Raw genomic sequence first — 57,671 nt, 5'->3', positions numbered from 1 at the left:
ATTTGCTATAAAGTAGCAAGAAACTGTTATATCATCTGAAAACGTTTTCGGTTTATGTTTGGCTCAATGAATAAAAAACACAGCATTATCCTTTTTATAAGTATGCTAGCCATTGGCTTTGTTGTATACGGTGGATTTATGCACAATACAGCCCGCTTTAAAGCTCAAGAGTCAGCCACCGATTTTTTAAGCTCTGTGGAGAGCCTACTCTCAGATATTGAGCGAAAATTGGTACAGGTAAACCAAAACCACCAAATATGTAGCCCCGAAGGGCGACGGGAGTTGGAAGCCATCATATTCCAACACAGCCCACTTCAAGAAATCACCTATATTGAAAATGGCCAAATAGTTTGTAGTGATCGGGAATTAGCCTCGTCGCGGCCTAAAATGTCCGATGTACATATTGCCCAAATTGGAATGGAAAAAGATTACGCGATTTATCGCTCCACCAGCCAACGAAGGGGCATTGATGGTATCTTTTTTATGGTGCCAGCAGGTCATGGATGGTACCGCGCACTTATCGACTCCAACTATCTGGACTTTTGGTTAAATGAGTTAACCAAGGAAAGAAAGCTTTTCGCCTGTGTCCGTAACAACTTAAACGCCACCCTATGCCAAACAAGCAATAGTACCGCCGGACACAAACTATTTTCGGTAACCCAGCAATCGAAAATTTACCCAATTAGCGTCACAACAGGGTTTACCCACACCTTGCTGATAGAGACCATGCTAACAAAGCTACCCTATGCCATCTTTCTCATTATTAGCTTCGCCATACTGACCGTCACAGGACTACACAACTTTTTACACTGGCGGCGTTCACAGTTGTCAGAGATACAGCGTGGTATCGAAAAGAAAGAATTTTATGCCTACTACCAGCCCATCGTTGATTCAGCAACAGGGCAATGGAAGGGGGCTGAACTGTTAGTTCGCTGGTATCACCCGAAAAGCCAAGTTATCGCCCCTGATCAGTTTCTCCCAACGGCTGAGCGCTCTGGGCTTATCAACGAAATTACACTTCAGCTTATTGAGCGTGCAGCGCTTGAGAAAGAAGAGTTGAGCAAATACTGTGGCCATAATTTTTATATCTCAATCAATGTCACCGCATCGATGATTGCCAACCCTGCTTTTGTTGGAGCAATTGCCAACCTGATCCAACGCTACCCGGTATTGAAACAAGGTGTGGTGATGGAGTTTACCGAACGCGAAAATTTCTCTAATACCGATATAGACTTGCTACAAAGTGGTATGCGTACATTACGTGGGTTAGGTATTCGCTGGGCACTGGACGACTTTGGTACCGGCTATGCAGGACTATCGACCTTACGAGCACTTAGCTTTGATATTTTAAAAATTGACCGCACTTTTGTCGCATCATCACTAACCGACTCCGTTACCCAATCCATTCTGGGTAATATTGCCGAGATGGGCCACAAGCTCCGCTGTAACCTGGTTGCCGAAGGAGTCGAAACCCAAGAGCAAGCGGAACAAGTACGCTCTTTAGGCATCCAATCCTGCCAAGGTTACTACTTTGCAAAACCAATGCCTTTTGAGACTTTCAAGGCCGGATGGGAAGATAGCGCTTGCAAAATCAAGGATTCGGCTAAGGGCCAAGAGGAAACTATTGGCGTTCTATAACAACCGTGATAACTTCCGGTTTTTACCTAACGATAAGATCTTAAATTATGCCAAAAGCTAGTGAAATTAAAAAAGGCGCCGCTGTGGAGCACAACGGTAAACTGTTACTGGTAAAAGATATTGATGTTCAGAGCCCAAGTGCTCGTGGTGCATCAACGCTTTACAAAATGCGCTTTCGTGACGTAGCAACCGGCCTTAAAGTTGAAGAGCGATTCAAGGGCGACGACATGCTAGACTCAGTCGACCTGTCACGCCGCGTTGCAACTTTTTCATACATTGACGGTGACGAGTACATCTTCATGGATGTAGAAGACTATACCCAATACACCTTCAATAAGGCAGATATCGAAGAAGAACTACTCTTCATCAATGAAGACATCCAAGGTTTGGTCGTCCTTGCTGTCGATGAGAAAGGTATCGGCCTTGAGCTACCAGCGTCAGTTGAAATGGTAATCGAAGAAACCGATCCGTCCATCAAAGGCGCGTCTGCTTCTGCGCGTACTAAGCCAGCTCGCTTTGCAACCGGCCTGACTGTTCAGGTTCCGGAGTACATTTCTACTGGCGAAAAAGTAAAAATCAACGTTCAAGAACGCCGCTTCATGAGCCGCGCTGATTAATTAGCTGTCGGCATCAAACCATACTGAGGGCAAGGCAACTTGCCCTTTTTTGTACCCCTTTCAATCCCCAATCGTTATACTGTCTCTTCACTCAATCAGAGACAGATGTAATTCATGGAAACACCAAACCTAATTTCTTACGACGACGCAATTGATGCAGCATACGATATCTTCCTTGAGATGGCTGCTGACAACCTTGAGCCTGCTGATGTCCTACTGTTCACGATGCAGTTTGACGAGCGTGGTGCTGCTGAGTTAGTTGAAACCAAAGACGACTGGGCAGGTCATGTTGGCTTTGATGTAGACAAAGAAGTGTACGCGGAAATTCGTGTTGGTCTAGTTAACGAGGAAAACGACGAGCTTGATGACGTTTTTGCTCGCCTGCTGGTTAGCCGTGACCCTGACAACAAGTTTTGTCACATCCTCTGGAAACGCGACTAATTCAATTAACAAGGAGGTGATATCGTCACCTCCTTTGTTCATGCGCCAAGGTTTAACGCCAAGGCCGAGCAATGCCGTATAAGCGCTCAAGCCTTTTGTCCGGTTATCTTACTGGCAAGCTTGCTCAATGAGCTCATCCACTAGCGCAACAACCTCTGTACTGACCTTTTCCATCGCCTCAGTAGCAGCGAGCAAGGCATGGCTGTCACCATGGCTTTTGGCATCCAGTGCCATCTGCCCCATCTCATGCACCAATCGGTGTGGCTCATCAATTTTGGCAAATGCCGGGTATTGACGATAATACTCGTAGCCTGCCCCTTCAAAATACCACTTGCCCAATCGGCATTCCTTGTGTGTATTTACCGAACCGACATCATTGTTTGCGATCCGAATATAAACGTTATTTTTCCATACAGCATGATCGAGTTTCACTGTTTCCAGAAAAGCCCTAACCGCAGACTGCTCAATCACCTTCTGCATTTTGTTACTCGATTCAAGCACTTCTTCTATAACGGCACGAATTTGAGTATTGCTAGCTGAAACATCTTCCACGCTGACTATGTTCTCACTGTTCGCTGTCTTGATTCCCGACGTCATGCCAATAACATCGGTAACCAGCGTATCAATGTTCGTGCTCGCTTCTGCACTGGTGGCAGCAAGGCTGCGAACTTCATCGGCCACCACAGCAAAGCCACGGCCACTCTCACCGGCTCGTGCTGCCTCGATTGCTGCATTCAACGCCAATAAGTTTGTTTGATCCGAGATATTCCTGATCACTTCAAGAAACTTGTGAATACCTGTTGCTGATTGATCCAATGTACCAATCAACTCCCTGCTTCTTTCAGCTTGTTCAACAATCATATGACTGCATTCATCAAGTTTAGAAATAGCATTTCGGGTTTGGGCAAAAATATTAGTCAGCTCTGAGAGTTGTTTATCTTCTTCATGAAGGTTCTCTGCACTATTAATTAAACTGGCACGAATATCATCAAGCAATCGAAAGCCTTGTAGTTGATGGTGCGATAATGCAGAAAAGATCATAAGATCGCCATTAATGCGCTCATTTTCCTTTTTGGAATGCGCTAATTCCTCTTTCAATGCATCAATTTGTAACTGTAGACGATGTGAATCCTGTTTGTGTTCGGTATCAAGTTGATTGATTATTTTATTATGATGTGTTTTTAAAATTAACATCGGTTATCTATATCCTTGATTTACTTTGTAGGGCAAAGCGGTGTTTCACTGCTAATTTAAAATAGTTTCCTAATAATCAAAATGATATAGAGCAGAAATAACAATTATTAATTCACGCTAACAGCAACAAAGTGTTTCTATGACACTTATTCAGCAAAATAAAATATATACCCAAGCGACTTAAAGGTACGGGTTCCACAAGAATTAAAACTAAAAAAGCGAAGCAGTGTATCCTGCTTCGCCTTTTTCCTACTTGGCCGGCAATTACTGAGCTAAAACTGGCGTGTCATGCTGATTGCTGCGGTAAACCAAGAATAAGCTAAATAACACCAATATAGCCATAACACTCATGACCGCTCCCAGACTATATTGATCTTCCGCTCGCATAAATGATGCCGCTAATGTCGCTATACCGGCGCCAAGGTTTTGCAACCCGCCAAGTACTGCACCGGCTGTTCCAGCGTGTTGCGGAAACGGCTGTATTGCTGCGGTTGTGGCAGCCGGAAAGAGTACACCTGCACCGATGAAGTATACAAAAGCCCCGCCTATCAGTGAATTCACTGTCACTAAGCCAGCCATGCCAGGGATAAGAATAGCAATCGCACCTGCAGCAATTGCCATCATTCCAAGGTACATCACACGTGTGTTGCCAAGCTGCTTTGCCAGTGCCGCCGACAACCATGCGCCCGCAAGGTAACCAGGCAAAGGAAGCACAAACAACCAACTCACTGTTTTAGGATCAAGCTTTAGCACACTACCCAGTAATACCCCAGCAGCTGCTTCAAACACGGCAATACCTGCAAACGTGGCGATCAAGCACAATACATAAGCCTGGAAACGGCGGTTGCCTAATACATACCGATAGCTCACCCAAACTCGCTCATGTCGACGGTGCTCTACGGGTAATGTTTCACTGAACATAAACAGCATTGCGACCGTTACAATTGCACCGAATACCAGCAAAAATACATAACTTGCCTGCCAATTAAATTCTGCCGATAAAAACCCGCCAAGCACTGGCGCAAGTAGCGGAGAAAATATCACCCCCATGCTCACTAGGCTGTTCGCACGATGAAGTTCTGCCCCTTCATAGCAGTCTCGGGTAACTGTACGGCACATTGCACCGCTGCAACCCGTACCGGTTCCCTGAACAAAACTGGCAACCAAAAACCATTCAAAGCTCGGTGCGAGTAGCGCACCAACCGCCCCGACAAGAAATATCGCCATACCGATTAAAATCACCGGGCGACGACCAATGCGATCTGACATCGGGCCATAAATAAACTGCGACAGTCCATATGGGATCAAGTAAGCAGCCATAACCGCCTGCAAGTAAGCAGACTCTACTGAAAAATATGCCGACATTGCCGGAATAGCAGGCACATACATGGTTTGTGTCATTTGACCGACAGCAGCCAAAATGATTACTAAAAATAACAATTTTGCCAAGCGAGCAGAAGACGATTTCTGTTCCACAGCGAAATCCTCAACACAGAATAATATAAAGTTAAAGGTGGTTATTTAGCAGAAAAGCCACCGCCACAAAGAATAAAAAACCAAACAATCATAACATATTGACATTAAACCCCGAAAAATAGAGAGCAAGCAACAATAACAACCATTTGGGGCGAAAGGATAGTAAAGCGCATCAGCATTTCAGGCAAGCAAATATCATACAAACAAGCACGATACTTAATTATGAAAAGCATTAGATTATCTAATGCAAAATAGATAAAGGGAAATTGAATATAACCAGCTAATGTATTGATGGCTTTGCACAGAGAGCGCGTGAGCAATGAACCGTACTTTATGCAAAGCCGAATTGAGCATAATTTATGCTTTTGTTGCCAACCTTGCTTCTATAGCATCAATACACAAACGAACCAACAATGGTAGCGAGGATTGAAAAGCGTGAATCGCGTATACGTTGGTTGGCATTAAGTAAACGCCGTCAACAACTGGCTTTAACCTACCTTCAAGCGCCAATGGCTCATAAACGAATTCAGGTACAATCCCTATCCCTGCCCCTGCTTCAATTAATGACAGGGTCGTAGGGAGCGAATCAGCAAATCGGGTGGGATGCAAAACAGCCGTCACTGCATCAGTTCGGGCCGGGTGAAACAACTGGTGCACGACGTATTTGCCTTGCCAAACATTCGCCACGTAATCACACTTTGGTAGCTCATCTGCCAAGCCATCTCCAAAGCTGAAAGGCTTCTTTAAACGGGTCAAGTAAGCAGGTGAGGCGCATAATACATCACGAAACTGCCCTAACCGGCGTTGTTTGTAACTGCTTGACGGGGAATCCCCCACCCTGATCGCAAAATCAATGCTGTGCTCAATAAGATCCAACCGGCCATCGTCAGCAATAAGGTGCGGAACAATCGCTGGATAAACCGACACTAACTCCCCTATCGCGGGGGCAACAATATTGCTCATTAACGCATGAGGTGCGGTGATGGTGACTGTGCCAGTTGGCGTTAACTGGCTTTCTTTGGCTTCTTCCCAAGCTTCATGGGCAAGTTGATTCATCTGCTGGCACTTTTCATAAAAGGCAGTACCCGCCGGTGTTAATGTCTGGCGGCGGGTTGTACGAACCAGCAACGTTATCCCAAGCTCACTTTCAAGCGATTTTAAATGTTGGCTGATCACCGACTTCGACAAACTCAAATCTTCTGCCGCTGCACTGATCGACCCTTTTTCGACCACTTTGGTAAACACCGCCATGTGCCTTAAGTAATTCATATCGATTGTTTGATTTAACTAAACAGTATTTACATATTACTTTATTTTTCTTCTCTAATTTGTCTTTTATGCTTATATCAACAAAAACACATTGACGAACGGTGAGATAAGCAAATGGAAACCATCCCAACAGCACAAGTACCAGAAGCATTTTTAACCGGTATCAAAAACTGGCAGCAGGCGTTCAACAAGCAAGATGCCAAGGGGTGTGCTGAGCAATACCAATCAGACACCACAATGCATGCCCGCCCTTTCGGTACGTTTAACGGCACAGAAGAGATTCAGGCTTTTTGGCAAAACATCATTGATTCTGGATATAAGGATGTCGATTACCAAGAAACGACATGGGAAAAGAAGAGTGATACCTGCTATATCCTTCGCTCAAAGTGGACAATGAACAAAGCATTCGGCGTGGTTCATGAAGAGCATTGGGAATTGCAAGACGATGGTACTGCCAAGTTGGCCTACGATGACTTTGAAGTTCAAGGCGAGCGCTAACAAAGTAACAGTAGACACTTGTAATAAAAACAATCAGATATAAAAACGCCCTGACTATGATCAGGGCGTTTTTATTAGATTGCGACTGTTATTCTTACTCAGCCTGGCTAAGCACGATTAATCAAAATGGAAACGGTGTTTACCGTGACTCGCTTTCGTTTTCAGGTAATTTTCATTACCGTCTTTAACGTGCGCCTTAGTACCAACCACTTCAGTAATGCTAATGCCTAGCTCTTCCAACTCTCGGATTTTTTTCGGGTTGTTCGTGATAAGGCGGATCTGAGTCATCCCCAACGCCTTTAGCATCTGAGCTGCTTCGGTGAAATCGCGAAGATCATCACCAAAGCCAAGGTGATTATTCGCTTCATAGGTGTTCATGCCTTGGCTCTGTAGCTCATAAGCATCGATTTTGTTGTACAAGCCAATACCACGCCCTTCTTGACGCAAGTATAACAAGATACCGCCTTCTTCACCCATCTTCTCGATAGTTTCGTCTAGCTGCTCGCCGCAGTCACAACGTGATGAGTGGAAAACATCACCGGTCAAGCACTCTGAGTGCATGCGTACCAATGGCGCCTCATTACGCTTATCCGCGTCTCGGAAAACCAAGGCGACGTGCTCTTTGCCCGACTCAAGCTCATTGAATGATAGAAGATCTGCTGAAATATTACTTTTCAAGCCAACTTTAAAAGGCACTCGCGCCCTTACATTTACCATGTTGTTCCTAAGTACTTCTGCTGCCGTGCAAGCGCAACCTTTGATTATTCACTCAATACTCTATAAATAACAAAGAATGCGCTTAACTGTGGCGAATATTCTTTAATCTAAACCTAATCAGCAATGCTGCTAAGCACCTTGTTGCCAATAGATATGACACTTTTGCTAGATGATATCTAAAATTATTACACTAAAACAGCGTCTAAGCACCTCGATAGGATATTTAGGAAAAATAATCTGTTAAGCTGCACCATGAAACGTTATAACATAACAAAAATACAACTGCTAGATTAATGCTGTTTTGGCGAACTGTAGTAAGCACTTACCCTTTCGTTTTGGAAACAACATACAGATACCAAAGTAAAAATGACCACAGCGCCCATGATGCATAACATTCTTATCCAATCATCACCCATCATCAAGCGAACAGTGATCATCTCATAGGTCACCACCAGCCATTTCCCTGCCATCAATATCAACAATGCAGACATCAATTTAGGTATCGCTTTCCGGCGAACAAAAAGTGCTAAGGGCAAGAGCACCAAAACAATGAATGGAATCATGCCACCAAAACGTAAAAAATGCGCTGCCAATAACCAACAACTCAATATAACCGGCGTTAGCCTAACCAAAAACATACCTTCACGACTTCCAAACTTAATGATGTATATTTTATACATCTTATAGATCCAAATAGCTATTTTTCTCTACTTACTTATAGGACAGGCACTTAGCTACACGGCGGATTTTTCGCCATGAGCAATTATGCTTTTAAACTATAATATTCACACAACTTATGTTTCAATATGCCTTTGGCCGTTCATAATACATACAAAGTAAAAGCTTCATGCAGCTCACATTTTGGCTCCGCTGGCGTTTTCCTTCATTCGTCTTTCTTTTTGGTCTCATTATTCTGGCACTTAGCTCAAATTGGCTGAGTGAGCGCCTGTTTGAACGAGATGTCACAAAACGCTTGGATAACCTACACAGCTTTTACCAAGGCCGATACCTTGCGATTGCTGATGAACTCGACACGCTTGCCTCACAATTGAATTTCAACTGCAAGCAAGCCGATCTCAACGCTCTGCGCAGCACCATTGAAGAATCTGTTGTCATCCAGCTCATCGAAATACAAACCAACAACATTAGCTGCTCTATCTACGGTAAAGAAATAAGCTCGGTTAAAGAGTTTACCAAGTCTGACGCAAAACTAATTAACAAGGGCAACTACCGCTATACAGTTGAGCCCTATTTCAACCACAGAATCAAAATCACCTTTCGCCACCCAGAAGCGCAGCTAATTACGATCACCGAACCATTCCAGAATATCTTTACTGATAGCGAGACCTGCCCAGGCTGTGTTGCTATGGTGCTGGAATACAATGGTGAGAACATTCCTATTTATTCACAAGCAAGCGGCGAGCAATACCAGTTTATTGCCAGCAAGCACTTTAGCCAGCATTACCTGATCAGCATTTTGGCTACCTCTGAGGGTATCAAGCACATAGTCCGCGAAGATCTCATCGAGGCCCAACTCCTGATCGCTTCCATCTTGCTCTCACTATGCCTATTGCTTGGCGTAAGAAATAACCCAGAGCGTTCCCTACAAGATCAAATCGCATTAGGTTTAAAGAGCAAAGAGTTTCTCCCCTACTTCCAGCCGATTATCAACACCAAGACCAACAACCTGGTAGGCAGTGAGGTGCTGCTGCGCTGGAAAAAGCCCAATGGTGATCAGATCTCACCGCAGCAGTTTATTCCTATTGCAGAGTACAACGGCCAAATCAATGACTTAACCCAGTACTTGATCAGTGATGTTACCGCCAAAGGCAAAGAGCTGCTGCAACAGCTGCCTGGCACCTACCTAAGCTTAAACGTCACACCCGCCATGCTTGAAAGCCACAGCTTTGCAGAGGGTGTTTTAACAATCATTAAACGCAATAAACTACCGGCCACCTTCATTTCATTTGAAGTAACGGAACGTACTCCGTTCTCCGACCTTAAGAAAGCGGAAGCTGTAATTAGCCGGCTACGACAACAAGGTGTGATGGTTAAGCTCGATGATGCTGGCACTGGCTACGGGGGCTTTAGTTATTTACAAGAGCTTCCTATAGAAACATTGAAAATCGATAAGATGTTCATTGATACCATCGGCACCAATGACATGAAATCAAAAATCCTTGATGCCATCATTCTGTTTGGCAAGCATGCAGGGCTCAAACTCATTGCGGAAGGGGTTGAGACCCAAGAGCAAGTTAGCTATTTGCAGGCAAAAGGGGTGTGGCTGATGCAAGGCTACTTCTTTAGTAAGCCTATTTCATACGCAGAATACTTGAAGTACAAACCGCCTTTTCTGGAGCAGCCAATCACGCTCGCCGTTGAGCAAGAGACAAATTGACCAGTGAAATCGTTACCAATAGCTGTTGAATTAAACAACTGCGTCTTTTTTATGCCTCGGCAATTGTTATTTTTTACAAAAACTCTAAAATTGCGCGGTTAGAATTCCAGAGCCGTGCCGATCATGGCTGGATTGATTTAATAGTCTGACAGCGAGAAGCTGTTATTGACGCAGTAAAGGAAACGACATGATTCAAGTAGTTGGTCACAAAAACCCTGATAGCGATAGCATCTGTTCGGCACTCGTTGGTGCTGCTCTTCTTAAAGCTCGTGGCGTTGAAGCTAAAGCTGTTCGTCAAGGTGAAATTAACCGCGAAACGCAACACATTCTACAAACTGCTGGTGTTGATCAGCCAGAAATGTGCACCGGCGTTGCTGGCGAGAAAGTTTGGCTTGTTGACTACACTGACTTGGCTCAAGCACCAGATGACATCGCTGAAGCTGAAATCGTAGGTATCGTTGATCACCACCGCCTAGGTGACGTGATGACTGTGAACCCGCTTGAAGCATGGATCTGGCCTGTTGGTTGTACTTGTACCATCATGTTCAACCTATTCAAGATGGAAAACACCGAAATCACTCGTGAGCTTGCAACACTTATGTTGTCTGCAATTCTAAGTGACACTGTTGGCTTTGCTTCTCCAACTTGTACTCAAAAAGACAAAGACGCCGTTGCTGAACTAGCACCGCTAGCTGGCGTTGAAGATCTAGACCAGTTCATCAAAGATCTACTTATCGCAAAAACTGACATTCAGGGCCTAACTGCTGCTGAACTAGTAGAAAAAGACCTTAAAGCGTACCCATTCAAGGAGCGCAATGTTGTTGTCGGTCAAATCGAGCTTGCAACACTTGAGCAAGTTGAAGACATGATCGCTGATCTAGAAGCTGATCTTCAGCGTCGTTGTGACGAAGAAGGTCTAGCAATGGCAGCGCTAATGCTAACTGACATCACAACAAGCACAACTCGCCTACTTTACAAAGGTGAGTGGAATGCAGTGCTGGATGCTCACGCTAAAGACGGCATGCTAATGATGGAAAACACGCTAAGCCGTAAGAAACAAGGCTGGCCTTGGCTACAGCAAGTGCTTGCTTAATCGGCAACACTGCTTAGTAAAACAAAAAGGAACGCTGCGGCGTTCCTTTTTTTGTTTTGTCTGCACGACTTTTTCAGAATGAGAAAGACAAGCGCGATTATTTGGCGATGACACTCGATGTTTCATTTAAAATATCAGCAAAGTGGCTCACAAACTCACGGCCAACAATCTTCCCTTCGCGGTAATCGACTTCCAAGTCATCTTTATCACTGAGCAATGCTCGACTACGCAGGGTTTTCTCTGGAGCAATTTGGATCACTTTCAGCCCATCCGGCGGCGATAGCATAAATTCATGGGCATCGTTATACGTGGTGTAATAACGATTGAGCATCTCGAGGATCTCACTGCTTTTCCCATTACCAGTAATAGCAATCATTCTCTCGATGTTTTCAGGCGACAATAAGCGCCAGCCTTTCTCTTTACCACCTGCCTTGTATAAATTGGCCTTCTCTTCTAGCTCGGCTTTCTCACGCCAGTTCAACCGCCACTGCTCGAATTTAGTAGAAAACTCACTATGGAGGGTTTTAACCTTATCAAACGAGGTATTCTGGCCCAGGCGGTCCAGGTACTCAGGTACGACCGATTCAATTTTCGCCCGCCAATCGACCACTTGTTTGGCCTCTTCTTTCTTTAATGCTATTGGCTCGGTACGCACCACAATAACCAAATCGGCACCGCGTAACCATGCCTCCTTGACAGGCACCGCAGCACTGACACCACCATCAACCCACTCCAAATCATCCATGTTTACCGGCTCGTTATAAATCACAGGAATGGCGCAGGTCGCCTTTAGCACGTCACACCAATGGGCGCCATAAAGCGGCATATACATATCTTGCAAAGTGTCTTTGCGGGTAGCACAGGCAAGCGCGGTGCGGTTTACCAACACTTGGCGTGCTTTCACCACATCTAATGGCATAGCACCTTTGGGTGCTACGGCATCCAGCGCCCAATCAAGGTTCATCGGTTTTTGCTGGCTGAGGTACTTATAGAGACTGAAGAACTCTTCGTCTGTGGTGTAGTTAACAATGAAGTCATAGCCGAACTGATACTGCCGGCTAATGAAGGAAGAAAGATTCAGCGCACCAGCTGATGTGCCGATATAGAGCTCAAACGGGTCAAACTCAGCATCAAGAAAAGCATCGAACACACCTGCTGTGAAAATCCCACGTTGTCCACCGCCCTGGACCACCAGCGCTATTTTTTTTCTTTTCGGTTGAAGCAACTGTCGAGAAAAGTTGTTAACCAAAGGTAAATCAAAATCTTTTAAGCTAAACGGTAAATGATTCGTCATATACATTCTCACTTAAAGCCGAGAACACTATTGACACAGTATACCTCATATTGCTTAACCGAACCGGAACAATGTTAGGATTGTCACTATTTATTAATAGGTTACACAGTAATTGCGATTATCCCAAAAGTCATTAGAACAACCATAGTAATCAGCACAACGCCGATAGCATGTTTTAGATCAATATCCATTTTCGACTCCCTTACGACATGGCATTAACAAAGTTTTAACCTTATTCTAGGGTGACTTCAAGGTTATGACCATTGAAAAAGTATGAATATAAGAAAGCTGTCACACTACAATTACACTTATAAATCGCATCCAGCATTCTGTTATGTAACAGCAGGAAAGAAAAATGAAAAAAAATAAAATACTGGCTTTCATTTTAGGGATAACGGCAACTGGCGCAGTTTGGGCTAACAATAACGTCTATATCACCCCATACATTGGATATAGCTTCTCAAACAGCTTCAGTGACGAAAATGGTATTGATATCGACATTGACAACGATATCCACTACGCACTGGGGCTAGAAACCGATCTGGGAGAGGGGCGAGTTGGCTTGTACTTAAGCCACCAGCCGACCAAAACCGCTAACTTTTCAAACGACGGCTCCCTGTCTTATGTTCACTTTCAAAGTGCGCTTCGCTTTGACACGTTCACCCATCTCGACACCTTTCTAGGCGCAAGTCTCGGTACAACAATTGTTGATGCCGACTGGACAGATAAAGACCTGCTGTTATCCGGTGGGCTACATGGTGGATTAGATTACAAGCTAACCAGTCAATTGCGACTGGTTGCCGAACTTCGCTGGCTAGTCAGCTTAATCGACAGTGACACCACCACAATATGTACCCTACCAACAGGTAACGAAACCTGTAATGTAAGAATCGACTCAGATTGGATGCAGCAGTTTCAAACCAACGTCGGGGTTAGTTATTCGTTCTAATAGGTTGAAGACTGGGAGGAAATGGCCATTTTATGGTCATTTTTCCTCCCAGGTACTTAACCTATTGAGTTAATCTGTATTTAGACTGTTTCGCAGACAATTTAGTCTAAGATGTAAAATAATATTTCAAACCACTAATTTACCAGCCACCCAGTGATTTACACTGCACATCCAAATCTGTGATCCATATTTATTTCAGCATTTAAAAACAAACCAAAAATTAACACCTACCACCAGCCATCGTAACAACACCACACTCTATTGCTTTACAACTTCTGTCTGGTTAATCTCGTCCCATTAGCGTGGTCTAACCATTTGATTCTCACGCTTTTCATGATGAAAAAACAGAATTTTTAACTTTCCAATCTTTGTTTCATAGAGATTTGCAGTACATAAGGAGATGTATATGAAACGCGAACAATGGGGCTCCCGAGCAGGATTTATCCTTGCCGCAGTGGGCTCTGCAATTGGTCTAGGGAACATTTGGCGTTTCCCGTATATGGCTTACGAAAACGGTGGCGGCGCATTTTTTATCCCATACCTTTTTGCCATGCTCACCGCAGGTATCCCATTCATGATCATGGAGTTCAGCCTTGGGCACAAGTTACGTGGCGCCGCGCCGCGTGCCTTCTCAAAGCTAGGACTTAAATTTGAATGGCTTGGTTGGTTCCAGGTTTTCATTGCCGCAATTATCGCGGTTTACTATGTCGCAATTATTGGCTGGGCCATCTCGTACCTTACCTACTCGTTTGGTCAGAGCTGGGGCACAGATACTAACGCCTTCTTCTTTAGTGAATACCTAAAGCTTGGCGACAATACCCCGAGCCAGCTTGGTAGCCTACAGACTCACATTGCTATCCCGATGGCAATTGCATGGGCGATTACCTTTGCAGCCGTGTTCACCGGTGTTAAGGGCGGCATTGAGCGCGCAAGTAAAATCATGATGCCGCTACTGTTCATCATGGTGATCGGCCTGATTGCCCGCGTGGTATTCCTACCTGGTGCACTGGATGGACTCAATTACTTGTTCCAACCTGATTTCAGCAAGATCCTTGATGCCAAGGTATGGTCAGCGGCTTATGGTCAAATCTTCTTTACCCTAAGTGTCGGCTTCGCCATCATGATCGCCTACTCTAGCTACCTGCCAGAGAAATCGGACATCAATAACAATGCCTTTATGACAGTACTGATCAACTGTGGTTTCTCAATCACTGCTGGTGTATTGATCTTCGGTGTACTTGGCTACATGGCACAAGAGCAAGCGAAACCAATTACTGAAGTGGTTTCTGCGGGTGTCGGTTTGGCATTTGTAACCATTCCAGCGGCAATCAACCTATTGCCAGCGCCGTTTATCCTTGGCCCACTATTCTTCTTGGCTTTAGTTGTCGCCGGCTTGAGCTCGCATATTTCTATTATTGAAGCGGTCACATCAGCCATCATCGATAAGCTAAAAGTTAGCCGTAAGGTAGCAGCAAGTTGGGTTTGTGGTATTGGCTTTGTGGTTTCAATGGCGTTCGCAACCAACGGTGGCCTATTACTGCTGGATCTTGTCGATTACTTCATTAACAACGTCGCGCTACTAGCAAGCTGTCTCATCGAACTTGTGATCATTGCTTGGCTATTGAAAGTGTCTGATATTCGCACCTACGTGAACAATATCTCTGAATTTAGCATCGGCAAGTGGTTCGAAATCTGTATTCGCTTCCTAAGTCCTGCGATGCTGGCAGTGATCCTTGGCACAAACCTCGTTAACACGTTCAACGAAGGCTACGGTGGTTATGCAATGTCTGACCTACTAATGCTTGGCTGGGGGCTTGTTGCCGCAATGTTTATTGTGGCCGTGCTTATCAACCTTTCATCTAAGCCACAACCACAGCAGGAGGCAAAACTATGACAGCCAGTGCCATTATCATGATGCTTATCGGCCTTGGGATAACATGGGGCGGTGCCGCCTACTGCATCTCAGTCGCGATGAACAAACAGCAGAAATAACGTTTCTCGCTAACATAAAAAGGGCTCTTTCGAGCCCTTTTTTGATCGCCGAAATCCATCTTCTTGCTAAAAAATAATGTTAAGAATGTTTTAGTCTGGTAAAGAACCCTTTTCCTTACACCTTATGGGCAGTTACAATCGATTAAAAACCAATACCATAATCCAAGGAAAGGCAATGAAGTTAGCTGCTATTTTACTTACCACCGCAATGTTACCGACGACGGTACTTGCTTCTTCCACCAGTTGCCAGAGCGACAAATACCACCAATACATCGATGCGTCATTATCTTGGTACCAAAGCCTTGTTGAACTCACCGTAGCTAAAGACGAAAAGTTGAAAGAAGTGGGAGATTGGTTCCTAGAAGGCCGTAAGCACCACTTTGAGCTCAATCGTGAAGCTGTTGATTGGTACTTGGAGAACGATAAGGAAAAACTAGACCTGAACCAACCTATCGAATCTTGGCTGCAGCTAAGCCAACAAGATGTCAAAGCACTATCAGAGCAAGATACTGAATTAGGGCGAATTGCCAAGCTTTCTTTCGATGATCGCCAGAGCAAGCCGCACCCGAAAAACTATGAGTTGCGCAGTGCCTTTGCTGAGCTACTTACCCACCCGGTAGAAATTGAAAAGCCGCTAACCGAATACAACGATAAAATGAACAAAATTGCAGAAATTAGCTGCAAATAGTTCATAAAAGTAACGTGAAAGGCATGTAATATACGGGGCGATAATGGAAATCGCCTCTTATCTATATTAATCTTTTGCTAACAAGCATTTATTTTACATTAGATTGACAATTGCTTGGTCGGACGCACGTATAAAAACGCTTTTACATATTTCGCAAGGAGCGCAGGATGATCCCGCAGCGTTATGCCGTTATAGCCGGCATTGTTTCTTTAGCTCTCTACTCCATGGGAGCACAAGCGAATGGTCCAAAGCCTTGGACCCCTGGCTTTGGTGCTGATATTTCCATCCTCGCTGGTTATACAGACTCCACTTCGCAATTCAATACTGATAACCATACGATTTCAACGCTAGACGATGAAGCGCCATCGCAAAGCAATGCTTTCTTCGCCCCCCTTGGTACCGTGAGCTATACCAACCAAGACCTCAACCAGCAGATCTATTTCGGTACCAGCCGTTCAGATCTTGCGTTGGGACGTTTTCATGTCGAATTAGGCTACCGTTATCGTATCGAAGATAACGGCATGATCACCCTTAGCTATGTACCGGGTATATTGAAAACCGATACATGGAAAGACCCCTTCGTAATCAACGAAAAGCGAGAGGAAACGGAAAGTAAGATTCGCGGACTTCGCTTCCAGTACGATAGGATCCTTGGCTCGAACTTCTCATTCGAAATTTCTGGTGGTGAGCAGGTCGTTGATGACGAGCAAAGTGGTGCCAACTCTTTCCCTGAGTTTGAAGACCAGCTTCAGCGTGAAGGCGACATCATTTTCACCGAACTAAGCTATGTGCAACCAATCAGCCGTAGCCAGCTGCTTCGCGGCGGTATCAACTACACCCGCCTCAATGCCGATGGCGATGCCATGGCCAGTGATGCGTTTGGCGCAGAGCTTGGTTTAATCCAAATGATGCGCAGCTCCAGCTTAGCATTAACCCTTAGCTACACACGTACTGACTTCGATGCAGTTAACCCTGTTTTTGGCACCAAGCAACAAGACGATAAGTGGGGGGTATTCCTTGCTTACGAATACAAAGAACCATTTGATTGGGAGAACTGGGGCATAGTGTCGCTAGCAGGCTATAGCCAAAGCGAATCAAATATCAGCTTCTATGATGAAGATTCCCTACTAGTGAGCCTGGGTATCAACTACCGCTTCTAGTGGATTTTCGAATTATCACTGATAAATTAATGGGATAAGCAGCATGCAGCTTGTCCCATTTTTGTTTGAAACATTAGCAAATCGGCAATACCAGCTTCACCCTAATGCTAATTTTTACGGGACATAGACGATAATTTGCATTAAATTAACATCAATTTGCCGAATCAAACTATAAGTATTAGCTATATATGGCAGTGGATCACAAGAAAGCCGATGCTACCGAAGAGTCGCTGCATCGCATTTTTACGGTGCCGGAAGCACCAGATTCAACCCTGGGTCGAATCGAAAAAGAAATCTCGGAAAACCTGAATGCGTTTCTTCAAACACACATTGCAGCCCGAGAAAAACCGCTAGCAGAAATTGAAAAGGACTTTTCATCGGCTGCCCTGCCTGAAGCCCCTAGTTTCGTTTCTGATCATACCCATTTTCTGCTCGATAAACTGGTGGCGCAATCAGTGCATACCTCTGCGCCCTCGTTTATTGGCCATATGACATCGGCACTGCCCTACTTCTTGATGCCGTTGTCGAAAATCATGATTGGCCTGAACCAAAACCTGGTTAAGATCGAGACCTCGAAAGCCTTTACCCCGCTTGAGCGCCAAGTGCTGGGTATGCTACACAACCTTATTTACCGTGAGGAAGATAGCTTCTACCAGCAGTGGATGCACAGTGCCAACCACTCCTTGGGGGCATTCTGTTCAGGTGGCACCATTGCCAACATCACTGCGCTTTGGGTTGCGCGCAACAATGCACTAAAACCCGACGGTGAGTTTCGTGGCGTTGCCCAAGAGGGCCTGTTCCGCGCAATGAAGCATTACGGTTATGAAGATTTGGCGGTGTTAGTCTCTGAGCGCGGCCACTATTCTTTGAAAAAAGCGGCGGATGTATTGGGCATCGGGCGCGACTGTGTCATCCCAGTTAAAACCGATAGCAATAACCGCGTTCGCGTCGATGATCTCAAGCAAAAGCTTGCCGAGCTCAAGCACAAAAACATCAAACCGTTCGCCATTATTGGTGTCGCTGGTACGACGGAAACCGGTAATATCGACCCGCTCGATGAATTAGCAGATATCGCAGAACAGCATGATTGCCACTTCCATGTCGATGCGGCTTGGGGTGGCGCGACTTTAATGTCAAACGCCCATCGCCCGAAGCTGAAAGGCGTAGAGCGGGCAGACTCTGTCACTATTGATGCGCATAAGCAGCTGTATGTGCCAATGGGTGCTGGCATGGTGATTTTCAAAAACCCGGCCCACATGACAGCTATCGAGCACCATGCTGAGTATATTTTGCGTAAAGGGTCAAAAGACCTTGGTAGCCATACGCTAGAAGGTTCGCGTAGCGGGATGGCAATGCTGCTATATGCCAGCCTGAATATTATTAGTCGTCCAGGCTATGAAATGCTGATCAACAACAGTATCGATAAGGCCAAGTACTTTGCTGATCTGATCGAGCAACACCAAGACTTTGAGCTTATCTCTGAACCTGAGTTGTGCCTGCTAACCTATCGCTATGTACCAGAGCGTACCCAACGCGCTCTATCACTTGCCAACGAGCAAGATAAAGAAGCCTTGCTAGATGCCTTGGATGACATCACCAAATTCATTCAAAAGCGCCAGCGTGAATCAGGTAAGTCGTTTGTCTCTCGTACGCGCCTAACGCCTGAGAAATGGAACCGTAAAGCAACAACGGTATTTCGTGTTGTACTCGCGAACCCGTTAACCACCGAGCAAATCCTTCAAGACGTGCTTGAAGAGCAACGAATGATTGCCCAACAGAGTTTTATCAGCTTCCCTAAAATCCAGTCGCTGACCGACAAAATTCTGAATGAAAACGAAATGGCCGAATAAATACGATTGGCCGTTACTTTCGTTAAGCACAACGGTAAAGCCTGACTATTTAAGTCAGGCTTTTTATTGTCTTATCCCATTCACATCCCATTAAATACGCTTTCCAGCTTATTCCATTTACGTATTTATTTTTGTCACGCTGGTTTGAATGACGCTTTTTTAGCCAACCAACTGGCGACAAAAACAGCAACCAGGATGAATCGCTACAATGAACAATAAAAATAGATGGTTAATTTTATTTAATATTTAGCGTTCACCCATCACTTTCATGCAAAATATAGCCGTGTTTCATTCGAATTTTTGATGAAAAAGCCATTTTTTAGCGTTTTAACCTATTCATAACAATTAACATTTATTGATTGAGATCAACAAAAGTGCCGATTATCAGGTATGAAAAAGGCCGACATAGCATCTATATCGGCCTAAATATGACAACTTATGACAAATCAGCTGCAGCTGAGTGCCGCTAATTTAGTCACCAGCAAACATGTATCCTTCACCGTGAACCGTGACAAAAATCTGGGGGTTTTTCGGGTCAACTTCCATCTTTGAACGCATGCGACGGATCAAAACATCGATGGTTCTATCATTTGGCGCTTCAACCCGATGGCTTAGCATATTCAAAATACGTTCACGGCTAAGCACTACATTAGGATGGGAAGAAAAAGCCACCAGTAATTCGTACTCGGCCTTGGTCAGTTTGACTGGCACACCGCCGTGAGTCAGCGCGCGCTTGTTGATATCAAACTGCCAATCACCAAATCGAATGATGCTGTCTTCTTGTAGCTCTACCATGGTCTCGTCGCGGGCTTTTTCAACCAAGGAAATACGCCATAGCAGGTTTTTGACGCGAACTAGCAGCTCGCGCAGTTCGAACGGTTTGGTGACATAATCATCGGCGCCCATTTCCAGCCCGACAATACGGTCGATACTGTCTGTCCGGCCGGTAACCAAGATAATACCGACTTCAGAGCGGCTGCGAAGTTCACGCGTCAGCATCAGGCCATCCTCGCCAGGCAGGTTAATATCCAGCATGACCAAGTCGATTTTTTCGCTCGCCATTACCTCACGCATTTGCGCGCCACTTTCGGCTTGGCTGACCTTGTATCCCTCGTTTTCAAAGTACCCAACCAGCTTTGTGCGGGTAACAATCTCGTCCTCTACAACAAGTACATGGTGACTCATGTTTTTCTCTTTATGTCTTATTTACTGTTCTTTTAAAACTTAGCATAACGGTCAGCTGTTCACAATTTGTCATAAAAATGAAAATCCTGTTCACCGCTGCCCTTATCCTTATTCACATCGTGGAATTAAGATTAAACCATAAAAATTTATACGTCACCGTAGTTTACGGCAGACATTCATTCTTAAATGGAATCTTCCACTATGAAAAAACTTTGGCAAAAGTTAATCAAGCCAAGCAGCAAGTACCCTATTCTTGCTTTGGTTCTGGTTGGTATCGGTATTACTCTTGCAGGTACGGTTGTTGTTCATAAAGGTTTTGAACTGACTTCAACCAATGAATTCTGTACTTCATGCCATACCATGCAACAGAACTTCGAAGAATATAAAGAAACTGTTCACTTCCAAAATGCATCTGGCGTACAAGCTGGCTGTGTTGACTGCCACCAGCCAAAAGATTTTCCAGGCAAAGTTTTCCGTAAGCTGGAAGCAGCAAAAGACCTCTACCACCACTTCGTGACAGGCAAAATCGATACGCCTGAGAAATTCGAAGAGCACCGACTAGAGATGGCACAAACGGTTTGGAACCGTATGAGCGGCCAAAACTCGAAAACCTGTAAGAGCTGTCACTCTTACGACGATATGGATCACAGCAAGCAATCGGCTCAAGCCGCTTTTGAAATGAAGAAAGCAGCAGCGGAAGACATGAACTGTATCGAGTGTCACAAAGGTATTGCTCACGAGCTACCAAACATGGCTGGCGGCTTCCAGAAAGACTTCCAAGAGCTTCAAGCAACGGCGCAATCGCAAGGCGCAACAGCTGAAGTACTTTACTCGCTGGGTGAGAAAAACCTATACGCAGCAGCGGATACGTCAGGCACGGTATCGGGCAACCTACTACCTGCATCTGAAGTATCAGTACTAGAGCGTAAAGACGACATGCTGAAAGTACGCATTGACGGCTGGCTAGAAAAAGCAGGTCGTGGCCGCGTACTGACTGAATACATGGGTAAGCGCGTATTCAAAGCCACTATCCGCGGTGACGTGAAAGCAACAGAAACACTTATCGAAGAGCAAACAGACAGCACCACTGACATCGTTTGGCAGCATGTTTCTGTAGAAGCTTGGATCACGGCTGAAGACATGATCGACGACATCCAGCCAATCTGGAACTACGCGGAAGACATGTACGGCTCAACATGTACAGCATGTCACGCGGCACCGACACCTGACCATTTCGGTGCGAACGGTTGGATTGCAAGCCTAAACGCAATGAGTGCTTACTACCGCCTAAGCAAAACTGAAGAACGTACCCTACTGAAGTACCTTCAGAACCACGCTAACGATACTGGCGGCGCAGGCGCGCACTAATTCCTGACGGGTGGGACACAGGTTCCACCCTCTGCTCAAAGCATTCAAATTAAGGGTTTAATTTATGGCGACTCAAATTCTAAATAAAGGCATTTCACGCCGTCGCTTCCTATCTGGCATGGTTGCAGCAAGTGCTGCATCTGTTGTTGGTACTAGCCTGCTTGCCCCACGCAACGCAATGGCTGCAACGGAAACCAAAGCTAACTTTACCGGCGAGGTGCTATCTGGCTCTCACTGGGGTGCCTTCCGCGCTAAAGTTGAGAACGGCGTATGGGTAGATACCGTACCGTTTGAAAAAGACAAAAACCCAACGTCAATGATCAATGGCGTTCGTGAAGTTGTTTACAACCCTGCACGTGTTAAGTACCCAATGGTACGCCTAGACTGGCTAAAACACGGCTACAAGTCAGACACGACACAGCGTGGTGATAACCGTTTCGTTCGTGTGCCGTGGTCACAGGCACTGGATTTCTTCTACCATGAAATGGAACGTGTTCAGAACAACTACGGCCCAAGTGCATTGTACGCTGGCCACACCGGTTGGCAGTCAGTAGGTAAACTACACTCTGCTGGTACTATCATGATGCGTGCCATCGGCCTGCATGGTACTTACCTAAGCAAGATGGGTGACTACTCAACAGGTGCCGCTCAGGTTGTTCTCCCTTACGTTGCCGGCGCAATGGAAGTATACGAGCAGCAGACGTCTTGGCCGCTAGTACTTGAACACTCAGATACCATCGTTATCTGGGGTTCTGATCCGGTTAAAAACCTACAGGTTGGCTGGCTAGTCCCTGACCACAGCCCAATCGAGTACTACGAGCAGCTGGCTGAGAAAGTGAAGAACAACGAGATCAAGGTGATCTACGTTGACCCAGTGAAATCGACGACTCAGAAGCTTGTTGGCGGCGAACAAATCGCAGTTAACCCGCAGACTGACGTCCCGCTAATGCTGGCTATCGCTCACACGCTTTACAATGAAAATCTTTACAACAAAGAGTTCATTCGCGACTACACCACAGGCTTTGACAAGTTCATCCCTTACCTAACCGGTGAGAAAGACGGCGTTGAGAAAACACCTGAGTGGGCTGAGAAAATCTGTGGCATCGATGCTGACACTATCCGTGAACTAGCACGCCAGATGGCTTCAGGCCGTACTCAGATTATCGGTGGCTGGTGTCTACAGCGCATGCAGCACGGTGAGCAGTACGCTTGGATGCTGGTTGTAGTAGCTGCAATGCTAGGCCAAATCGGCCTACCAGGCGGTGGTTTCGGCTTCGGCTGGCACTACAATGATGCAGGCTCTATCACGTCAAACGGCCCGCTAATGTCAGGCTTCAGTGGTGTGACTGGCGTTGACCCAATCCACAACGGTTCTTACAAAGGCTACTCGACTTACATCCCGGTTGCGCGTTTCGTCGACTGTATCGAGAACCCTGGTAAGACTATCGATGCCTACGGTCACCGCATCACCTTCCCTGAGATGAAGATGGCCATCTTCTGTGGTAACAACCCGTTCCACCACCACCAAGATCGTAACAAGATGATCAAGGCGTGGCGCAAGCTAGAAACGGTTGTTTCTGTTGAAACTCAGTGGACGGCAACTTGTCGCTTTGCCGACATCGTTCTGCCAGCAACCACCACGCACGAGCGTAACGACATCGAGCAATACGGCAACCACTCAAACGCAGGTATCATCGCGCTACCTAAAGTGGTTGAGCCAATGTACGAAGCGAAAGACGACTTCGATATCTTCCGCGAGCTATGTCGCCGCTACGACCGTGAAGAAGCTTTCACGGCGGGCAAGACGCAAATGGAGTGGATTGAAGAAATCTACAACGGTGCACGCCTACAGGGCCGTGGTATCGGTGTACGTATGCCTAACTTCAAGAAGTTCTGGGAAGGTGAAGGCTTCATCGAGTTCCCTGCGGGCACTGAGTGGGTTCGTCACGAATCATTCCGTAAGGAACCTGATTTGGAGCCACTAGGTACCGCTTCGGGCCTTATCGAAATCTACTGTAAGACCATTGCAGATATGGGTTACGACGACTGTCAGGGCCACCCAATGTGGTTCGAGAAGACAGAACGCAGCCACGGCGGTCCACGTTCCGAGAAGTTCCCGCTGAACTTGCAGAGCACGCACCCGAAACACCGTCTGCACTCACAGCTATGTTCTTCAACTGAACACCGTGGTACTTACGCTGTGGCTGACCGTGAACCAATCTACCTAAGCACTGAAGACGCGAATGCTCGCGGCATCAAGTCTGGTGATATCGTTCGCGTATTCAACGACCGTGGTGAAGTACTGGCCGGTGCCGTTGTGACTGACGACTACAAGTCTGGCGTTTGTCGTATCCACGAAGGTGCATGGTACAGCCCGCTAGAAGGCGGCAAGCCTGGTACCATTTGTACTTACGGCGATCCGAACGTACTAACACAAGACATCGGTTCTTCTAAGCTTGCTCAGGCAACATCGGCTGCCTCTGCACTGGTTAACGTTGAGAAATACACAGGTCCCGTGCCAGCGGTGACTGGCTTCAACGGCCCAACGGAAGTGACTGACATTAACCCGCTATTCCCAGCAATGGACCTAGAATAAGCGCGTTAGCCAATAAGTAAGTAGTCAGGGAGAATTCCCTGACTACACTTTTTCTTCCCATTAATTATGTACCTAAAACCTATTCACATATAATTATCTGTAACTAATACAATCAATTATATTTGAATATGTTTTCCCATCACGGCAGCGACCCTAACACTATTCGCTCGTTGTCCTGATTGCCTTTACTTGGAGTGCCAATGAAAGAGTTTATTGCTTTCAACGAACAACGTGCCGAAATCTACTGGTGGATGTCTTCGCTTTTTGCTCGCGAGTTAACAGAGCAAGATATCGAGCAATATAACAGCGGTGAGGTGGTCACTTTCCTTTCCGGCCTTGCCATGACGCCAGATCTAAAGCAGCCGGTAGAGGCGTTCCGCGATGCCATCAAACGCCTTGATGAGCGCGAAGATGCCCAGCTAGAGCTCGCTGCTGACTTCTGCGGCTTATTCCTAAGCACACCAAAATCAGGAGCCCTGCCTTACGCTTCGATGTATGTGGGTGAAAGTGGCCTGATGAACGATAAGCCGGCACAGGACATGAACTCGTTGATGGAGCAATACAACATTGCCCAGCGAAAAGACTTCAACGAGCCTGCCGACCATCTTGCTGTCGAGCTGGACTTCATGGGTAACCTCATCATCATGGCAAACCAGCAAGGTTCTGAAGAAGGTGCCGAGCCCCTCATGCAAGCTCAGCTAGACTTCATCAACACAATGCTGCTGAACTGGGTACCAACTTTCGCTACCGCCGCGCAGTCACGCGATAAGTTCGGCTTCTATGCCGCCGCGGCCCAAGTGTTGGTCGCGTTCTGCCACCTAGACGCGGCATTTCTTGCTGGCGAAGAGTCACACAGTTAACTATACGACCAGCATATAGCTGGCGATTCAAAAACACTATCTCATTGTTGCCGGCATATGGATTGCCGGCTTTTTTGCAGCTAGATCCCAGATATCCGCCTCGTTCAGCAATCGTCAAGCCTTCATGACAATGCACTGACAATTGCAATACATAGCTTGTATACATTGCTTATCAACATATAACCCGTCACGATAATTCATTTTTTGTTGATGTATAAAACGGGTAAGTTCTAATTATTATAAAGGACCAGATATGCAAAACACTCAAGCACGCGTAGCCCAACCATCGAGCCTTGCTGTTAAGTTTGCCAAGTATTCATTACCACTCATGCTTGTTGCCATGTTTGCCCTTGCGCCGAAAGCCAACGCAAGTGATGCAGCAACGGAAACTGTTGCCAACCAGCAAGAAACTACCCACCGAATCAATTCAATTCAGCGCGATTTGACCAGTATTCGCCAACAGACGCTGCAATCCAACCCTGATCTGGTTGAGCAAGCCAAAGCGTTCGAAACGGCCTATCAGAAAAAAGCTGAAGAAATTGGCTATGATCCCAACGCTTTCATTACTAAAGCACAAGAAATTCAAACCAAGGTTCGCGATGAAGCCACCAGCGAAGAAGAGCGCAGTAAGTTAATCCAAGAATTTGCCGACGCCAAGAAAGCCATGGCAATGCAACGCGAGTCGATTCTTGCTGACGAAGAACTCATGGCAATGCAAGAGAAGCTACAAAAAGACACCTTTGCGGCGATGAAAGAACAAAACCCAGACACGGAAAAGCTGGTTACCGAACTGAATGAACTACTGACCAGCCTTCAGTAAGTCCGTCTTGTCGTCCCCACTCTTCCTCCGGTGGGGACGGCTATCTCAACTTCATTTATCTGCCTCTTCATAATCACTTAAGCTTATCCCCATCTCTTCAGCGACCTCAGCCCAATAAGGTTCAGCCTCGCACACACAGCAATCGCACCACGGCGCAATTCCCTCGTGCATACTCATTGGCTGCTGACGCTCGTCACGAATGGATTCTGTTGCTTTTGAGGTCTGTTTGCTCGTTGCCATCATCCCGCCTCCTAACTGTATTTCGCGGCTCAGCATGACACTAAGATGCGCGTTACGGGTTAATGAAAGTATAGTGGCTGCACTTTTGCTTCACAGTTCCCAAAAAAAAACGAAAAAGCCGAAACACGATGGCTTCGGCTTTCAATTATTCATTTTTCAATGATGTTGTCAGTTACAACTCAATCGGTTGGTTAGCTTTCAGTAGCTTCAAACCGCGAATATGTTGGATAAACCATTTCACAATTGCCAAACCAGCAATAATCAAGCCTACCACAGGAATCGCCTGCAGGACTTTGTGCAGTAGTGGGCTATAAACCCAATACTCAGCGCCTGCTAGCATGCCCGTTGTGGTTGCCGCTGTTACACCCAGCACCACGAAAAAGGTGAAGAAGTAAAAGAAGGTGCGAATGATGGTGTAATAGTGGGTATAGCTCAGCTCATCTGTGCCCTTGTTCAGCTTGTAAGCTGAATAAATCACGGCAAATATGCCTGAGATCATCAGTGTTAAGGGGGTTAGAAAGCTTGCAATATAGGCAAGGCGGACACCCTTGGTCGATTCGGTTGACATGGCTTTATCCATCTTATGGTTATAGTTAGTCTAATTATCACACGTATTTTCGTGGCTTCAAGTGATGAAAAAATAGAGGATGATCACGATCAAGACTATCCGTCAGAGTCCGTTATAATCCCCTAAAACGACAACAGCCCAGGGTGAGCATCCCTAGGCTGTTGAATTTATTCGAACACTTTTTGTGCTCTTATATAGCCGACGCTAACACGCCTGCGTTATAGCTCTTCCGATGGTTCAGTCACTTCGCTGCCATCTTTGATTCGCTTGTGACCTTCTTGTAGGTGAACGAAATCAACAAGATCATCGCCACTCACTTGGAAAGCTTGGCCAAAGCCCTTAACGAACAAACCTTGAGTTGGTTCGAAGCGGAACATCTTGAAGTCTTCCAAGCCACTTAGGCCATCAACGATATCGCCAAAACGCACTTTCAGCTTAGCAACCGCTTCAAGCCATTTTTCAGTCTCGCGCTCAACCACAACAACATTTGCCTCAAACGTTAGGCGCTTACGCGCATAAATAGTTTTCGACGTTGCTTGGTCTTCGATCATCATCAAAGAGATCTGTGGGTTCTCCAGCAGATTACGAGCATGCTTAGCAATCTGGCTGATAAGCACGTAGTAACCATCATCGAGCAATGCAAAAGGCGCATAGCTAACATTAGGTTTACCGTCAGCGTCTACGGTAGCCAGTTCGATTGTTTGACAGGCTTCACGAAACTCTTTGATCTCAGGACCTAGACGGTTTTGAAGGCGCTCTTGCTTTACTTGGTTCATTATTATTTTTCTCCGAGGAACTCTTGTTTTAGTTGGTTGAATTTCTCAATTTGCTCAGGGAAAAGTTGACGTTTCTTATCACGGCCAAGGTATACCTTGAATACACACTCACCACCTTGAGCAAAGAAGCCAATAAAGTAGCTTTCTTGGCCCATGAAAGGCTTGCTAACCAATGCAATATCAGTTACTAAGTCTAGACGTAAATGACCGTGTAGCTCGCCATCTTTACCCATTAGGTTGTAATAGCCACGCGCTTCCTTACCTTTTGGAAACGGGGCTTTTACTTCGAAAATTGACGCCATCGAGTGAACAATCGTTGTCACCGGGCCCCAACTTGGTAAATCTTCTAGAATTGCTTTTGCTTTGTCGCCAGAAGTAGCAACAACCAATTCTTCAGGGAAGGCCATAATCACCTCGCCCTCTGTCACGCCAAGCGTTGCGGCAATCGCCATAGCATGTAGCTTAGGATCAGCTTCAAGTTGCTCTGCAACTTGTGATTTCAGCGCTTCAAATGAGATTTTCTCAAACACAATGTATCTCCTAGTACTTCAATGTACATTTCTAAAAATGGGCAACCGTTAGGCTGCAATCTTGTTCATGCTATGTTGTTGTAAAACTTGAATCATCGCCTGAGCTAGTGTCACCGACCAGAAAGTACCGGCCAATGTCAATGACAGGTAGCCATCTTCGATTTCAACTAACCCATTACGCTGCCAAGCTTTGAATAAAGGCATGCACAGCTTGAAGATGTCTAGCTTAAACTTAAGCTCAAAATCGCGGGCTGACAAAAAGCCTCGGTCGAAACTGGCTTTGATTTCTGAGTGCAATGCCGCCTGTGGTGATGACTTAGTCATCATGGCTAATGGCAGTTCACCATTTTTAATTGATTCAATGTATGCATCCAGCGTGCGGTGCTGCATAAAACCATATCCACCCACGTTACCACCAGCACCAGCACCTAACGGCAGTACCTCGGCAGATGTTTTTGCCAAGCTGTTATAGATGCTGCGCTCGCGGTTATCACGCGCCCAGTGGTTACCGCTTAATCGACGTACGTGATGCTTAGCCATGAAGTTCACACCATATTCGAACATCGACGCTTTGGTTGGCGTGTCGGCTGGCTCAGGTAGCTTGCCTTTCTCAATCATTCCCTTCATCGGTGTACCACCCATTTCGATAAGTTGGTACAAGTCAACGCCATGCGCGCCGCTATCGAGGAAATCTTGCAAGTCTCGCTGCCATACATCCATATCTTGGTATGGCAGACCAAATAATAGGTCAATGACAATCGGCGCAGCATTAGCCGCACTTAGTGATTGAATGCGCTCTAACACTGGCTCACGGTCATCAAGACGCTTGGCTTTACGACGAACCGTGGTATCAAAGCTTTGTACACCAAATGAAAAGCGATTAAAGCCACCTTCCAATGCCGAATCAAACATCTCATCGCTGAAGCGGTTAATGCGGCCTTCGAGTGTGATTTCACAATCAGTAGTCAATGGGAAGTGAGAACGAAGCATCTTGCCAAGACGAACCAAGTGCTCAGGCGACAAATCTGTCGGTGTACCACCACCAACATATACAGCACGGAATGGAGCCGCTTGTGTCCAAGGCATTGCAGCCTTAACTTTAAGCTCAACCATCAGTGCTTCAAAGTATTCATCAATCAGTTTTTGGCTGGATGCATACTGGAAGAAATTGCAATAAGTACAGCGAACACGGCAGAAAGGAATATGAATATATAGGCAACGGCTGTTTGGTTCATCCGCAACATATGATAAAGCTTCTGTCGCAAGCGCTTGACGCTGATCTTCAGCGATCATCGCACTCATACCGCCGGCATGTGCAGAGCGCTTATTGGCAAAAGCATATCGAAGCGGATCCGGAGTATGCTTGCCAATCACTTCCTCTGTCAGTAATTCTTCCGACAGTACTTCTAGGTTTATTGATTGCTGTTCTTTCATCTATAACTTTCGAGCTAGCCAGGCTAGCGCCTCCTTAACAGGAACAACACCGATTATATTTATGACTAGGTATTGCTACTGTCAGTTTGTCCTCCACCAGGCTAGTTTTTCTTAAGCACACTATTAAACCTGATGCCACGTTGAGCATACGTGCAGACTGTTACTTTCTTGCGGGCTGAGCCCTTGTTGTCATGATTCTTCAAAACAACCATTCATGGGCCGTAATGAGAAGCACTATTATTTGCGCTAAATCATAATCACCCGCTAATAATATTGCAAATGATAATTGCTATTATTACGATTACATGGATAATGAGAACCATTCTTGATTATCTTCTATTGATGATAGTTATGTTAATAGAATTTAATCATTCAGTAACAACAACATACAGAGATTTAGTATGTGCAGGGGTTTATAGTGAACACGAAAAGATATGTCATCGCTGGAGCAGTTTCCATCGCTTTACACGGTGTCTTGCTTTCGGCTGTACCCAATAAAATGGTGATGGCTATGCCTGTTGGTGCAGATTCAACTAAGGTCTCATTGAACCTAGTTTCCGCGCCTGCACCTCAACCTGCCCCTGCTGCAGTTGAACCACCACCTCCGGCACCTAAACCGGAACCAAAACCGATTCAAAAAGAAACTGAAGTAAAAAAACTGGTAAAGAAAAAGCAGCCTGAACCAAAGCCTGAGCCTAAAAAGGCACCTGAGCCAGTAGTGAAGAAAACACCACCTAAGCCAGTTAAGAAAGTTGAGCCGAAAGTGGTAAAGCAACCTGTTGCCGAAAAGAAAGCACCAGTCCCAGAAAAGAAACCAGAACAAAAGCCGCCTGTTGCAAAGACAAAACCATTGCCTAAATCTGAAGCTGCTTCTGGCGTTAATAATTCACCAAAATTGGTCACCAAACCAACTTTCGCAACCCGCCCAAGCCCAGTGAAGTATCCACGTATTGCTAAACGTCGTGGCTTGGAAGGCCAAGTATTGGTTGAGGTTTGGATTGACGAAAAAGGTAAACAAGTCAAACACAACCTAGTTCAATCTTCAGGGGCTATTGTGCTAGATGAGGCGGCCCTTGATGCAATTAAACGTTGGCGTTTTTCATCACATATTGTTGATGGTCAAGCGATTGCCCATCGCGTACAAATCCCTGTTCGATTTAAGCTAGATTAAGTATTAACTGGATACACTCATGGAAATGTTTCACTCCCTACAAAACCAATTCGGCCTCATGACTGCACCTTTGCTTTTATGCTCGGCACTCACCGTCATGATTTTGATCGAACGCTGTATTCAAGTACTACTTTGTACAGGTGTTGGCCGCAGTAAAATTGATGCAATTTTAGCAACTCATAGCCGTGATGATGAATCTGGCCTCGATAAGCTTGCCGATGATCTAAAATCAAAACGTCCTTTACTATTTAAAGGCGTCTCCATGCTTATTTCACACCGTCACTTTGCCAAGCCTTTGCGTGAAGACGCGGCGGGGATCTGGCTTCAGCAAAAGCGCTCACAGTTACGCTCCGGCCTTCGCCTACTCGGTCTTATTGGTGTGATCAGCCCATTACTTGGCCTACTGGGCACTGTTCTTGGCCTAATTGAAATGTTTAAGGGCATCGCAATGAGCACGGGGGCAGTCACACCAAATGATTTGGCTGACGGGCTTGGCCTTGCGATGCGCACAACCGCTGCGGGCCTTATTATTGCCCTACCAGCAATTACAGGTGCCCAACTGCTTGGCTTGTGGGCCGATAAAGTTACTGCAAAGCTAGAGCACAGCCTAAACCACTGTAACCTATGGCTAGAAGGCCTATCCCTAGGGCCAACATGTTCTCCAAAGCAACAACAAAAGAGCGAGGAACAATCAGAGGCTAAGGCATGATCCGGACACACCAAAGCATTACTGACACAGATGAGTTAAAACCAGATTTAACCCCTCTGCTCGATATTATATTTATTGTGATGGTATTTCTGCTGTTGACCGCAAGCGTAAAGATCCAATCACTCGATGTAGAGCTGCCTCAAACCGAGACTCAAGCTCTACAAGAAACAGAATCTGATCCTATCACGGTTAATATTACCGCTGAATCACCATATTGGGCGCTTCAGGGCAATGAAATCGAAGATTGGGATGCCTTCAAAACTGAACTGCTGAAAGAAGTTAAAGCCAACCCTGACAAACCCGTTGTCATCGGGGCAGACAAAGCAGGCACAGTAGAAAACATGCTTAAATTACTCGCTTTCTTGCAACAAAACGACATCAAAGCGACACAGCTATTAATGGAAGAGGACAAATCATGAAGCGTATCACTTTGGCAACAGCATTACTTTTTGCCGCGACATCAACATTTGCAAGTGAGCGCATTATTAGTGCCGGTGCCGCAATTACAGAAATTATCAACGCAATGGATGCGCAAGAGCAGCTTGTTGCTGTCGACGTTACCAGTAAATCGATGGTCGACAAAGATATGCCAGTATTGGGCTACCACCGCCAACTATCTGCAGAAAGCTTGATTGCCCTAAACCCAACCCGCCTTCTTGGTTCAAACGAAATGGGTCCCCAAAGTACACTTGATTTGCTAAAACAAGCTGGTATTGAAGTCGATGTACTGAACTCCGGTGAAACCGTTGAAGACTTAATGGTTCGTATTGAACAAGTTGGTGAACTAACCGACACATCCGACAAAGCTGTCGAGCTCCAGAAAGACGTTGAAGCAAAGGTAGCAGCCATTAATGCCAACCTTGAAAACCAAGACCGTAAAAAGAAAGTCCTATTCTTAATGATTCACGATGGCCGCCCGGCTAACGTTGCTGGACGTAATACCACTGCTGATACTGTTATTCGCCTTGCTGGCGCAATCAACCCAGCCGCAGATGCCGTTGAGTCATACAAGCCAGTCTCACTAGAGGCAATGGTACAGATGCAACCAGATATTATTCTGCTTAGCTCGCGCACCATGAGTAAAATTGGCTCGGCTGATGAACTACTTAAACAAATGCCACTACTGGCTGCAACGCCAGCTGGTCAGAATAAAGCATTGGCAATGATTGATGGTACCGCCCTAATCGGTGGGCTTGGCCTGAAAAGCCTTAGTGAAGCAGAGCGCCTAAACTCCGTTTTCTATAAGAAATAATAATTAAGTAGTAGCGACCATGCAGTCTCACCGTATTCCAAGTCAGATTATTTTTCCTGTCGGGATCTTACTTCTGTTTTTTGCCATCACCTCATCGGTGGTGATAGGGCCGATGGCAATCAGTTTCACTGACAGCTTTAAAGCTTTGATTCCATGGCAATCGGACTTGCCTGAGCATATTCAGATTGTCATTAATCAAATCCGCCTACCGCGTACCTTGCTTGGTATGGCCATTGGCGCCATCTTAGCCCTCTGTGGTGCAGTGATGCAGGGCCTGTTCCGCAACCCGCTTGCCGATCCAGGCATCATTGGTGTTTCTGGTGGTGCAAGCCTAGGTGCTGCGCTTGCAATCGTGGTATTTGCCCCGCTTGCAGCCTCGTTCCCTTTGCTTTTGACCCTGGGTACGGTGCCTGTTTTTGCCTTTCTTGGTGGCGCAATCAGTACCTTTTTTGTCTACCAGTTGGGTACTGATAAAAATGGTACATCGGTAACAGTGATGCTCTTAGCCGGTGTGGCCATTGGCGCACTATCTGGTGCTGCACTAGGACTAATGAACTACTATGCAGATGATCAAGCACTGCGTGATCTATCTCTATGGACCATGGGGTCATTGGCAGGCGCAACCTGGCCAGGCATTGCACTCGCTTACACTACACTTGCCGTTTTAATGTTCTTGTTTGAGCGAAATGCCAATGCCCTTAATGCTTTCTTGTTGGGTGAAGCAGAAGCCAAGCACATGGGCGTCAACGTGCAGTCGCTTAAACGTATTCTGATTTTACTTTGTGCTGCAGGTGTCGGTATTGCTGTTTCACTGAGTGGGGTTATTGGTTTTGTTGGCTTAATCGTTCCTCACCTTGGACGTATGCTAACTGGTCCGAACCATAAGGTGCTGCTACCTCTGTCGGCGTTACTTGGAGCACTGATTCTACTAGTCGCGGATATGCTTGCCCGTGTCATTGTTGCTCCTGCAGAGCTACCTGTTGGTATCATTACCGCATTGCTTGGCGCGCCGTTCTTTATTTTCTTGCTAATGAAACAAAAAGGTAGATTGTCATGACAGCATCGACAACTCAGCAGACTGATTTTGAGTATGCTATCGAAGCGTCGGGGCTAAACCTTCGCCTTGGTAATAAAGTGTTACTCGATGACCTTGCAATTCAGATAAAGAGCGGAGAACTGACGGCCCTCTTGGGGCCAAATGGTGCGGGTAAAAGTACATTACTAAAAGTACTTTGTGGTGAACAATCTGCGACAGGGCATGTCAGCTTTTTTAACCAAGCACGTGACAATTGGCCTGCCGGTGAATTGGCAAAGCACCTTGGTGTATTACCCCAACATAGCAACCTGACTTTCGCATTCACTGCGCAAGAAGTAGTCGAGTTGGGTGCACTGCCCCTAACCTTGCCGAACAAGCAAACCACCAGCATCGCCAACGAAAAAATGTCACTGGTTGATGTCACTTCACTCAGCAATCGCCTCTACCCTACGTTATCGGGTGGTGAGAAGCAGCGTGTGCATTTTGCGCGAGTGCTTACCCAATTAAGCCTAGCTGGAGAGCAATGTATCTTGATGCTAGACGAGCCCACCTCGGCACTCGATCTTGCCCACCAGCACAAAACCTTGCAAGTTGCCAAAGCCATGGCCAAGGCTGGCGCGGCAGTGATTATCGTCATCCACGATCTTAACTTAGCGGCACAATATGCCGATCGCTTAGTGATCCTCAACGAAGGTAAGATACAAGCTGACGGCTCCCCAGCACAAGCCCTCACTGCTGAAACCATTGAGCGCGTATACGGTTGGCCGGTTTGCATAACTCAGCACCCTATTGACCACTACCCTATCGTACTACCGGCAGCCAACCACCAAACCGTTGAGCTCAGCATGGGAGCTTAACCTAGCGTAGTCATAACCGCTTAATGCTGATTTCAGCCTTTCAAAGCCTGTTAATACTCTTAACAGGCTTTTTGTTATCACCATAAACAGTATCAATAGCAGCCGCCTTTGCAATTAACTGGCTGGTGCAATAGAAGTTTGATAGCAATCAACTATTCCCACTTATTACATCAAGAAATATTGCACTCTCTGCTACACTCGGTAAAATGTGAACGCAAGCGATTACACAATGAAACACTCATCACTCATCAGATTGTCATCGCTTAAAATATGAATTATAAGAAACGAAGCCGCCCATTCGTGTTGCGGCTTTTTGCCGTTTCTGTCGTCTTTACTCAACAGAACAGTGAACTGTAAAGCGCATATTCATCAAGTTCACTACTCTATTGAGTAAAGCTAAAACTAAACAGGTCATAAGACCTTTATTATTAGAAGAATAAATATGGCAACGATTAAAGATGTTGCACGTATGGCAGGTGTTTCTACAACCACCGTCTCTCACGTGATAAACAAAACGCGCTTCGTCGCAGAAGCAACCCAGAAAAAAGTACTGGCCGCCGTAGATGAACTGAACTACGCACCGAGTGCTGTTGCGCGAAGCCTAAAATGCAACACAACACGTACAATCGGTATGTTGGTAACCAAATCAACCAACCCATTTTTTGCCGAGGTTGTACATGGTGTTGAAGAATACTGCTATGAATCAGGCTACACGCTGATCCTATGTAACACTGAAGGTAACCTATCTAAACAGCGCGATTACCTTCGCATGTTGGCTGAAAAACGTGTTGATGGCCTGCTTGTGATGTGTTCTGACCTCGATGAGAACCTACTTGGTTTGCTAGAGCGCCAGAAAGATCTGCCAATGGTAATCATGGATTGGGGACCAGAAAGCCCACATACCGACAAAATCCAGGATAACGCCGAAATGGGCGGTTATGTTGCCACCAAATTCTTCATCGAGCATGGCCACAAAGCTATTGGCTGTTTGACTGGCCACAAAGATAAAGCGGCTGTTCGTGAACGATTGGTTGGTTTCAAGAAAGCGATGACAGAAGCTGACCTTGAGATCAATGAAAGCTGGATCCTTGAAGGTGACTTTGAATGTGATTCAGCGGTTAAAGCGGCTGAAGCCATCATTGCAATGGAAGAGCGCCCAACGGCTATCTTCTGTTTCAACGACATTATGGCAATGGGCATGATCAGTACCTTTGCTCAGGCTGGTATCAGTGTACCTGAGGATATTTCTATCATCGGCTACGACAATATCGATCTGGCACCGTACTTTTCACCACCACTGACGACAATTCACCAGCCGAAGCGTCGACTGGGTAAAGCCGCGATCGAGATCTTGCTAGAACGCGTGAAAGACAAAGATCACGCGCACCGCATTTTCGAAATGGTGCCTGAACTTGTTATTCGTAAGTCAGTGAAAAATATCAAATAATTATAAAGTCTAGATTATTAGGCATATAAATATTTAAAACGGAGGCATAAGCCTCCGTTTTTTTATCCAAAATAAGTTCTAATATTTGACACAAAACCACTTAAAAATAGGCTTAAGCGCTATCCAAAACAACAATAAATTTCTGGGAGCAATATCACACTTTGAAAAGTGGAAGCAAGTTCAAAATTTGCTTCTGCGATATTCTTAATTTGTCACGAACAAGGCAAACCTTTCGAAAGATTGGGACGCAAAGCCACCGGCCTAATAGTACTTAGTTTTCAATAACTAGTTTCACTTATGGTAGCGGGGTTGCCGATGGATATAGCAAAAGTAATTTGAATACAAATTGACGGTATTCTGACATTACTTTTTTGTTTTTTTTGCTAATCTGAAATCCTCGCTCTGTTGTTAGGTGACCCGAGATATTTTTCACCGAGAAGAAGCATGGACAAACCAGTACTTAAAGACTCATTACGACTGTTTAGTTGTTTCAAAAACGTAAAATCGCGATCAATGTTTGGCGGATTTGGCATTTTCGCAGGTGAAACTATGTTTGCACTTGTTGTGAATGACAAGCTTCACCTTCGCGCCAACGCTGATAACGAACAAGAATTTAAACAAGCAGGTCTGAAGCCTTATATCTACAAAAAGCGTGGTTTTCCGGTTGTAACCAAGCATTTCGCCATTCCTGACGAGTGGTGGGATGATTCAGATAAGATTCTGAGTCATGCGAAACGCTCTTTAGAGGCTGCTCAAGAAGATAAAGCAACGAAAAGCAAAGCTGGCCCAGATCGTATTAAGGATCTGCCAAACCTTCGCTTGGCCAATGAGCGTATGCTTAAAAAGGCAGGCATTGCCTCTGTTGAAGACTTGTTCGAAGCAGGCTCTATCAATGCTTACAAGGCACTGCAAGATTGCCACCAAGGCACGGTTAGCATTGACTTGCTTTGGGCTTTGGAAGGCGCAATCAGCGGCAAGCATTGGTCTGTCATTCCGCAGGAACGACGTTCTGAGCTGCTTTCAGAGCTAAGTTAAAGCTCAGTCTGCATATCAATAGTACTTACAAGGGGGTTGACCTCTTGTAGGTGGCTATTTGTGTTTTGCTCGTCGCCAAAGCTGTATTGCCAAGGCGTAATCAATCAGCTTTTTATTGTTTAGTACACCCCGCCAATGACAAGTTTCTGTCAGCATCCGTCAAAGATTGAATCGCCTCACAAAGCTGTTTACAAAACACTCAACAAACTTCCATTACTTTGTAAGATTCGTAGAATAATGACACTCGTTTAACGGAGGTTATTATGAACTGCACCAAACCTTTCCCAGGACAAAGCGACCAAATGTTCAAGGATAAGTTTGGTAAATGGCCTCGGTTAATGAAGCTACTTGTTTTACTTAGCCTACTCCCACCTGTAACAGCCCTTGTACTTGTTCACCAAAACCTTGCGCCATTGCACCTGATGCATGACGTGCTTGTTGGCGTGTCTTGCTTTAATGCCTTGTTGCTTACTTGGGGCTTACTGCTAAAAATCCGCTCCAAGAAATATTGGTACCGTAACTACCATATCGGCAAAACCATGATGCTGGCTGTGGTTCCCATTCTTGCTTGTGGCTATATCTTGGTCACTGATCCGCATGAACATAACATCGCAAATCAAACCAAGCAGGACCGTGCTGTTCAAATAACCATCAACTAGCCCATTCCAACCAATAAATTTCTAAATAGTTGAAATTTATTATCTCTATACTGGGTCTTTGTCTCATATCCAATTGATATTTTGAGTAATGATTACTCAATATTATCCTTGTAGCATAAGAGCAAAGTTAGCATAGAGGTGAATGTGCGCATTTCCAGCAAAGAAAAATACTCGATAACCATTCGGCCATTATTATGGCTGCAACGCCGTCACTTCGGAAAAGTCCTTAATCCCGCTTTACTATGGGGACGTAAGCCTCCCCTGTTTTGGTTGGTTGCCAGCTTTTTTGGTTATCTAGACCGCCGTTCATCACCACTATCACCGGTGATGCGCTCATTAGTCTGTGTCAGGGTCTCGCAACTCAATGACTGTGCATTCTGTGTCGACGCCAACGGGATGAAGCTCGCTGAACGGTGTGACTCTGAAGACAAAATTAAAGCATTGGCAAACTGGCAGCATAGTGAGCTATTTGATGCTCAGGAACAAGCTGTGCTTCGCTACGTAGAGGCAATGACCATAACAGGCCAACGCGTGACCGAAACCATGCTAGCTGAGCTGAAGCAATGGTATAGCGAAGACACCATTGTTGAACTGACTGCACTGGTCTCATTCCAAAACCTATCGGCAAAATTCAACACCGCACTTGATGTCCCTGAGCAAGGGTTTTGCTCTCTACCTATCCAGCCAGATACGGTGGCAACGAAAGCACCTTCTGTATCAAAGGAAGAAAACTAGGAGCACATTATGGATAAGAAAAAAATCATTATACTGGGTGCTGTACTCAGCCTGATAGGGCTGTGGTTCGCCTTCGACCTAGGCCAATTCTTCACGCTTGAATATGCCAAAGCCCAACAACAGGCGCTGCAAGAAACGATTAACACTAGCCCTATGTTTTCTAGCATTGTGTTCTTTGCCATCTATGTCATTGTCACGGCGCTGTCCTTGCCGGGTGCCGCCATCATGACCCTATTAGGCGCCGCCCTATTCGGTTTTTGGTGGAGCTTGGTGCTTATCTCCTTTGCCAGCACCATAGGTGCAACATTGGCGTTTCTATTCAGCCGCTTTATCCTACGAGACTGGGTACAGGGTAAATTCGGCCATCGCCTAGCTCCAATTAATGCGGGTATCGAACGCGATGGGCCTTTCTACCTATTTACCCTGCGTTTGATCCCGGTGTTCCCATTCTTCTTGGTTAATTTGCTAATGGGCCTAACCCCGATTAGTACCAAGATGTTCTACCTTGTCAGCCAGGTCGGTATGCTGGCTGGCACCATGGTTTACATCAATGCGGGTACCCAACTCGGCCAGATTGATACCCTAAGCGGTATTGTTTCTGCCCCTGTACTCATTTCGCTAGCACTATTGGGTATTTTCCCTCTGATTGCCAAAGCGGTGATGGGAGTGATCCAAAAGCGCCGCGTATACGCCCAATGGGAGAAGCCAACCCAGTTTGACCAGAACATGGTTGTGATCGGTGCTGGCGCAGGCGGTTTAGTTAGCTCTTACATTGCCGCAGCTGTTAAAGCGAAAGTGACCTTAATTGAGCGCCACAAAATGGGTGGGGATTGCCTCAATACCGGCTGCGTGCCGTCAAAGGCCATCATCCGTGCTGCCCATACCATGGCTGAAATCTCCCGAGCCAATGAGTTTGGTATTTCCACCGGTGAAACAAAAGTCGACTTCAAACAAGTGATGTCACGTATTCACAACGTGATTGCCAAAATAGAACCCCATGACTCTGTGGAACGTTATTCGAAACTGGGTGTTAACTGTATCAGTGGTGAAGCAACCATCCTGTCTCCTTGGGAGGTTGAAGTAAACGGCCAGCGCATGACCACCCGAAATATTGTTATTGCCACCGGTGCGAGGCCGCTAGTACCGGGGATCCCTGGATTAGAGGCAGTAAACTACCTGACGTCAGATACTATCTGGCAGCTTGAAGAACAGCCGAAACGTATGTTGGTGCTTGGCGGTGGCCCTATCGGCTGTGAACTGGCGCAAAGCTTCTGCCGCTTAGGAACCGAAGTCACCTTGGTAGAAATGGCTGATCAAGTACTTATTCGTGAAGACAGCGATGCGTCAGAATTGGTGAAGAACCAGCTAGTCAAAGACGGCGTATCGTTAATGACCAGCCACCGCGCTTCACGCTTTGAATCGGCAACCGATGAATCAGGCAACACCGTCCAGCGTGTCTTCCTTGAAACGTCGCAAGGCACCGAGATCAGCGTTGAATTTGACGTTGTTATGCTTGCCCTAGGCCGAGTGGCGAATGTACAAGGTTTTGGCCTTGAAGAGCTGGGGATCACCACCACCGAGCGAGGCACCGTGGAAGTCAATGAGTACCTCCAAACAAAATACCCTAATATCTACGCGGTAGGTGATGTTGCCGGCCCATTCCAATTAACCCATGCCGCCGCCCACCAAGCATGGTATGCCGCTGTGAATGGTTTATTTGGCAGTATCAAGAAGTTCAAAGCCGATTACTCTGTGCTTCCGGCTGCTACCTACACTTCCCCTGAAGTCGCTAGGGTTGGTATTAACGAAAAAGAGGCACAGCAACAGGGCATCGAATTTGATGTGACCAGTTATGGCATCGACGACCTTGATCGCGCGATTACCGACGGTGAAGATCACGGTTTTATCAAAGTCATCACACCAAAAGGCAAAGACAAGATTCTTGGTGTTACTATTGTCGGCTATAACGCCGGTGAATTATTGGCCGAGTTCACCCTTGCGATGAGGCATGGCTTGGGGCTGAACAAAATCCTTGGTACTGTTCACCCATACCCAACCATGAGTGAAGCAACCAAGTACACGGCAGGGGTCTGGAAACAAGCTAATGCGCCGCAAGGGTTGTTGGCATTGGCAGAGAAGTACCATACTTGGATGCGTGAAGGGAAAAAAAAACAAAATAGCAAAAATGCCTTGCCAGAATCCGATGCCAAGGCACCGGTCGAAAGTGCATTGAAAGAAAAATAGGGATGTTGAATACAATGAAAAAAACACTTCTAGGGTTAGCGCTTGCGCTAACCACTAGTCTGGCTCCAGCAACGGCCACTGAAACGGCTCAGGCTCAATGGCAGAAAACCCTCGCTGAAGCAGAAGGCCAAACCGTCTACTTCAACGCGTGGGGTGGCAGCCAAGAGATCAACGACTATCTTCGTTGGGCAGGCCGCCAGCTTAAAGCGCAATATGGCGTGAACCTCAAGCACGTTAAAGTCGCTGATATCGCCGAGACAACTCAACGCCTGCTTGCCGAGAAAGCGGCAGGAGTGGATAAAAAAGGCAGCGTCGACTTACTCTGGGTCAACGGCGAGAATTTCCATTCGCTCAAACACAACGATTTGCTTTACGGGCCGTTTACCAACCAACTGCCAAGCTGGGAATATGTGGATACCAGCTTACCAATCGACAAAGACTTTACAGAACCGACTGAGGGGCTAGAAGCGCCTTGGGGCGTGGGTCAGTTGGTGTTTATCCATGACAAGCAAACACTCAACAACCCACCGCAGAACTTTGCTGAGCTGTTGAGCCTGGCACAAGCATTTCCAGGCAAAGTAACTTATCCTCAACCCCCTGAGTTTCACGGCAGTAGCTTCTTAAAGGCTGCGCTAATTGAACTCAGTAATGACAACAGCGCCCTCTACGAGCCAATTGATAGCAAGGTTGAACGCGAGAAATTTGACAGCGTTACGGCACCGCTATGGCGCTATCTGGATCAGCTCCACCCGGTAGCATGGCAGCAAGGGCTTCGCTTTCCTTCGGGAACCAGTGAGACCATCCAATTGCTAGATGATCAGCAGCTGCTATTGGCGATCACTTTTAATCCCAATGCAGCAAACGCGGCTATCGAAAATGGCAATCTGGTTGAAACTGCGCAAACTTACGCCTTTCAACAGGGTGCCTTGTCAAACATTCACTTTCTGGCCGTGCCATGGAATGCCAATGCCAAAGCCGGGGCACTGGTTACCATTAACTTTTTAATGAGCCCTGAGGCGCAGGCACGTAAAGCTGACTCGACCATTTGGGGTGATCCATCTGTATTAACGCCAGAGGCATTAAAGCGTCATGGCGGGCAAGCGTTTACCTTATTCAAATCCATTGCCGAGCCGCACCCCAGCTGGCTGACGGCCATTGAGATTGAATGGCAAAAACGCTACGGTAGCTAACCCTTTGGAAAGCTGCCTCTATGGCAGCTTTCTTATTTTGATTTTTAGGGTCTGTTGATCTTTATGATTCATTTAGCCTACCTGCTGGTTCTCATCGTATTTATTACCCCATTAATCCCTGGGGTACTGGGGATCCTGCTACCTGCTGTATCGTGGCTACCACCACTGGGCTACGTCACGCCTCATCTTGGCGCCTTTGCCACAGTGGCTGATTGGCCGAACTTAGTGCAATCGGTGCTATTGAGCTTGTTCACCGGCATGGGGAGCAGCTTGTTGGCGCTGGTCGCGACTTTTTTGATTTTAAGGCGCTTCTGGCTTAATCCTCGTTGGCAAAAAATTGAATACGCCCTAAGCCCTATGCTCGCGATGCCTCATGTGGCCTTTGCCATTGGCTTTAGCTTTCTCTTAGCACCATCTGGCTGGCTGTATCGTGGCTTTGAAGCCCTAGGGGTTAATACTGCTGGTAGCTATAGCCTAATTCAAGACCCGTATGGTATTGGGCTCCTACTTGCGCTTGCCATCAAAGAGATACCCTTCTTGCTCATCATGAGCATTTCCGTCTTGCAGCAACTTAACGTCCATAAACAACTCGCCGTTGCCAATGGGTTGGGCTATGACAACAAGCAGGCATGGCTAAAGGTCATCTTGCCGCAGTGGCTGCCAAAGATCAGGTTGCCGCTGTTTGCCGTGGCTGCGTATGGTATTTCCGTTGTCGATGTTGCCCTAATCCTTGGCCCTAGCCGTCCAACCACCCTCTCGGTGCTTGTGTGGCAATGGTTTAATGATCCGGACTTGGCCTTGATGCCAAGGGCAGCTGTTGGAGCATTACTACTACTTACCACCACGGCCTTTGGCTTATTGGTTTTCCGGACGTTGGAATGGCTGGGTCTGAAGCAATGTCGTCAATGGCAAATTACCGGCGCGGCTACATTGCGAAACTCAGTAAAAAGCAAAATAAGCGGTAGCTTGCTCACACTTGTGACGCTATTGCCCTTTATGTTGCTCCCGCTACTTGTTATTTGGTCGTTTGCCCAACGCTGGCGCTTCCCCGACCTATTACCAACCCGTTATAGCTTCAGATTTTGGCAACAAGAGTTAACCCCGCTTGTTGAGCTCATTGGTAATAGCATGATGCTAGCCCTACTCAGTTGCGCTGTCGCGTTGGTCATGGCTATTTTCTGTCTCGAATATCGCAACAAGTACCTAAGGGGCCTCCCATTATGGTGTATTGCCATTCCGCTTGTTGCACCGCAGCTCTCACTGCTTTTCGGTATCCAGATCAGTACTTACTGGCTTGCCAACCAGCAATTCGTCCTGTGGGTGATATGGAGCCATACCTTCTTCGCCTTCCCCTATATCTATCTGGCTTTAGACGGCCCATGGCGAAGTTACGATAGTCGATTAGATCAATGCGCACGAAGCCTTGGGCTCACCGCATGGCAAACTTGGTGGCAGGTAAAACGCCCAATGGTGATGCCTGCAATTTGGATGGCTTTAACTATCGGGTTAAGCGTGAGCCTTGCCCAGTATTTGCCCACTCAAATGTTAGGGGCTGGTCGTATATCAACAATAACCACTGAAGCGGTAGCGCTTGCAAGTGGGCAAGACCGACGAGTCACCGCCATATATGGCCTGCTCCAAGGCTTATTGCCTTTTGTCGTCTTCAGCATTGGGCTTACAGCAAGCCATTTTTCAAGTCGTTTTCACTCAAGAAAACCATCAGCTCAACAACGGAGTACCAACACGGATGACATTATCTGTGGAAAACCTGACTATTAATAACCAAGCGCAACCGTTATTTGCGCCAGTCAGTTTTACAATTCAACCCGGCGAGGTTGTTGCCCTCATGGGACCAAGCGGTTGTGGTAAATCAACCTTGCTAAGTGTGATTGCGGGTCACTTGTCCGCAGCATTTAATTTTCAAGGCACGGTTCAACTCGAGCAACGTGATGTGCTGAGCCTAACCCCTGACCAGCGCAATATCGGTATTGTTTTTCAAGATGATTTGCTATTTCCGCACCTGACTATTCGCGAGAACTTAATTTTTGGTATCCCCAAAAGCCATGACCACAAATTGCGTATTACTAAGGCTAACCAAACCCTCGCCGCGTTAGGGCTCTCGGCACTCGCAGATAAAATGCCCAACGAAGTATCTGGCGGGCAGCGAGCCCGAATTAGCCTAATGAGAATGCTGCTATCTGAACCCAAAGCTGTGCTGCTAGATGAGCCTTTTAGCAAACTGGACAAGGCTTTAAGGCAAGAGTTTCGTGAATTTGTCTTCGAGCAAATCGCCCAAAGGAAAATTCCGGCACTCATGGTCACTCATGATGATGACGATATACCACCCAATGGTCGCGTGATGCGCTGGCCTTGGCACAACGCCGCGCAACACCAAGAGGCCGAATCATGCTAGACCGTTACGCTATTAAAGTGATTAAGTGGCCACTCACTACCCTTTCAGCCCTTCCTGACAAACTGGGTATCACTGCAAACCAAGTGACCCTATTTGGCTTCTTTTTAGGTTTGCTCACCCTCCCCGCCCTGATACTAGAACGCTACGACTGGGCGTTAGCATTCATTATTTTAAATCGGATTTTCGATGGGCTTGATGGCGCCATCGCACGGCGCCAAGGTATTACCGATTGCGGTGGGTTCTTAGATATCACATTGGATTTTCTATTTTATTCACTGGTGCCTTTTGGCTTTGTGCTCGCTAACCCTGAAGCCAATGCGGTAGCGGGAGCTTTTTTGATTTTCTCTTTTATCGGGACTGGCTCAAGCTTTCTTAGCTTTGCCATCATGGCAGGCAAGCGCAACATCGAAAGCCCGATATACAAGCAAAAATCACTGTATTACATTGGCGGCCTAACCGAAGGGACAGAAACCATCGCCTGTTTCGTGTTGTTTTGCCTATTCCCCCAGCATTTCGCGACGATTGCTTGGGTGTTCGGCACACTGTGCTGGATCACCACCACGACCCGAATTTGGGCCGGTTACAATACGCTGAAATCTGACACGTAACCTCCCCCCACTCACCCGAAAACTTGATCTCAAAGCCAGCCCATTCGGCTGGCTAAAATCAATAATCCAAGGTACCACGAATAGGGTAATTGTTATCAGGATTGCGGATCCACGCCAAGCCTCGGCTTAACGCCCCAAGCTCAGGCCGAACAAACGGATTGTTTGAAATATCGACCACATGCAAGTTACCCTGCTCATTCACCACAAAAAGACCCGGCTCTGCAAAGTTATGATCGGTCTCCTGCGCCGAGCGAGGTAATGAAATATACACACCCAGGGTTTTCATTTGCTCCTCAGTCAACCCATATGCAATCGGGAAACTGATTTCCAACTGGGTAAGGTGTGCGATGAGCTGCTCTTCCGAGTCGCCGGAAACAGCAAGAATATCGACACCCGCATCGGCAAATGCTTGTTTGTAACTTTCAAGTTCATTGAGGTATTTAGTGCACAGCGGGCAATGCTTGCCCCGATAGACAAAAACCGCCTGCCAAGTTGCTCCACCAGCTGGCTTACCTAACGTCACTTTCGAGCCATCGAGTAAAGTTGCATCCATTGCAGGAAATGCGTCCCCTGCTTTGAGCTTGTTTGAATAAGGCATATCATCACCATCACTGTTGTCTACTGAATTCTTCAACTATTCATTGTGGTAACACAATTGATAACTTTCAAGCAGTTACCTTTTAGTAACCTCGATACTAACTCTGACTAAATTACATAAAAAAACAGCTACCTCGATTAAACGTGATAGCTGTTGATCTGGTTTAGTTTCTTATTGTTATTTCAGCTTAAGCGTTTGCCATTGCTGCTTCGCCTTCCATCGCCTGTGCTTCTTCTTTATTGAAGCCTTCATGTAGGCGGTAGTAACGCTTGTAAACAATGCCGCTAATTGCCATCAAGACTGCCGGTACACCCACCATCAAGAACTGCAAGCCCATAATTGTGCTTTCAGACTGTTCGACATTAGGTACGTAACCGATAACAGACAGGCCAACACCCACGATAAAGCCACCAGCGGCACCAGCAAATTTCACCAGCATCGTCTGTACAGAGAAGATAACACTTTCGCTTCGGCGGCCAGTTTTGTACTCACCGTAGTCAACAACGTCTGCTAGCATCACAGTCTGCAGTGCGTTAGCAATACCCACACCAAACTTGATAGCCGCACCAGCAAAACCAATCAGCAGCGTATTACCCGGCATAAAGACAGCCATCGCCAATAGCGCGACACATGACAGAATTGGGAAGCCACATGCCATGAGCCATAGGTTCTTGCGTGGTAGCTTGTCTGCGATTTTAGGGAATAAGAAAACACCGGCCACCTCAGCTGAACCTGCCACCATCATATACACAGGGAATAGCTCTGGGTTGCCAATAGCGTATGAGAAATAGTAAATCGCAAAGCCACCAACCAGCAGGTTGGCTATCTGGAATGACAATACTGTACCGATTAATGCTTTCAGCTGGTCGTTCTTGCCGATGATCACCAGCACGTCTTTAAAGCTGAATTTTTCAGCAGCAGCCGTCGCTGGGGTTGTTTTCTCTTTCACGTTACGTGCAATCAAGAATGCGCTCAAGATGAATAGCACCGCAATCAGTACCGCAACATTGAAGAAGCCGTCACCTTGGTTACCGTCACCAAGCTTGCCAACAATATGCAGACCATAGGTACCCGTAATAAACCATGCCAGGCTAGCAAACAAACGAGGCCAAACCACCAACTTTTCACGTTCAGCACGTTCACTGGATAATGCTGGAATCATTGACCAGTACGGAATATCCATAATGGTATAGGTCAAACCCCAAAGAATGTACGCCGCTGCCGCATAAACGTATAGGGTTGTTCCCTCAAACATGTGGGTGCTGAACAGGGCAATCAGCACGACGGCGTTCAAGATGGTACCGATAACGATCCAAGGACGGAACTTACCCATTTTAGAGCGGGTGTTATCAACAATAACCCCCATCATAGGGTCGGTGATCGCATCAAAAATACGCGCCACTAGAAAGATAGTACCCACGAATGCTGCCGACAATCCTGCTACATCCGTGAAGTAGAACATCAAGAAGATGTAGATCGGCGCACAGGCAAAGTCCTTACCCAAAGCACCGAGGCCGTAAGATAGCTTGGTTTGTAAAGTAATTTTATCAGACATTTTTTATCCTTAAGGGGCAGCCCTATTTTCCCTAACTAAAAACAAAGCTGCTAGCCTTTTTTATATATGTGGTTTTTGAGTCCGAGGTAATAGTAAAGATCTCGCCCCAGAGGTACTGTGATCAATGACCATATACTGGAAACGTTTCCAGACCGGTTTTAAAAATGAGATCTAAAGCTTGTTTTAATCCCTTGAAAGCATGAAAAATAATGAAATAAAGCCAATTCATGTCGATAAAATACGCAAAGACCTTTGGAAACGATATCGGCAAAATAAGAAAAGCCAGTCATGTCTCCATAACTGGCTTTGATAGAATTTTAATGATCCTGCCTGGGATTGGCTTAATCAGCAGACGCTAGATTTGTTCGAGCTTGATCAAAATCGCGCTCTCAGCATCCATAATAGGCATTGCCAACCCAACGCTATCACACCATTCTCCCGACAAGTGAATTCCCTCATAGCACCAAGCCGGTTGGCAACTAACAATCCCCTCAAAGAAATTATTCGGTTGATCAACCAAGCTAATCTGGTAGTTGGCATCAGGGTTAAGCCCCACTAAACGTAATGTGCCGCTCAACGAATTCGTTGGCATAGCCAGCTGCGCCACCATCACCACAGCTTGCGATTGATCGTCGGCCACGACGGCATGGATTAAATGGGCCGGATCATCAGCAGGCAGCCTCAACGTTTTACCGGTATGAAGCAACTCTCTTAAAGACTTATGTAGCTGAATATACTTTTCAAAACCTTGCTTTTCCTCATCGCATTCTCTAACCGGATCAAGCTCAATCCCCATATGGCCAAACAAGGCAGTAAGGCCGCGGAAATTAATGGAATGGCGACGTCGGGTACTGTGACAATGGCTCGCTCCAATATGGCTGCCCATCACTTCTGGTGGGAAGAAGTAGCTCATTCCCCGCTGTATTTGTTGGCGTTCCAACGCATCGTTATTGTCTGAAGCCCAAAAGCGGTGAGTGCGTTTTAACACTTCAAAATCAATACGCCCACCACCGGCCGCACAAGATTCAATTTCCACCAGAGGGTGCTTGGCTCTTAGCTTATCAACTAGCTGGTAATACAACTCAACCTGTTGGTGACCCGAAGCTTTGCCTTGGTGGCCCGGCTGGACAATCTCGCGGTTCATGTCCCACTTGATATAGGCAATATTGTAATGACTCAGAAAGTGATCAAGACGAGCCAGCACGAACTCGAAAGCATCGTGGTTTGAAAGATCTAGCGCATACTGGTTTCGTCCCGTTGGCTGTTCATACCCTTCCACTGCCAACAGCCATTCAGGGTGAGAGCGATACAAATCCGAGTCTTTGTTGATCATTTCAGGCTCAAACCAAAGCCCGAACTCCATACCCAATTTGTTGACATGCTCAATGATTGGCGCAAGTCCATTCGGGTATTTCGACTCATCGAGGAACCAATCCCCCAATGCCGCCTTGTCACCATTGCGCCCCTTGAACCAACCATCATCAATAATGAATCGCTCAACACCCATCTCGGCGGCTTGGCTGGCCATTTGCTCGATATAAGCGGGATCGTGATCAAAATAGATGCCTTCCCATGTATTCAAATGGATTGGGCGTGTTTTCGCCTTCATCTCATTGGTCAAAATCGAGTGGCGAACATGTTGGTGGAAATGGTGGCTCATACCATTTAGGCCATCAGCACTGTAGCTCGCGTACAACCAAGGCGTGGACAGGCTTTCCCCTTCAGCCAATGCAATTTCACCCGGCAGGTAAATCGCTTCCGCCTGCATAAACCGGCGACCATCCGCCTTTACATCAACCCGCAAACGGTGGTTGCCACTCCAAGCGAAATGGAATCCCCACACTTCACCTTGCTGCTCACCAAAGTGAGTCGTACCGGCAACCAATGCTGGGTAATGTTCATGGGAAGTACGACCACGGCGGTTTTCTTGCTGATACCCGCCTTGCGGTAAGGCTTGGCGAACGGTTTGAAATTCATGAACCCAACGACCATAGTAAGTCATCAGCTCATTGGCACGCTCCGGTAAAGGAAGCGTATTGGCAAAACGGTTTACTTGGTAAACCCCGGCTTTGGTATTTATTAGTGTATGGCGCACTTTTACCACATCATGCTGATCTAAATTAAGCTCTGTAACGAGACGCAAGCCAGCAACTGTATCTTCAGCGGTAAGGGCTAGGCCGTTATCAGCACATTGGTCGATATCAATCACCGCAAAAGCCGGCGCCCAATCTTTTCCATCACGGTGCCCTTCAAGCCCCGGGCTACTGAACAAGCCTCGAGCTAATTCAGGGCTCAAGGTCATTGGTACGTCCTTGTCCAGCCGACCATACGGTACAGGTCTTGATAAGGCATTGATAAATTGAGAAACATCACCTGATACTGGTTTGCCCCAGTAACAGATTTCCGGGGCTTCACCCACTTTGATTAGTAGCTGAGAGTGCTGTCCACTCAAGGCAATAACTTGCTTTTCGTTCATGATTTATCCGCCTAACACAAATTTTTGTGCAGCATATTAAACTGTTAAGCAAATCTTTCTGTGAGCAAGCCCGAACTTTCTGGAAACGTTTACAGATCTAAATCACTCTTTTGCCGTTGTTCATCATTTACTTTGCTCTGAAGCCTTCTTGGCTTGCTGTTTGAGTTTATTGCACTCAGTGATCAGCATATGCTTATGAATTAACTTGCCATCTATCACGCAGGGAACGCTAGGCACGCCACCAGCACCACCACCGCCGGCAAACACGGGAACAGTAAACACCGCCAATACAACACTCACTGCTAACATTTTCATCGTAACACCTCGGAATTGGCTACTTTCCTAGTAAGTTTAGGTAGTAATCTAGCAATAGACAACGTCGTAAAAACAAACACTTATAGCAAGCATTTGATTTAAAACGCATCAGATAGCACATAAAGCCCGTTATTATGCTTGAAGTGCTTGGTATCACTACGTATTCTTAGGTTTTTGAGATCTAAAATGAAACGTCTTCAGTAGGGTCCTAACTCAAATATCCTTACTTTAGAGGCTTGACCATAACGAGTCGGTTTCCGGTCAGTTTGGGCAAACCCAGTTTCCTTCCTCTACAACCCGAAGTCTATTTGCTTCGGGTTTCTTCTATCTGCTTCATTTGATTAAAGCACAGCCACCATCAGGAAACGATTCCAGACCCACCCAACAAATCACGTCTATATATGCTCACAAAACCACCAAAATAAGCTATTACCTCGTGATCAAACGCACAATTACTGGATAAACATGACGATCCACTGCTAAAATGCCACATACATCATGAAAACGCTTCCAGATTAACCTTACACTCAGCGCCGAGTTAGGACCCAAAAATAAAAAATAATTGGAGATCTTTCATGAAGTACAAGATGCTAACCAAAGCAGTAGGCATTGCCCTAGCGCTGAGTCCAGCCATCGCACTAGCAGGCGCAACGGTAGAAAACGTGGTGTATTCGGGTTACGGCAAGTGGGGAACAATTTTTACCGACAACGATGCCCATAACAATGGTAAAGGTGAACGTAACGATGTGATTCGCGCCGATCACGGCTACGGTAACTTCCGACTAGGTAACGAGATGAACTGGTGGGAAGCTGCCGTTAAAGCAGACGTTTGGAAAAGCGGTGACGCCGTATTCGATACCACCCTGATGCTGGGTAGTGGCGACAAGTGGGGCGACGTATCGACCATTCAGTTCTGGTCTGCCGGCCATAACATCTTTGCGAGTCAACCTAATGCCAAAGTATGGGTAGGTGAGCGTTTCTACCGCCGTCACGAAGTTCATATGATCGATATCAAGTACTGGGATACCTCTAGTACCGGTATCGGTATCGAGGACTGGGATCTGGGTTTTGCTAATGCCCACTTTGCTTGGATGGCACCGAATTCGAGCTATACCGACGAAACCGATGCAACCAATGACGGTGGCCGTACCCTGCATAATATCGATGTTCGCCTGAGCGATATCGTCATAAGTGACACTGCTGATTTTACCATTGGTATCAACTACATTTTTGAAAACAACAGTGATCACGGTGATAAGGATGTCACCACATCGGGTGCCATGCTATCGACCCTGTACCGACAGGCTTGGCAGTACGGTTCAAACTCTTTTGCCTTCCAGTACGGTACTGACGGCCTTGCGGGTGGCTTGATGAGTGCTGAAGGCGGTACATCACGTAAGTACAGCACCGGCCTCGAGCACGATGGCTACAGCTGGCGTTTCTTCAACTCAGGCGACCTTAACCTAAGTGAAGATTTCCAGGTGATGTACTCATTGGCATACCAAGATAAGAACTTGGACAACGACTACGGTGACAAGTGGCTAAGTGTGGCGGCTCGTCCACAGTACGCATGGAACGAGTTCATGTCGACTGCGCTTGAAGTCGGTTATGAGAATGTCGAAGCCCAAAACGGGGCGGGTAACAATGATCTGTTCAAGATCACCCTAGCCCAGACTTTCCAAGCAGGCAAAGGCACATGGGCGCGTCCAAGCCTGCGCTTATTCGCAACGTGGTCAGACAAGGGTCAAGAATACGAACGTAACGGCAACAAGGATTACGGTGAGCCCGTTAGCGTTGGCTCCCGCAATGTTGAGGAGTTCACCTTCGGTTTCAACATGGAAACTTGGTGGTAATTCCTGATGGGTCAGCCTCGTGCTGGCCCTTATTGGGTAAAAAGTTTAACGGCTAGGAAAATAATATGCTCAAGCTAAAACAGACGTTACTTGCAATTTCACTGCTTGCCTCGCTTTCGGGGTGTAGTACACCTTCAAGCACTGAACTGATGCCAATTACCGAAACTCATCACTGCTGTGTTGAATTAGGTACGCTGACTCAAGCAGCCACTGAAATGGATTCGCATCATTACTTTGCCCTTGATGGACGCTCTGCACTCACAGGTACACCTGAGCACCCTACCCCTACTCAGGTATTTCGCCTTGCCAAGCAAGACTCGCCGCAAGAAATCAATGTAACGGCCTTTATTGCCTACAAAAAAGCAGCCTCTATTAAAATCCTTCTGCTTGATGAGACGGGTTCCCCGGTAAAAACCATCAATCAAGGTGATTTTACTTACCAACCAGCGGCACTTGGCAAGCTTGAGCAACTTCATTATCGGTTGGTCATTGATACATCAACCAAAGACCACCCGCACTTTATTGTTATACAGACTGACTACAGTGCAGTTGGCCACCAACAACCCTTGATTCACCCAGAAGAACTCTATGCAGAAAAACAAGCTGTTATCCCCAGCTTAAGGATCAAGGAGTATGCGGAACTCACCCCAGTTGGCGTTATTGAAATTACCAGCAACACGGTTGATGGCGCAGCATGGCCTGTGATCAATAAGATCTCAGCCAACAACCAAGTAGAGCAAGCCGCTGCGATACCGTCACAACCTTGGGCTGAATACCGCACTGAAATAGATAGCGCGTTACAAGAGAACAACTTCAAGCATGCCGCGCTGCTCGCTGAAGAAGCCAGCCAAGATGGGTATAGCGAAGCAAAAGATTACCTCATCCAAAAAATGGCCGAGCACAAATAACCGAATAACGCAGCAACGTCGAACACTTTGATTTCAGGCGTTGCTCAACAAGTACTAGAAATATGAAAGAGCACATGAAAATGACACTTGTTTCCGACATTATCGCCCGTCGCGATTGGGAAAACCCACAATCGGTCAAGATCAACTGCTTGCCAGCCCATAGTCCAATGGCAAGCTACCGCAGCACAGTCAATGCGCGTCGTGGTATCCAGCAGCAACGCAAGAGCCTAAATGGCAACTGGGCATTTCAGCTATTTAGCTGCCCGGAAGAGGTAACGGGCCTGTTTACCGACCCGCAGTTCGATGACAGCGTTTGGGCTTCGCTGCCTGTACCGTCAAACTGGCAGCTTCATGGTTACGACACGGCTATCTATGCCAACATCAAGTATCCCTTCCCGGTCAACCCGCCGCACGTGCCAAGTGACAACCCGACAGGTTGCTACCGTACCCGTTTCTCGCTAACAGAGGCTGAGTTGCAAGAAAGCAAGCGCATTATTTTCGATGGGGTGAACTCTGCATTTCATCTTTGGTGTAACGGCCACTGGGTAGGTTATAGCCAGGACAGCCGCCTACCCGCCGAATTCGACCTTTCACCGTATGTACAGGCCGGTGATAACACCCTTGCCGTGATGGTGATCCGCTGGAGTGACGGCAGCTACCTTGAAGATCAGGATATGTGGTGGTTAAGCGGGATCTTCCGCGACGTCACCCTGTTGAGCAAGCCCAAACACAGTATCAAAGATGTCTTCATCACCCCGGATCTTGACGCCTGCTACCGTGACGGCTTCCTGTCTGTGGTGACGGATATCAATGCCCCAGCCAATTACCGTGTTCAGGTACAACTATTCGAGGGTGATGCCGCGGTCACTGATCCGGTTATCGAAACGACCAATAATCGCCGTATCGACGAAAAAGGCTGTTGGGATGATAAAGTGTTCCACTCGATTTCGCTCAGAGAGCCAAAACAGTGGAGCGCTGAAGCACCGAACCTATACCGCTGCGTAGTTTCACTGCTAGATGAAGAGGGCAGCCATGTCGAGAGCGAAGCCTACCAAGTGGGTTTCCGTAAGGTGGAAATCAAAGACAACCAGCTCTGCCTAAATGGCAAACCGTTATTAATCCGCGGGGTTAACCGTCATGAACATCACCCGGAGTTAGGGCATGTGATGACGGAAGCCGACATGATCAAAGACATCAAGCTGATGAAGCAGCATAACTTTAATGCTGTTCGTACCGCCCACTACCCGAACCACCCACGTTGGTACGAACTGTGTGATGAGTATGGCTTGTACGTGTGTGACGAAGCGAATATCGAAACTCACGGCATGACACCGATGAACCGCCTGTCAGCAGATCCTATCTGGTCGCATGCCTACATGAGCCGCTATACCCAAATGGTACAGCGCGACAAAAACCACCCTTCAATCATCATTTGGTCACTGGGTAACGAATCGGGCCATGGCAGTACCCACAATGCCATGTATGCTTGGTCGAAAGACTTTGACCCTTCCCGCCCGGTACAATATGAAGGCGGCGGCGCCGATACCACAGCAACGGATATCATCTGTCCAATGTATGCCCGCGTGAATTCCACCATTGAAGATGAGGCCGTGCCTAAGTGGTCAATCAAAAAGTGGCTATCACTACCTAATGAGCAACGTCCGCTGATCCTTTGCGAATATGCCCATGCTATGGGTAATAGCCTAGGTAGTTTTGATGAGTACTGGAAAGCGTTCCGTGACTACCCTCGCCTGCAAGGTGGCTTTATTTGGGATTGGGTAGACCAAGGGCTAAGTAAAAAAGATGAAAATGGCCAGCACTACTGGGGCTATGGTGGCGACTTTGGCGACGTGGTAAATGACCGCCAATTCTGCATCAATGGCCTGATCTTCCCTGATCGCACCACTCACCCGGCGATCGAGGAAGTGAAATACTGTCAGCAGATGATCAACACATTTCTTGTTGAAGAGCAGCGTATCGGCGAGCAATACCAGTGCACCTTGGCGGTAACGAATGAAAACCTGTTCCGCTCAACCGATAACGAAATGTTGCATTGGTCGCTACTGGAAGACGGCGTGGTCATCGAGCAAGGTACCATCGCGCTTGATGTTGCAGCCAGCGAAACCGCCAACCTGTCAATGATGCTGGCAACTCAGCGTCAAGCAGGCAAAGTCTACCACTTAAATATTGATGTGGTTTTGCTTGAGGCAACGCCATGGTCAGAAGCGGGCCACATTATAAGCAAGCAGCAATTTAAGCTAATGGGCCATGCTTCTTTGGCTTACCCAACAATAAATTCGAAACCAGCACCGGCAGTCGCATCAGGTAGCAACGAAATTATCGTGACTAGCAGCAACAACCAACACCAGTGGGTATTTAATAAGCATAATGGCTTGCTGACCTGCTGGACGGTCAAAGGGCAAAACCAACTCGTCAGTAGCCCTGTCGATAACTTCTACCGTGCTGCACTTGATAACGATATCGGGATTAGCGAAGCCGACTTTATCGACCCCAATGCTTGGATTTGCCGCTGGAATGCCGCCGGCTTAGGCCAATGGCAGCAAGAGTGCATTGGCTGCCAAGTTGAACAACTGACGCATGCTGTACAGGTAACATCTACCTTTGCCTATAGCTTTGAGAGCCATATTCAAGCAACAACTGTTTGGACCTACACCATAGAGAATAACGGCGAGCTTCAATTGGATGTACAAGTTACCTTGGCTGATAACCTGCCACCCATGCCTCGTATTGGCTTAGAGCTCACAGTGCCATTCAATCCATCGCAGCAAACAGTCGACTGGCGCGGACTAGGCCCATTTGAAAACTACCCAGATCGCCTATCAGCGGCACGCTTTGGTCAGTACAACCTCCACGTTAATGATTTGCATACGCCGTATATTTTCCCATCAGAAAATGGCCTTCGCTGCCACAGCCAATGGCTGGCAACAAGCCAGTTGCAAATTACCGGTGATTTCCACTTCGGGATCAGCCGATTTAGCCAGCAGCAGCTGGCTGACGCCAAGCACACCAATGAGCTGATTGAAGAGCCAAGGCTATACCTGCGCATTGATCACCAGCACATGGGTGTCGGCGGTGATGATTCTTGGAGCCCAAGTGTGCATGATGCTTATCTGGTGAAAGATAAATCGTACCGCTATCAACTTACGCTGCAGCCGCGTTAACTGCCGCGTCAAATATCGCGTTCATTTCTGTTCTTTTTGTTGTTGTTAATTTGTTCATAGTGCAACATTTTAGTGCCTTCTTTTGAAGGCACTTTTTTTAGCTTCAGCGCAATTGACACCGAATAAAGAATGTTCAACCGTAAATCTAAACCAGTGATATACCCAGCATATTTGCCTACCGGAACCAAAATAGCGCAAGAATAATTGTGTTCTATAGCTAAGCATTGTTAAATAAGCCGCAATAGAGATAGAGGACGCTATGGCAACAATTAAAGATGTCGCGAAAGAAGCTGGCGTATCTGTCGCAACGGCTTCACGAGTGATCAACAAAGCACCGCATACCAGCCAAACGGCGATAACCGCCGTGAATGCTGCGATGGAAAAGTTAGGTTACCGCCCCAATGCCAACGCACGGGCGCTGGTTAGCAAAACAACCAATACCATCGGTGTATTGGTCAACGATGTTTCTGCGCCTTTCTTCGGTGCCATGGTGAAAGCCATTGATGGCGTTGCCAATGAAAATGGCAAACAGCTGCTGATAGGCAATGGTTACCATGATGCAGACAAAGAGCGTAAAGCCATCGAGCTACTGATCAACAGCCGCTGTGAGTCGCTGGTGATCCACAGCAAGGGGCTGAGCAACGAAGAACTGGTTAACTTCGCCAAAGAAGTACCGGGGCTGGTCGTGATGAACCGGATTATCCCCGAAATTGCCGAACGTTGTATTGCTCTTGATAACCACCGGGGCTCGTACATGGCAACCGAAAACCTGATCCGCCATGGTCACAAGCATATTGGTTATATCTGCTCTTCCCACGATATCGAAGATGCCGATGCCCGACGAGCTGGCTACTTGCAAGCCCTCGAGGACAATGGCCTGACAGCCAGTGCCAACTATATCGAATATGGTGAGCCGGTCGAGGAAGGCGGTGAATACGCGATGACCAACATGCTGGCGAAAAACCTGCCTATTACCGCCATTGCCGCGTATAACGACTACATGGCTGCGGGCTGCCTATCTGTATTGCATGAAAACAACATTAAGACTCCCGAGCAAATTTCAGTCATTGGTTTTGATGATGGTCAAATCGCCCGCTATGTCCACCCTAAGCTGACAACGGTGCGCTACCCTATTCACCTGATGGCCGAGCAAGCCGCCAAGCTAGCGTTGCAACTTGCCGCCAAGGAACCCGTTGAGCCACATACGCGAATTTATGTGCCAACCTTGGTTCGCCGGATGTCGGTACAAAACTGCCCAGCCAATTAGACTTGCCTTCATCTAAGAAGCCGCTACAATCGTCGCTCACTTTTATTGAGCGACGAGTTTACGCATGAACCGCAAAAAGAAAATCAACGACATCCTGAAAAAAAAGCAGAAGAAGAAAAACGCGAAACTCCACCGCAGCAATAAGCCTCGCTACATCTCTAAAGCCGAACGCGCCAAAATGGAAGCAGAAGCGGCACAACAGTCGGCTGAAAACACCGAGGAAGGAACAGTAGAAGTGACTGAGCCAACTGCCGAAGCGTCTGCCATAGCAGAGCCAACTCAAGTCGATGCTTCAGAAAAGTAGCCAATGTAAAGAACCCGCTATCTTAACTGGCCTGGTGGCTAGCGCATCCATTCTCGATGAAGTTGTTCACTGTCACCAAGGTAATTGAGCAGCCATGAGATAGCCGGGTTCTCGCTTTCTTTATTCCAAGCCAAGCAACACGGGCTTACCGCCGGCTTATGGACCAAGGTCTTCTCAACCAACTCCCCTGCTGCAATACGCGGTAG

At 46.7% G+C, this 57,671-nt stretch carries 53 protein-coding genes, 1 pseudogene and 1 riboswitch (1 of these 55 cut by a window edge); of the genes and pseudogenes, 36 read left to right on the top strand and 18 right to left on the bottom strand.

The window, feature by feature from the left end:
* Nucleotides 1–138 precede the first annotated feature (138 nt).
* The 3 genes from C9I98_RS05260 to C9I98_RS05250 all read left to right on the top strand — a co-directional run bounded on the left by C9I98_RS05260 (nucleotide 139) and on the right by C9I98_RS05250 (nucleotide 2,696).
* A complete protein-coding gene (locus tag C9I98_RS05260; protein ID WP_051902489.1) occupies nucleotides 139–1,638 on the top strand; it encodes an EAL domain-containing protein in 1,500 nt (499 codons plus the stop codon).
* A 47-nt stretch (nucleotides 1,639–1,685) separates the two neighbouring features.
* On the top strand, nucleotides 1,686–2,255 hold the full coding sequence (gene efpL, locus C9I98_RS05255; protein WP_107271663.1) for an elongation factor P-like protein EfpL: 570 nt from the start codon (nucleotides 1,686–1,688) through the stop codon (nucleotides 2,253–2,255).
* A 114-nt stretch (nucleotides 2,256–2,369) separates the two neighbouring features.
* The gene (locus C9I98_RS05250) at nucleotides 2,370–2,696 is read left to right on the top strand and encodes an HI1450 family dsDNA-mimic protein (protein ID WP_036826177.1); all 327 of its coding nucleotides are present in this window, start codon (nucleotides 2,370–2,372) and stop codon (nucleotides 2,694–2,696) included.
* Nucleotides 2,697–2,804: 108 nt separating this feature from the next.
* Here C9I98_RS05250 and C9I98_RS27115 read toward each other — a convergent pair whose 3' ends face one another.
* The 4 genes and pseudogenes from C9I98_RS27115 to C9I98_RS05235 all read right to left on the bottom strand — a co-directional run bounded on the left by C9I98_RS27115 (nucleotide 2,805) and on the right by C9I98_RS05235 (nucleotide 6,635).
* Entirely contained in the window at nucleotides 2,805–3,176 is a 372-nt protein-coding gene (locus tag C9I98_RS27115; protein WP_245907098.1) for a CZB domain-containing protein, read from the bottom strand.
* A gap of 45 nt (nucleotides 3,177–3,221) precedes the next feature.
* Nucleotides 3,222–3,473, bottom strand: a pseudogene (locus C9I98_RS27110) (methyl-accepting chemotaxis protein); the annotation flags it as partial.
* 681 nt (nucleotides 3,474–4,154) lie between these two features.
* A complete protein-coding gene (emrD, locus tag C9I98_RS05240) occupies nucleotides 4,155–5,366 on the bottom strand; it encodes a multidrug efflux MFS transporter EmrD (protein ID WP_036828317.1) in 1,212 nt (403 codons plus the stop codon).
* 357 nt (nucleotides 5,367–5,723) lie between these two features.
* Complete coding sequence (locus C9I98_RS05235; protein WP_245907089.1) at nucleotides 5,724–6,635, bottom strand: LysR family transcriptional regulator; 912 nt, start codon at nucleotides 6,633–6,635, stop codon at nucleotides 5,724–5,726.
* A gap of 114 nt (nucleotides 6,636–6,749) precedes the next feature.
* On the opposite strand from C9I98_RS05235, the gene C9I98_RS05230 reads away from it, so the two are divergent.
* Nucleotides 6,750–7,133: a nuclear transport factor 2 family protein gene (locus C9I98_RS05230; protein ID WP_107271661.1), complete on the top strand. Its 384-nt coding sequence runs from the start codon at nucleotides 6,750–6,752 to the stop codon at nucleotides 7,131–7,133.
* Nucleotides 7,134–7,250: 117 nt separating this feature from the next.
* Here the strand turns inward: C9I98_RS05230 and C9I98_RS05225 are convergent, their stop codons facing one another.
* Both C9I98_RS05225 and C9I98_RS05220 read right to left on the bottom strand, forming a co-directional pair.
* On the bottom strand, nucleotides 7,251–7,850 hold the full coding sequence (locus tag C9I98_RS05225; protein ID WP_036825815.1) for a GTP cyclohydrolase II: 600 nt from the start codon (nucleotides 7,848–7,850) through the stop codon (nucleotides 7,251–7,253).
* 290 nt (nucleotides 7,851–8,140) lie between these two features.
* Nucleotides 8,141–8,530 (bottom strand): hypothetical protein, encoded by a 390-nt coding sequence (locus tag C9I98_RS05220; protein WP_107271660.1) that lies wholly within the window; start codon nucleotides 8,528–8,530, stop codon nucleotides 8,141–8,143.
* Nucleotides 8,531–8,697: 167 nt separating this feature from the next.
* Between C9I98_RS05220 and C9I98_RS05215 the strand changes: the two genes are divergently transcribed.
* Together C9I98_RS05215 and C9I98_RS05210 are read left to right on the top strand one after the other, a co-directional pair.
* Nucleotides 8,698–10,248 (top strand): EAL domain-containing protein, encoded by a 1,551-nt coding sequence (locus C9I98_RS05215; protein ID WP_051902079.1) that lies wholly within the window; start codon nucleotides 8,698–8,700, stop codon nucleotides 10,246–10,248.
* A gap of 187 nt (nucleotides 10,249–10,435) precedes the next feature.
* On the top strand, nucleotides 10,436–11,341 hold the full coding sequence (locus C9I98_RS05210) for a manganese-dependent inorganic pyrophosphatase (protein WP_036820075.1): 906 nt from the start codon (nucleotides 10,436–10,438) through the stop codon (nucleotides 11,339–11,341).
* Nucleotides 11,342–11,438: 97 nt separating this feature from the next.
* On the opposite strand, the gene C9I98_RS05205 is transcribed toward C9I98_RS05210, so the two are convergent.
* On the bottom strand, nucleotides 11,439–12,635 hold the full coding sequence (locus C9I98_RS05205) for a patatin-like phospholipase family protein (RefSeq protein WP_036820073.1): 1,197 nt from the start codon (nucleotides 12,633–12,635) through the stop codon (nucleotides 11,439–11,441).
* Nucleotides 12,636–12,990: 355 nt separating this feature from the next.
* Here C9I98_RS05205 and C9I98_RS05200 point away from each other — a divergent pair, with 355 nt between their 5' ends.
* The 6 genes from C9I98_RS05200 (at nucleotide 12,991) to panP (ending at nucleotide 19,274) form a co-directional block, all read left to right on the top strand.
* Complete coding sequence (locus tag C9I98_RS05200; protein WP_036820070.1) at nucleotides 12,991–13,584, top strand: hypothetical protein; 594 nt, start codon at nucleotides 12,991–12,993, stop codon at nucleotides 13,582–13,584.
* Nucleotides 13,585–13,990: 406 nt separating this feature from the next.
* Nucleotides 13,991–15,478 (top strand): sodium-dependent transporter, encoded by a 1,488-nt coding sequence (locus C9I98_RS05195; protein WP_036820067.1) that lies wholly within the window; start codon nucleotides 13,991–13,993, stop codon nucleotides 15,476–15,478.
* Nucleotides 15,475–15,576, top strand: coding sequence for a MetS family NSS transporter small subunit (locus tag C9I98_RS05190; RefSeq protein ID WP_107271659.1), 102 nt, complete (start codon nucleotides 15,475–15,477; stop codon nucleotides 15,574–15,576). The genes C9I98_RS05195 and C9I98_RS05190 overlap by 4 nt, the downstream gene beginning before the upstream one ends.
* A 175-nt stretch (nucleotides 15,577–15,751) precedes the next feature.
* Nucleotides 15,752–16,264, top strand: a complete 513-nt coding sequence (locus tag C9I98_RS05185) for a hypothetical protein (RefSeq protein WP_036820064.1) — start codon at nucleotides 15,752–15,754, stop codon at nucleotides 16,262–16,264.
* Nucleotides 16,265–16,431: 167 nt separating this feature from the next.
* The gene (locus C9I98_RS05180; RefSeq protein ID WP_036820061.1) at nucleotides 16,432–17,424 is read left to right on the top strand and encodes a DUF2860 domain-containing protein; all 993 of its coding nucleotides are present in this window, start codon (nucleotides 16,432–16,434) and stop codon (nucleotides 17,422–17,424) included.
* 188 nt (nucleotides 17,425–17,612) lie between these two features.
* Nucleotides 17,613–19,274, top strand: a complete 1,662-nt coding sequence (gene panP, locus C9I98_RS05175) for a pyridoxal-dependent aspartate 1-decarboxylase PanP (RefSeq protein ID WP_107271658.1) — start codon at nucleotides 17,613–17,615, stop codon at nucleotides 19,272–19,274.
* Between the two features lie 471 nt (nucleotides 19,275–19,745).
* On the opposite strand, the gene torR is transcribed toward panP, so the two are convergent.
* On the bottom strand, nucleotides 19,746–20,459 hold the full coding sequence (gene torR, locus C9I98_RS05170) for a two-component system response regulator TorR (RefSeq protein WP_036828783.1): 714 nt from the start codon (nucleotides 20,457–20,459) through the stop codon (nucleotides 19,746–19,748).
* A gap of 201 nt (nucleotides 20,460–20,660) precedes the next feature.
* Between torR and torC the strand changes: the two genes are divergently transcribed.
* From torC to C9I98_RS05150, 4 genes are all read left to right on the top strand, one after another.
* On the top strand, nucleotides 20,661–21,827 hold the full coding sequence (torC, locus tag C9I98_RS05165; RefSeq protein WP_173424710.1) for a pentaheme c-type cytochrome TorC: 1,167 nt from the start codon (nucleotides 20,661–20,663) through the stop codon (nucleotides 21,825–21,827).
* 64 nt (nucleotides 21,828–21,891) lie between these two features.
* The gene (gene torA, locus C9I98_RS05160; RefSeq protein ID WP_036828777.1) at nucleotides 21,892–24,423 is read left to right on the top strand and encodes a trimethylamine-N-oxide reductase TorA; all 2,532 of its coding nucleotides are present in this window, start codon (nucleotides 21,892–21,894) and stop codon (nucleotides 24,421–24,423) included.
* A 200-nt stretch (nucleotides 24,424–24,623) separates the two neighbouring features.
* Nucleotides 24,624–25,283 (top strand): molecular chaperone TorD, encoded by a 660-nt coding sequence (gene torD / locus C9I98_RS05155; RefSeq protein ID WP_036824093.1) that lies wholly within the window; start codon nucleotides 24,624–24,626, stop codon nucleotides 25,281–25,283.
* Nucleotides 25,284–25,536: 253 nt separating this feature from the next.
* A complete protein-coding gene (locus C9I98_RS05150) occupies nucleotides 25,537–26,103 on the top strand; it encodes a hypothetical protein (RefSeq protein ID WP_036824082.1) in 567 nt (188 codons plus the stop codon).
* Nucleotides 26,104–26,154: 51 nt separating this feature from the next.
* Here C9I98_RS05150 and C9I98_RS05145 read toward each other — a convergent pair whose 3' ends face one another.
* The 5 genes from C9I98_RS05145 to hutW form a co-directional block, all read right to left on the bottom strand.
* Nucleotides 26,155–26,343: a thioredoxin domain-containing protein gene (locus tag C9I98_RS05145; RefSeq protein WP_158262660.1), complete on the bottom strand. Its 189-nt coding sequence runs from the start codon at nucleotides 26,341–26,343 to the stop codon at nucleotides 26,155–26,157.
* 172 nt (nucleotides 26,344–26,515) lie between these two features.
* On the bottom strand, nucleotides 26,516–26,911 hold the full coding sequence (locus C9I98_RS05140; RefSeq protein ID WP_036824086.1) for a hypothetical protein: 396 nt from the start codon (nucleotides 26,909–26,911) through the stop codon (nucleotides 26,516–26,518).
* A gap of 218 nt (nucleotides 26,912–27,129) precedes the next feature.
* On the bottom strand, nucleotides 27,130–27,687 hold the full coding sequence (hutZ, locus tag C9I98_RS05135; protein WP_036827120.1) for a heme utilization protein HutZ: 558 nt from the start codon (nucleotides 27,685–27,687) through the stop codon (nucleotides 27,130–27,132).
* Nucleotides 27,688–27,689: 2 nt separating this feature from the next.
* Nucleotides 27,690–28,217 (bottom strand): heme utilization cystosolic carrier protein HutX, encoded by a 528-nt coding sequence (gene hutX, locus C9I98_RS05130; RefSeq protein ID WP_036827123.1) that lies wholly within the window; start codon nucleotides 28,215–28,217, stop codon nucleotides 27,690–27,692.
* A gap of 48 nt (nucleotides 28,218–28,265) precedes the next feature.
* Nucleotides 28,266–29,651, bottom strand: coding sequence for a heme anaerobic degradation radical SAM methyltransferase ChuW/HutW (gene hutW, locus C9I98_RS05125; RefSeq protein WP_036825696.1), 1,386 nt, complete (start codon nucleotides 29,649–29,651; stop codon nucleotides 28,266–28,268).
* 418 nt (nucleotides 29,652–30,069) lie between these two features.
* Between hutW and C9I98_RS05120 the strand changes: the two genes are divergently transcribed.
* The 15 genes from C9I98_RS05120 to C9I98_RS05050 all read left to right on the top strand — a co-directional run bounded on the left by C9I98_RS05120 (nucleotide 30,070) and on the right by C9I98_RS05050 (nucleotide 45,007).
* A complete protein-coding gene (locus tag C9I98_RS05120) occupies nucleotides 30,070–30,822 on the top strand; it encodes an energy transducer TonB (protein WP_036816301.1) in 753 nt (250 codons plus the stop codon).
* A 19-nt stretch (nucleotides 30,823–30,841) separates the two neighbouring features.
* Nucleotides 30,842–31,531: a MotA/TolQ/ExbB proton channel family protein gene (locus C9I98_RS05115; protein WP_036816303.1), complete on the top strand. Its 690-nt coding sequence runs from the start codon at nucleotides 30,842–30,844 to the stop codon at nucleotides 31,529–31,531.
* On the top strand, nucleotides 31,528–31,950 hold the full coding sequence (locus C9I98_RS05110; RefSeq protein ID WP_036816306.1) for an ExbD/TolR family protein: 423 nt from the start codon (nucleotides 31,528–31,530) through the stop codon (nucleotides 31,948–31,950). The genes C9I98_RS05115 and C9I98_RS05110 overlap by 4 nt, the downstream gene beginning before the upstream one ends.
* A complete protein-coding gene (locus C9I98_RS05105; RefSeq protein ID WP_036816308.1) occupies nucleotides 31,947–32,783 on the top strand; it encodes a heme/hemin ABC transporter substrate-binding protein in 837 nt (278 codons plus the stop codon). Before C9I98_RS05110 ends, C9I98_RS05105 begins: the two co-directional genes overlap by 4 nt.
* Before the next feature lie 19 nt (nucleotides 32,784–32,802).
* Nucleotides 32,803–33,840 (top strand): FecCD family ABC transporter permease, encoded by a 1,038-nt coding sequence (locus C9I98_RS05100; protein WP_036816311.1) that lies wholly within the window; start codon nucleotides 32,803–32,805, stop codon nucleotides 33,838–33,840.
* The gene (locus C9I98_RS05095) at nucleotides 33,837–34,676 is read left to right on the top strand and encodes a heme ABC transporter ATP-binding protein (protein ID WP_036816313.1); all 840 of its coding nucleotides are present in this window, start codon (nucleotides 33,837–33,839) and stop codon (nucleotides 34,674–34,676) included. The genes C9I98_RS05100 and C9I98_RS05095 overlap by 4 nt, the downstream gene beginning before the upstream one ends.
* Before the next feature lie 442 nt (nucleotides 34,677–35,118).
* A complete protein-coding gene (locus C9I98_RS05090) occupies nucleotides 35,119–36,123 on the top strand; it encodes a substrate-binding domain-containing protein (RefSeq protein WP_036816315.1) in 1,005 nt (334 codons plus the stop codon).
* Between the two features lie 212 nt (nucleotides 36,124–36,335).
* Nucleotides 36,336–36,440: riboswitch (cyclic di-GMP riboswitch) on the top strand.
* A 127-nt stretch (nucleotides 36,441–36,567) separates the two neighbouring features.
* Complete coding sequence (locus C9I98_RS05085) at nucleotides 36,568–37,158, top strand: TfoX/Sxy family DNA transformation protein (protein WP_036816317.1); 591 nt, start codon at nucleotides 36,568–36,570, stop codon at nucleotides 37,156–37,158.
* 263 nt (nucleotides 37,159–37,421) lie between these two features.
* The gene (locus C9I98_RS05080) at nucleotides 37,422–37,817 is read left to right on the top strand and encodes a hypothetical protein (RefSeq protein ID WP_245907088.1); all 396 of its coding nucleotides are present in this window, start codon (nucleotides 37,422–37,424) and stop codon (nucleotides 37,815–37,817) included.
* Between the two features lie 144 nt (nucleotides 37,818–37,961).
* The gene (locus C9I98_RS05075) at nucleotides 37,962–38,552 is read left to right on the top strand and encodes a carboxymuconolactone decarboxylase family protein (protein WP_036820293.1); all 591 of its coding nucleotides are present in this window, start codon (nucleotides 37,962–37,964) and stop codon (nucleotides 38,550–38,552) included.
* A gap of 9 nt (nucleotides 38,553–38,561) precedes the next feature.
* Nucleotides 38,562–40,796 (top strand): dihydrolipoyl dehydrogenase, encoded by a 2,235-nt coding sequence (lpdA, locus tag C9I98_RS05070; protein ID WP_036820290.1) that lies wholly within the window; start codon nucleotides 38,562–38,564, stop codon nucleotides 40,794–40,796.
* A 14-nt stretch (nucleotides 40,797–40,810) separates the two neighbouring features.
* Complete coding sequence (locus C9I98_RS05065; RefSeq protein ID WP_107271731.1) at nucleotides 40,811–41,986, top strand: ABC transporter substrate-binding protein; 1,176 nt, start codon at nucleotides 40,811–40,813, stop codon at nucleotides 41,984–41,986.
* Between the two features lie 63 nt (nucleotides 41,987–42,049).
* The gene (locus tag C9I98_RS05060) at nucleotides 42,050–43,765 is read left to right on the top strand and encodes an ABC transporter permease (protein WP_107271657.1); all 1,716 of its coding nucleotides are present in this window, start codon (nucleotides 42,050–42,052) and stop codon (nucleotides 43,763–43,765) included.
* Nucleotides 43,734–44,399 (top strand): ATP-binding cassette domain-containing protein, encoded by a 666-nt coding sequence (locus tag C9I98_RS05055; RefSeq protein WP_036823048.1) that lies wholly within the window; start codon nucleotides 43,734–43,736, stop codon nucleotides 44,397–44,399. The genes C9I98_RS05060 and C9I98_RS05055 overlap by 32 nt, the downstream gene beginning before the upstream one ends.
* The gene (locus tag C9I98_RS05050) at nucleotides 44,393–45,007 is read left to right on the top strand and encodes a CDP-alcohol phosphatidyltransferase family protein (protein ID WP_036823045.1); all 615 of its coding nucleotides are present in this window, start codon (nucleotides 44,393–44,395) and stop codon (nucleotides 45,005–45,007) included. Before C9I98_RS05055 ends, C9I98_RS05050 begins: the two co-directional genes overlap by 7 nt.
* 58 nt (nucleotides 45,008–45,065) lie before the next feature.
* Here C9I98_RS05050 and C9I98_RS05045 read toward each other — a convergent pair whose 3' ends face one another.
* The 4 genes from C9I98_RS05045 to C9I98_RS05030 all read right to left on the bottom strand — a co-directional run bounded on the left by C9I98_RS05045 (nucleotide 45,066) and on the right by C9I98_RS05030 (nucleotide 49,951).
* Nucleotides 45,066–45,605: a peroxiredoxin-like family protein gene (locus C9I98_RS05045; RefSeq protein WP_036823041.1), complete on the bottom strand. Its 540-nt coding sequence runs from the start codon at nucleotides 45,603–45,605 to the stop codon at nucleotides 45,066–45,068.
* Between the two features lie 187 nt (nucleotides 45,606–45,792).
* Nucleotides 45,793–47,160 carry a melibiose:sodium transporter MelB gene (gene melB / locus C9I98_RS05040; protein WP_036823038.1) on the bottom strand — a complete coding sequence of 456 codons (1,368 nt, stop codon included), beginning with the start codon at nucleotides 47,158–47,160 and terminating at the stop codon, nucleotides 45,793–45,795.
* A gap of 355 nt (nucleotides 47,161–47,515) precedes the next feature.
* The gene (locus tag C9I98_RS05035; RefSeq protein ID WP_173424683.1) at nucleotides 47,516–49,636 is read right to left on the bottom strand and encodes an alpha-galactosidase; all 2,121 of its coding nucleotides are present in this window, start codon (nucleotides 49,634–49,636) and stop codon (nucleotides 47,516–47,518) included.
* Between the two features lie 123 nt (nucleotides 49,637–49,759).
* Nucleotides 49,760–49,951, bottom strand: a complete 192-nt coding sequence (locus C9I98_RS05030; protein ID WP_036823032.1) for a hypothetical protein — start codon at nucleotides 49,949–49,951, stop codon at nucleotides 49,760–49,762.
* A 575-nt stretch (nucleotides 49,952–50,526) separates the two neighbouring features.
* Here C9I98_RS05030 and C9I98_RS05025 point away from each other — a divergent pair.
* The 5 genes from C9I98_RS05025 (at nucleotide 50,527) to C9I98_RS05005 (ending at nucleotide 57,465) form a co-directional block, all read left to right on the top strand.
* Complete coding sequence (locus tag C9I98_RS05025) at nucleotides 50,527–51,804, top strand: carbohydrate porin (protein ID WP_036823029.1); 1,278 nt, start codon at nucleotides 50,527–50,529, stop codon at nucleotides 51,802–51,804.
* 65 nt (nucleotides 51,805–51,869) lie between these two features.
* Complete coding sequence (locus tag C9I98_RS05020; RefSeq protein WP_036823026.1) at nucleotides 51,870–52,712, top strand: MalM family protein; 843 nt, start codon at nucleotides 51,870–51,872, stop codon at nucleotides 52,710–52,712.
* A gap of 80 nt (nucleotides 52,713–52,792) precedes the next feature.
* A complete protein-coding gene (locus C9I98_RS05015) occupies nucleotides 52,793–55,894 on the top strand; it encodes a beta-galactosidase (protein WP_107271730.1) in 3,102 nt (1,033 codons plus the stop codon).
* A gap of 259 nt (nucleotides 55,895–56,153) precedes the next feature.
* Nucleotides 56,154–57,161, top strand: a complete 1,008-nt coding sequence (locus tag C9I98_RS05010; RefSeq protein ID WP_036821408.1) for a substrate-binding domain-containing protein — start codon at nucleotides 56,154–56,156, stop codon at nucleotides 57,159–57,161.
* 64 nt (nucleotides 57,162–57,225) lie between these two features.
* Nucleotides 57,226–57,465, top strand: coding sequence for a DUF2986 domain-containing protein (locus C9I98_RS05005; RefSeq protein ID WP_036821405.1), 240 nt, complete (start codon nucleotides 57,226–57,228; stop codon nucleotides 57,463–57,465).
* Nucleotides 57,466–57,503: 38 nt separating this feature from the next.
* Here the strand turns inward: C9I98_RS05005 and punR are convergent, their stop codons facing one another.
* Nucleotides 57,504–57,671, bottom strand: partial view of a DNA-binding transcriptional activator PunR gene (gene punR / locus C9I98_RS05000; RefSeq protein ID WP_107271656.1) — the final stretch only. The gene runs 735 nt beyond the window's last position; 168 of the gene's 903 nt are visible here — the last part of the coding sequence; the start codon falls outside the window, past its right edge; the stop codon is at nucleotides 57,504–57,506.

It is taken from the genome of Photobacterium sanctipauli, assembly GCF_003026495.1.
GTDB classification, from domain to species: Bacteria; Pseudomonadota; Gammaproteobacteria; order Enterobacterales; family Vibrionaceae; genus Photobacterium; species Photobacterium sanctipauli.
This window is presented reverse-complemented; position numbering and strand designations above follow the sequence as displayed.

Coding starts and splice junctions, on each gene's coding strand:
- C9I98_RS05260 (WP_051902489.1), top strand. CDS start 139: ATGCACAATACAGCCCGCTTTAAAGCTCAAGAGTCAGCCACCGATTTT.
- efpL (WP_107271663.1), top strand. CDS start 1,686: ATGCCAAAAGCTAGTGAAATTAAAAAAGGCGCCGCTGTGGAGCACAAC.
- C9I98_RS05250 (WP_036826177.1), top strand. CDS start 2,370: ATGGAAACACCAAACCTAATTTCTTACGACGACGCAATTGATGCAGCA.
- C9I98_RS27115 (WP_245907098.1), bottom strand. CDS start 3,176: ATGCAGAAGGTGATTGAGCAGTCTGCGGTTAGGGCTTTTCTGGAAACA.
- C9I98_RS05235 (WP_245907089.1), bottom strand. CDS start 6,635: ATGAATTACTTAAGGCACATGGCGGTGTTTACCAAAGTGGTCGAAAAA.
- C9I98_RS05230 (WP_107271661.1), top strand. CDS start 6,750: ATGGAAACCATCCCAACAGCACAAGTACCAGAAGCATTTTTAACCGGT.
- C9I98_RS05225 (WP_036825815.1), bottom strand. CDS start 7,850: ATGGTAAATGTAAGGGCGCGAGTGCCTTTTAAAGTTGGCTTGAAAAGT.
- C9I98_RS05220 (WP_107271660.1), bottom strand. CDS start 8,530: ATGTATAAAATATACATCATTAAGTTTGGAAGTCGTGAAGGTATGTTT.
- C9I98_RS05215 (WP_051902079.1), top strand. CDS start 8,698: ATGCAGCTCACATTTTGGCTCCGCTGGCGTTTTCCTTCATTCGTCTTT.
- C9I98_RS05210 (WP_036820075.1), top strand. CDS start 10,436: ATGATTCAAGTAGTTGGTCACAAAAACCCTGATAGCGATAGCATCTGT.
- C9I98_RS05205 (WP_036820073.1), bottom strand. CDS start 12,635: ATGACGAATCATTTACCGTTTAGCTTAAAAGATTTTGATTTACCTTTG.
- C9I98_RS05200 (WP_036820070.1), top strand. CDS start 12,991: ATGAAAAAAAATAAAATACTGGCTTTCATTTTAGGGATAACGGCAACT.
- C9I98_RS05195 (WP_036820067.1), top strand. CDS start 13,991: ATGAAACGCGAACAATGGGGCTCCCGAGCAGGATTTATCCTTGCCGCA.
- C9I98_RS05190 (WP_107271659.1), top strand. CDS start 15,475: ATGACAGCCAGTGCCATTATCATGATGCTTATCGGCCTTGGGATAACA.
- C9I98_RS05185 (WP_036820064.1), top strand. CDS start 15,752: ATGAAGTTAGCTGCTATTTTACTTACCACCGCAATGTTACCGACGACG.
- C9I98_RS05180 (WP_036820061.1), top strand. CDS start 16,432: ATGATCCCGCAGCGTTATGCCGTTATAGCCGGCATTGTTTCTTTAGCT.
- panP (WP_107271658.1), top strand. CDS start 17,613: ATGGCAGTGGATCACAAGAAAGCCGATGCTACCGAAGAGTCGCTGCAT.
- torR (WP_036828783.1), bottom strand. CDS start 20,459: ATGAGTCACCATGTACTTGTTGTAGAGGACGAGATTGTTACCCGCACA.
- torC (WP_173424710.1), top strand. CDS start 20,661: ATGAAAAAACTTTGGCAAAAGTTAATCAAGCCAAGCAGCAAGTACCCT.
- torA (WP_036828777.1), top strand. CDS start 21,892: ATGGCGACTCAAATTCTAAATAAAGGCATTTCACGCCGTCGCTTCCTA.
- torD (WP_036824093.1), top strand. CDS start 24,624: ATGAAAGAGTTTATTGCTTTCAACGAACAACGTGCCGAAATCTACTGG.
- C9I98_RS05150 (WP_036824082.1), top strand. CDS start 25,537: ATGCAAAACACTCAAGCACGCGTAGCCCAACCATCGAGCCTTGCTGTT.
- C9I98_RS05145 (WP_158262660.1), bottom strand. CDS start 26,343: ATGGCAACGAGCAAACAGACCTCAAAAGCAACAGAATCCATTCGTGAC.
- C9I98_RS05140 (WP_036824086.1), bottom strand. CDS start 26,911: ATGTCAACCGAATCGACCAAGGGTGTCCGCCTTGCCTATATTGCAAGC.
- hutZ (WP_036827120.1), bottom strand. CDS start 27,687: ATGAACCAAGTAAAGCAAGAGCGCCTTCAAAACCGTCTAGGTCCTGAG.
- hutW (WP_036825696.1), bottom strand. CDS start 29,651: ATGAAAGAACAGCAATCAATAAACCTAGAAGTACTGTCGGAAGAATTA.
- C9I98_RS05115 (WP_036816303.1), top strand. CDS start 30,842: ATGGAAATGTTTCACTCCCTACAAAACCAATTCGGCCTCATGACTGCA.
- C9I98_RS05110 (WP_036816306.1), top strand. CDS start 31,528: ATGATCCGGACACACCAAAGCATTACTGACACAGATGAGTTAAAACCA.
- C9I98_RS05105 (WP_036816308.1), top strand. CDS start 31,947: ATGAAGCGTATCACTTTGGCAACAGCATTACTTTTTGCCGCGACATCA.
- C9I98_RS05100 (WP_036816311.1), top strand. CDS start 32,803: ATGCAGTCTCACCGTATTCCAAGTCAGATTATTTTTCCTGTCGGGATC.
- C9I98_RS05095 (WP_036816313.1), top strand. CDS start 33,837: ATGACAGCATCGACAACTCAGCAGACTGATTTTGAGTATGCTATCGAA.
- C9I98_RS05090 (WP_036816315.1), top strand. CDS start 35,119: ATGGCAACGATTAAAGATGTTGCACGTATGGCAGGTGTTTCTACAACC.
- C9I98_RS05085 (WP_036816317.1), top strand. CDS start 36,568: ATGGACAAACCAGTACTTAAAGACTCATTACGACTGTTTAGTTGTTTC.
- C9I98_RS05080 (WP_245907088.1), top strand. CDS start 37,422: ATGAACTGCACCAAACCTTTCCCAGGACAAAGCGACCAAATGTTCAAG.
- lpdA (WP_036820290.1), top strand. CDS start 38,562: ATGGATAAGAAAAAAATCATTATACTGGGTGCTGTACTCAGCCTGATA.
- C9I98_RS05065 (WP_107271731.1), top strand. CDS start 40,811: ATGAAAAAAACACTTCTAGGGTTAGCGCTTGCGCTAACCACTAGTCTG.
- C9I98_RS05060 (WP_107271657.1), top strand. CDS start 42,050: ATGATTCATTTAGCCTACCTGCTGGTTCTCATCGTATTTATTACCCCA.
- C9I98_RS05055 (WP_036823048.1), top strand. CDS start 43,734: ATGACATTATCTGTGGAAAACCTGACTATTAATAACCAAGCGCAACCG.
- C9I98_RS05050 (WP_036823045.1), top strand. CDS start 44,393: ATGCTAGACCGTTACGCTATTAAAGTGATTAAGTGGCCACTCACTACC.
- C9I98_RS05045 (WP_036823041.1), bottom strand. CDS start 45,605: ATGCCTTATTCAAACAAGCTCAAAGCAGGGGACGCATTTCCTGCAATG.
- melB (WP_036823038.1), bottom strand. CDS start 47,160: ATGTCTGATAAAATTACTTTACAAACCAAGCTATCTTACGGCCTCGGT.
- C9I98_RS05035 (WP_173424683.1), bottom strand. CDS start 49,636: ATGAACGAAAAGCAAGTTATTGCCTTGAGTGGACAGCACTCTCAGCTA.
- C9I98_RS05030 (WP_036823032.1), bottom strand. CDS start 49,951: ATGAAAATGTTAGCAGTGAGTGTTGTATTGGCGGTGTTTACTGTTCCC.
- C9I98_RS05025 (WP_036823029.1), top strand. CDS start 50,527: ATGAAGTACAAGATGCTAACCAAAGCAGTAGGCATTGCCCTAGCGCTG.
- C9I98_RS05020 (WP_036823026.1), top strand. CDS start 51,870: ATGCTCAAGCTAAAACAGACGTTACTTGCAATTTCACTGCTTGCCTCG.
- C9I98_RS05015 (WP_107271730.1), top strand. CDS start 52,793: ATGACACTTGTTTCCGACATTATCGCCCGTCGCGATTGGGAAAACCCA.
- C9I98_RS05010 (WP_036821408.1), top strand. CDS start 56,154: ATGGCAACAATTAAAGATGTCGCGAAAGAAGCTGGCGTATCTGTCGCA.
- C9I98_RS05005 (WP_036821405.1), top strand. CDS start 57,226: ATGAACCGCAAAAAGAAAATCAACGACATCCTGAAAAAAAAGCAGAAG.